Below are 57,671 nucleotides of genomic sequence, written 5' to 3'. Positions count from 1 at the left end.
CGGCGCGGTGCCTGAGATGCGGGGCGGTCGCCTTGAGCGCCACCGGGTAGCCGAGGGCGCCGGCCGCCTCGGCCGCGGAGTCGGGGGTGGGCGCGGGAAGCGCCCGCCGCACCTGGATGCCGTACTTGCCGAGCAGCTCGCAGGTCTCCGCGTCGGAGATCGTGAGCCCCTCGCCGCGTGCCAGCAGCTCCCCGATCAGCCGGGCGGCCCCCTTCTCGTCGATGTCCTCGTACTCCGGCACCCTGCCCGGGTCCATGGCGTCCCGCCGCCACTGGCCGTACCTGACGGCCTCGGCGAGGGCCCGGACGGCCCGCTCGGCGGCGGGGTAGGCGGGGATGAGCCGGGGTTCGTCCCGCGGGGATCCCGAGAGGGGCGCCCCTGACTCCGTCACCGCGGTGGGCGGCGGTACCGCCGGGCGGAACGGCGGGGCGCCGTTCCCGGTGCCGGGTGCCCGGTCGGCGGCCTGGGGTGCCGTGCTCGCCGCGGCGGACAACGCCTCCGCGAGCCCCCCGAGCTCCACATGGACCACCAGCACCGGTTTGCCCGGCACGGCGGCGGCCGCCGACCGCAGCGCCTCCGCCAGCTCGGCGTCCCCGGGCGACCCCTCCCCGATCGCGGGGATCGCCGTGACGACGACGGCGTCGTTCGTGTCGTCGGCCAGGGCCCGGGCCAGCGCCCCGTGGAAGTCCTGCGCCGTCGCCCCCGTCGTCAGGTCCACCGGATGGGACGGCCGCAGTCCCTCCGCGAGACAGCGGTCGTACGTCAGGACGCCCAGCGACTCCGAGTTGCCGAGGATCGCCACCCGGGGGCCGGCCGGCAGGGGCTGGCGCGCCAGCAGCAGTCCCGCGTCGACCAGTTCGGTGATCGTGTCGACCCGGAGCACCCCGGCCTGCCTCAGCAGGGCGGACACCGTCGCGTACGGCAGGTGCGTGGCCCGTACCGCGTGGCCCTGCGGCGCGGTGCCGGTGCCCTGCACCACGACCAGCGGCTTCGCCGCCGCCGTCCGCCGGGCGAGCCGGGTGAACTTGCGGGGGTTGCCGATGGACTCCAGGTACATGAGGACGACGTCGGTCTCCGGGTCGTCGTACCAGTACTGCAGGACGTCGTTGCCGGAGACGTCGGCGCGGTTGCCCGCGGACACGAAGGTGGAGACGCCCGAGACGCCGGTGACCCCTCCGCCGCGCCGGTGCAGCCGGGAGAGCAGGGCGATGCCGATGGCGCCGGACTGGGCGAACATGCCGATGCGGCCGGGGCGGGGCATGTCGGGGGCGAGGGACGCGTTCAGCCGGACGTCCGGGGCTGTGTTGATGATCCCGAAGGCGTTCGGGCCGATGATCCGCATGCCGTACGCGCGCGCCTGGCGGACCAGGGCCCGCTGCCGCTCCCGCCCCTCGGGGCCGCTCTCGGCGTATCCGGCGGAGAGCACGACGAGCCCCTGGACGCCGTGCTCGCCGCACTCGGCGACCACGCCGGGCACGTACTCGGCCGGTACGGCGACCACGGCGAGGTCCAGGTGTCCCTCGATGTCCCGGACCGAGCGGTGCGCGGGCACCCCGTCGAGTTCGGCGAGGTCCTCGGGGAAAGCCTTGTTCACCGCGTAGAGGCGGCCGGAGTAGCCGGCCTCCCTGATGTTGCCGAGGACGCTGCGCCCCACACCGCCGGGCGTCCGGCCGACGCCGACGACCGCGACCGATCCGGGCACGAGGAGCCGCCGCACCGAACGGGCCTCGGCGCGCTGTTCCCGCGCGCGCTGCACGGCGACCGAGCGGTCCGTGGGTTCGAGGTCGAACTCCAGGCGTACGACGCCGTCCTCGAAGCTGCGCTTCTGGGTGTAGCCGGCGTCCGTGAACACCTTGATCATCTTGGTGTTGGCGGGCAGCACCTCGGCGGCGAAGCGGCGGATGCCCCGTTCGCGCGCGACGGCGGCGACGTGCTCCAGCAGGGCGGAGGCGACCCCGCGGCCCTGGTGGGCGTCCTGCACCAGGAAGGCGACCTCGGCCTCGTCGGCGGGCGCGGACGCGGGCGCACCGTCGGCGCCGATGCGGTCGTAGCGTACGGTGGCGATGAACTCGCCGCCGATGGTGGCCGCGAGTCCCACCCGGTCCACGAAGTCGTGGTGCGTGAAGCGGTGGACGTCCTTGGCGGACAGTCGCGGGTACGGCGCGAAGAAGCGGTAGTACTTCGACTCGTCCGAGACCTGCTCGTAGAAGCTGACCAGGCGGTCGGCGTCATCAACGGTGATGGGCCGGATGCGCGCGGTTCCCCCGTCGCGCAGCACCACGTCCGCCTCCCAGTGGGCGGGGTACTCGTACCGGCCCTGCCGGTCCGCCGAGGTCTGCATGGGCCCCAGAGTACGGCTCGCGTCCGACAACGGCGCGGGGCAGTCTGTGGGGGACGGAAGTCGGGCCGAGGCCGCGGTCGCGACGTCACACCGGAGCGGAAGAGAAGGCCCGCGCCGGGCACGCTTCACGATATGGGAAACTGGTCTAGACAACCCTGATCACCGAAGGGCAGCAACACATGGCTGAGCGCCGCGTCAACGTCGGCTGGGCCGAGGGTCTCCACGCCCGCCCCGCCTCCATCTTCGTCCGAGCCGCCACGGCCGCAGGCGTCCCGGTCACGATCGCCAAGACCGGCGGCACGCCGGTCAACGCGGCCTCGATGCTGGCCGTCCTGGGCCTGGGCGCCCAGGGTGGCGAGGAGATCGTCCTCGCCTCCGACGCCGAGGGTGCGGACGTCGCCCTCGACCGTCTGGCCAAGCTGGTCGCCGAGGGCCTGGAAGAGCTGCCCGAGACCGTCTGAGCACGACCGGGAAGCCGCGCCGTCCGTTCCGGACGGCGCGGCTTCCGCGTTTTCCCGCCCGGCCGAATTCACCGTGGACAACCGTGGGCACCCCGACGGACGCGTATTTCACGGGACACGGGAAAAGGGCAGCGGAAATACCGCCCCACCGAATATCACCTCTTTGTATACGGCGCCGGTGTTAATAACGCACGCTCGGCATGTGTACGGCGTGTTGCGAAGTCCTCACGCGCTCCGCGGCGCCGGGGACACGAAGGCGGTGCGCGGCCGTCGCGCGCTCGGTGTGCAGCGCGGTCAGCGCCCGCGCGCGTTCGCCGTCGCCGCGCGTCACCGCGTCCGCGATCGCGCCGTGCTCCGCCCAGGAGTCCACCGGGCTCGGCGCGGCCTCCACCGTGTACATCCAGGCGATCTTGTGGCGCAGCTGCATGAGCATCGAGGTCAGCGAGGGGCTGCCGCAGGCCTGGGCGAGCGTCTCGTGGAACCAGCCGCCCAGCGAACGCAGGTCCTCGCTGCCGCCCCGCCGCGCCCGCTCCTGACCCAGCCTGACCAGCCCGCGCAGCACCTTCAGATGTGCCTCCGTGCGCCGCTGCGCGGCCCGGGCGGCCCCGAGCGGCTCCAGGAGCAGGCGCATCTCCAGCAGATCGGCGGCCTCCTGCTCGGTCGGTTCGGCCACGCACGCGCCCGCGTGCCGGCGCGTCACCACGAAGCCCTCCGCCTCCAGGGTGCGCAGGGCCTCGCGCACGGGGACGCGCGAGACGCCGTAGCGGCGGGCCAGGACCTCCTCGGTGAGACGGCTGCCGCGCTCATGGACCCCGGTGACGATGTCGTCCCGGATCGCGGTGCACACCGAGTGCGCCGGAACACGCATGACCGACCTCCGTCATAATCCCCGTGAAACGTCGACGATGGACGTGTGTTCCGTGACTCTATTCCAAGGGACCGGAATTTCCGACGGCGGGCCGGAATCCATGGATATTTTTTGGACAACGCGCCTCGCGGCCACCGAGGAAAAGGCGAAAGCCCCGGCTCGGTGAACCGGGGCTTCGTGATGCCGTTCGGGCGTCCGGCCCGTCAGACGTCCACGCCGTGCTTGCGTAGGTAGGCCACGGGGTCGACGTCGGAGCCGTAGTCGGGGCCGGTGCGGGCCTCGAAGTGCAGATGCGGGCCTGTGACGTTGCCGGTCGCGCCGGACAGGCCGATCTGCTGACCGGGGGTGACCCGCTGCCCCACCGTGACACCGATGGACGACAGGTGGCCGTACTGGGTGTACATGCCGTCGGCCATGCGGATCACGATCTGGTTGCCGTAGGCGCCGCCCCAGCCGGTGGAGACGACGGTGCCGGAGCCGACCGCGTGGACGGACGTGCCGGTCGCCGCGTGGAAGTCGATGCCGGTGTGGGTGCCGGAGGACCACAGCGAGCTGCTGGCGCGGTAGCCCGTGGAGACGTAGGAGTGCGCGATCGGCGGGACGAAGGTGTTCAGCGCCTTGCGCTCGGCCTCGCGGGCGGCGCGGGCCTTGGCCTCGCGCTCCTGCTTCGCCCGCTCGGTGGCGGCCTTGGCGGCGGCCTCCCTGGCCGCCTTCTCGTCGGCGGCCCGCTTCTGGGCGGCGGCCTGCGCGTCGATGTGCTCGGCGATGTCGTCGCTCGCGGTGAGCACCGGGGTCAGTCCGGTCTGCTCCACCGAGTTCTCGGCGGCGAGGGCCGGGGAGGCTGCGAGGGTGCCGATGACACCGGTGGTCGTGAGGGCCGCGACACCGGCCGCCTGAGCGGTGGTGCGCTTGACCCGGCCGGGCTTGCGGTGCTTCCCGGTGGCGCACATGAACGCCATGGAGTGGCTGGTCCTTTCCTTCCCTCTCGCCTACCGGGTTAGCTGACGGGTTCGGAGCAGGAAGGTCTCCTACGGGCCCCTCGCTCTCGCGCGGACGCCCGATTCACCCCAGGGACGGTGGGTCCCCGGCTCCCCTGGCTCGCGCCGTACGGGGACTCGGCGATGACTGTCCGGTGCCGCGGACGCGGCGCACTGCCCGACGAACAGTCCGGACGACGCTATGCGGGCCAGCGTTCAATTCCCAAACGCATCCGGCCTTTTGTAGCGCATCCCACAGGGCGGACGGGCAACGTACGCCCCAATCCGGACATCTGGGAAGGAGAGGGCGACGAAAGGGGCCCCGACATCCCGTGGATCGTCGGGGCCCCTCGCGCGCGTACGGCTTGCCGGGCGCCGCTACTCCGCGGTGACGACGGTGACTTCGCCGATGCCGAGCGCCTCGACCGGCGCCTTGATCTGCGAGGCGTCACCGACGAGGACCGTCACCAGGCGGTCCACCGGGAAGGCGCTGACGGCGGCCGCGGTGGCCTCCACCGTGCCCGTCGCGGCCAGCTGCCGGTACAGCGTCGCCTGGAAGTCGTCGGGCAGGTGCTGCTCGACCTGGTCGGCCAGGGTGCTCGCGACGGCCGCCGCTGTCTCGTACTTCAGCGGCGCCACGCCGACGAGGTTCTGCACCGCGACGTCCCGCTCGGCGTCGGTCAGGCCCTCCGCCGCGAGGGTGCGCAGCACCTTCCACAGGTCCCCCAGCGCGGGACCGGTGTTGGGGGTGTCCACGGAGCCGCTGATGGCGAGCATCGACGCGCCCGTGCCGTCCGGCGCCGAGCGCAGGACCTGCCCGAAGGCGCGCACTCCGTAGGTGTAGCCCTTCTCCTCGCGCAGCACGCGGTCCAGGCGGGAGGTGAGGGTGCCGCCGAGGCAGTAGGTGCCGAGCACCTGGGCGGGCCACACCCGGTCGTGCCGGTCCGGCCCGACCCGGCCGATGAGCAGCTGCGTCTGGACGGCGCCGGGCCGGTCCACGACGATCACGCGGCCGGTGTCGTCGGCGGTCACCGGCGGCACGGGCCGGGGCTCGCCGGGCGTGCCGGTCCAGGCGCCGAGGGTCTCGCCGAGCAGCACGTCCAGGTCCACACCGGTGAGGTCGCCGACCACGACCGCGGTGGCCGTGGCGGGCCGCACATGCCGGTCGTAGAAGGCGCGCACGGCGGCCTCGTCGATCTTCTCGACCGTCTCCTCGGTGCCCTGGCGCGGGCGGGACATGCGCGAGGTTCCCGGGAACAGCTCCTTGGAGAGCTCCTTGGCGGCCCGGCGGGCGGGGTTCGCCAGCTCGTGCGGGATCTCGTCCAGGCGGTTGCGGACCAGCCGCTCGACCTCGCTCTCGGCGAAGGCGGGCGCGCGCAGGGCGTCGGCCACCAGGCCGAGGCCCTTGGCCAGCCGGGAGACCGGCACCTCCAGGCTGAGCCGGACGCCGGGGTGGTCGGCGTGCGCGTCCAGGGTGGCGCCCGCGCGCTCCAGCTCGGCGGCGAACTCCTCGGCGGAGTGCTTGTCGGTGCCCTCGGAGAAGGCGCGCGCCATGATCGTGGCGACGCCGTCCAGGCCGGCCGGCTCGGCGTCCAGGGGCGCGTCCAGCAGCACCTCGACGGCGACGACCTGCTGGCCGGGACGGTGGCAGCGCAGCACGGTCAGGCCGTTGTCCAGCGTGCCGCGCTCGGGGGCGGGGAAGGCCCACGGCCTGGCCTCGCCGGCCTGCGGGCGGGGGTGGAAGTCCATGGTGGCGAGCTCGGTCACTTGGCCGTCTCCTCGTTCTCGTTGCCGGCCTCTACGGTCGCTTCCGACTCCGGGTCCGCGGGCACGTCGGCGTCCTGGACGTCCTGCGGGGACTTCGGCTCGTAGACCAGGACCGCGCGGTTGTCGGGGCGCAGGCGGGCCTTGGCGACCTCCTGGACCTCCTCGGGGGTGACCTCCAGGACGCGCTTCACGGCGGTCAGCGCGAGCTGCGGGTCGCCGAACAGGACGGCGTACCGGCACAGTTCGTCGGCGCGCCCGGCGACCGTGCCCAGCCGGTCCAGCCACTCGCGCTCCAACTGGGCCTGGGCGCGCTCCATTTCCTCGGGCGTGGGGCCCTCCTCGGCGAACCGGGCCAGCTCCTCGTCGATGGCGGTCTCGATGACCGGCACCTCGACGTCACCGGAGGTCTTCACGTCCAGCCAGCCCATCGAGGGCGCGCCCGCCAGGCGCAGCAGGCCGAAGCCGGCCGCGACGGCCGTACGGTCGCGGCGCACCAGCCGGTTGTACAGGCGGGAGGACTCGCCGCCGCCGAGGACGGTCAGGGCGAGGTCGGCCGCGTCGCACGCGCGCGTGCCGTCCTGCGGGAGCCGGTAGGCGGCCATCAGGGCGCGCGCCGGGACCTCCTCGACGAGCACCTCGCGCAGCTGTTCGCCGATGACCTCCGGCAGGGCGCCGTCCCTGGGCGCGGGCTTGCCGTCGTGGGACTGGATGGAGCCGAAGTACTTCTCGACCCAGGCGAGCGTCTGCTGGGGGTCGATGTCGCCGACCACGGAGAGCACCGCGTTGTTCGGCGCGTAGTAGGTGCGGAAGAACCGGCGCGCGTCCTCCAGGGTGGCCGCGTCCAGGTCCGCCATCGAGCCGATCGGCGTGTGGTGGTAGGGGTGGCCCGCCGGGTACGACAGCGCCGTCAGCTTCTCGAAGGCGGTGCCGTAGGGGACGTTGTCGTAGCGCTGGCGGCGCTCGTTCTTGACGACGTCGCGCTGGTTCTCCATGGACTCGTCGTCCAGGGCCGCCAGCAGGGAGCCCATGCGGTCGGCCTCCAGCCAGAGCGCCAGCTCCAGCTGGTGGGCGGGCATGGTCTCGAAGTAGTTGGTGCGCTCGAAGCTGGTGGTGCCGTTGAGCGAGCCGCCGGCACCCTGCACCAGCTCGAAGTGGCCGTTGCCCTTGACCTGGCCCGAGCCCTGGAACATCAGGTGCTCGAAGAGGTGGGCCAGGCCGGTACGCCCCTCGACCTCGTGGCGCGAGCCGACGTCGTACCAGAGGCAGACCGCCGCCACGGGGGTCAGGTGGTCCTCGGAGAGCACCACGCGCAGACCGTTGGCCAGGCGGTGCTCGGTCGCTGCCAGGCCCCCGGAGCCTGCCTCGGCTGTGGTCGTGTGACCCATGGGCATGTACGTCCCTTCGCGAGCGGAGGCGGTTGTGCAAACCGCGTTTTTCCTGCCGTTCCTGCCACTGTATGCAAAGCGTGCGGGGCCCCGGCGGAGTTCCCGCTGCGCGTACGCCCACAGCGGATCGCGTAGCCTGCGTCGCACCCCGCTCCGGCGGCCTCACGGGCGCCGGGCGGGCCGTGGAGACCGGGTCGCGGCCCGGGTTGTCAGTGCGGCGGTCCACAATGGTCCGCGACAGATCCGTCAACCGCTTCAGCAAGAGCGAGCCGAAGGGTGCGCGCCCCGTAGGCGAGCGACCAGATCAGGAGGAGCCGGCAGCGATGGCCCGCCGCAGCACGAAGACCCCGCCGCCCGACGATCCGTACGAGGAGAAGATCCTCGACATCGACGTCGTGGACGAGATGCGTGGCTCCTACCTCGAGTACGCGTACTCGGTCATCTACTCGCGCGCCCTGCCGGACGCCCGTGACGGCCTCAAGCCGGTGCACCGCCGGATCGTCTACCAGATGAACGAGATGGGCCTGCGCCCCGACCGCGGCTACGTGAAGTGCGCCCGTGTCGTCGGCGAGGTCATGGGCAAGCTGCACCCGCACGGCGACGCGTCGATCTACGACGCCCTGGTGCGCATGGCGCAGCCCTTCTCCATGCGCGTGCCGCTGGTGGACGGCCATGGCAACTTCGGCTCGCTGGGCAACGACGACCCGCCGGCCGCCATGCGGTACACCGAGTGCCGTCAGGCCGAGGCGACGAGCCTGATGACCGAGTCGATCGACGAGGACACGGTCGACTTCGCGCCGAACTACGACGGCCAGGAGCAGGAACCGGTGGCGCTGCCCGCCGCGTTCCCGAACCTGCTGGTCAACGGCTCCTCGGGCATCGCGGTCGGCATGGCGACGAACATGCCGCCGCACAACCTGCGCGAGGTCATCGCGGCCGCCCGCCACCTGATCAAGTACCCGAACGCCGATCTGGACGCGCTGATGAAGCACGTCCCGGGGCCCGACCTGCCCACCGGCGGCCGGATCGTCGGCCTGGACGGCATCCGGGACGCGTACGCGACCGGCCGCGGCACCTTCAAGATGCGTGCGACGGTCACGATCGACACGGTGACCGCCCGCCGCAAGGGCCTGGTGATCACCGAACTGCCGTTCGCGGTCGGCCCCGAGAAGGTCATCGCGAAGATCAAGGACCTGGTCAACGCGAAGAAGGTCCAGGGCATCGCCGACGTCAAGGACCTCACCGACCGTGAGCACGGCCTGCGTCTGGTCATCGAGATCAAGAACGGCTTCGTGCCGGAGGCGATCCTGGAGCAGCTGTACAAGCTGACGCCGATGGAGGAGTCCTTCGGCATCAACAACGTCGCCCTGGTCGACGGCCAGCCGCTCACCCTGGGCCTGAAGGAGCTGCTGGAGGTCTACCTCGACCACCGCTTCGACGTGGTCCGCCGCCGGAGCGAGTTCCGCCGCGGCAAGCGCCGGGACCGGCTGCACCTGGTCGAGGGTCTGCTGACCGCGCTGGTCGACATCGACGAGGTCATCCGGCTGATCCGGTCCAGCGAGAACTCCGCGCAGGCCAAGGAGCGCCTGATGGAGCGGTTCTCGCTGAGCGAGGTGCAGACGCAGTACATCCTCGACACGCCGCTGCGCCGGCTCACCAAGTACGACCGCATCGAGCTGGAGGCGGAGAAGGAGCGGCTCACCGCGGAGATCGCGGAGCTGACCCGGATCCTGGACTCGGACGCGGAGCTGCGCAAGCTGGTCTCGGCCGAACTGGCCGCCGTCACCAAGAAGTTCGGCACCGACCGGCGCACGGTCCTGCTGGAGTCCGGGGGCGCCCCGGCTGCCACGGTGCCCCTGCAGGTGGCCGACGACCCGTGCCGGGTGCTGCTGTCCTCGACGGGCCTGCTGGCCCGCACGTCGACCGGCGAGCCGTTCCCGGAGGAGGAGGACGCCAGGCGGGTCAAGCACGACGTGATCGTCTCGGCGGTCCCCGCGACCGCGCGCGGCGAGATCGGCGCGGTGACCTCGTCGGGCCGTCTGCTGCGGATCAACGTGGTGGACCTGCCGCAGCTGCCCGAGACGGCCACGGCGCCGAACCTCTCCGGAGGCGCTCCGCTGGCGGAGTTCGTGTCCGTGGAGGACGACGAGACGGTGGTCTGCCTGATGACGCTGGACGAGTCGTCCCCGGGTCTCGCGCTCGGCACCGAGCAGGGCGTCGTCAAGCGTGTGGTGCCCGACTACCCGTCCAACAAGGACGAGTTGGAGGTCATCACGCTCAAGGAGGGCGACCGGATCGTCGGCGCGGTGGAGCTGCGCACCGGCGAGGAGGACCTGGTGTTCATCACGGACGACGCGCAGCTGCTGCGGTTCCAGGCCTCCATCGTCCGTCCGCAGGGCCGACCGGCGGGCGGTATGGCGGGCGTCAAGCTCACCGAGGGCGCCAAGGTCATCTCCTTCACGGCGGTCGACCCGGCCGTCGACGCGGTGGTGTTCACGGTGGCCGGCTCGCGCGGCACCCTGGACGACTCGGTGCAGACGACGGCCAAGCTGACCCCGTTCGACCAGTACCCGCGCAAGGGCCGCGCCACCGGTGGCGTGCGCTGCCAGCGGTTCCTGAAGGGCGAGGACTGCCTGGCGCTGGCCTGGGCGGGCCCGGTTCCCGCGCGCGCGGCGCAGAAGAACGGCACTCCGGCTGAGCTCCCGGAGCTGGACCCGCGCCGGGACGGCTCGGGCACCTCGCTGGCGAAGACGGTCGCCGTGGTGGCGGGCCCGGTCTCCTAGGGCTCGTACGGCTCCGCGCCGGGCTCCTCCTCGGAGCCCGGTACATAGCGCAGGACGCCCCACATGCCGCGCTCGTCGGCGTGTGGGGCGTCGTTCCTGCACCCCTCCAGCTCCTTGCCGAGGGCCTCGGCCTCGATGCCGGAGCCGATCAGCACGAGCTGTGTGAGGCGGGCCCCGGCGGGCGTCCAGGGCTCGGGGTAGAAGCGCAGGAACCGGCCGACGGCGTGTACGGCGTAGCGGTTGCGGGCGTCGTACGGCCCGAAGTCGACGTACCCCTTGATCCGGTACAGCCCCTCGGGCCTGCTGTCCAGGAACCGCATCAGCCGACGCGGGTCCATGGGTACGCCGGAGGTGAAGGACAGGCTGTCGTAGGCCGTGTGCAGATGACCGGCGTGTCCGTCGCCGGCGTGCTCGTGCAGGTCGTCGAAGGAGAGCTGGCCGATGCGCTCCTCGCCGGGCCGGCAGTCGAAGAGGAACTCGGGGTCGATCCGGCCGTAGGTGGCGGGGACGACGGCTGCGTGGTGGGTGAGGGAGCGCACGAGCCCGAGCACGCGTCCGGCGTCGCCCGCCCGGTCGAGCTTGTTGACGACGACCAGGTCGGCGAGGCCGAGATGCCGGTCGATCTCGGGGTGCTTCGCGCGCGTGTCGTCGAACTCGGCGGCGTCGACGACCTCGACGAGGCCGCCGTACATGATGCCAGGGTGCTCGCTGGCCAGCACCATCCGCACGAGTTCCTGCGGTTCGGCGAGGCCGCTGGCCTCGATGACGATCACGTCGATGCCGGTGGCCGGGTCGGCGAGCCGGTCCAGGTAGACGTCGAGTTCACCGGCGTCGACGGCGCAGCACAGGCAGCCGTTGCCGAGCGAGACGGTCGAGTCGCCGAGGGCGCCGGCGACGGCCATCGCGTCGATCTCGATGGCCCCGAAGTCGTTGACGATCGCCCCGATGCGGCTTCCTCCGCTGCGGTGCAGGAGGTGGTTGAGGAGCGTGGTCTTCCCGGAGCCCAGGAATCCGGCGAGCACGACGACCGGGATCTGCGGACCGCTGCTGTTCCCCAACGGGTGACCTCTCTCCTGTGGACCGGCTGCCCGACCAGGATAAGAGGCCCTCGCCGCCGGCCCGCGCGGGTCAGAGCGCGGCCGGTACCGCCACCTGCGGCTCGGGCCCCACGTACCGCGCCACCGGGCGGATGATCTTCGGGTCGGCCGCCTGCTCCAGGATGTTGGCGCTCCAGCCCACGACCCGTGCCGCGGCGAAGGTGGGGGTGAACATCTCCCGGGGCAGGCCGCACAGTTCCATGACCACTCCGGCGTAGAACTCGACGTTCGTGTGCAGTTCGCGGCCCGGCTTCAGCTCGGCGAGGATGGCCTCGACCCGGCGCTCCACCTGCACGGCGAAGTGCACACGGGGGCCGCCGAAGCCGAGGGCCGTCTCCCGGAGCATCCGCGAGCGGGGGTCCTCCGTGCGGTAGACCGCGTGCCCGAATCCCATGATCCGGTCCCCGGCGAGCACCCGCTCCCGGATCCATGCGTCGATCCGGTCCGGCGTGCCGATCGCGTCCAGGGTGTCCAGGGCCCGGCTGGGGGCTCCTCCGTGCAGCGGTCCCGAGAGCGCGCCCACGGCTCCGGTCAGGCAGGCCGCCACGTCGGCGCCCGTGGAGGCGATGACCCGGGCGGTGAAGGTTGATGCATTGAATCCATGGTCAATGGTTGAGATCAAGTATTGCTCGAGGGCGCGGGCGTGGCGCGGGTCGGGTTCCGAACCGGTCAGCATGTACAGGTAGTTGGCCGCGTACGAGAGGTCCTCGCGCGGCTCGACCGGTTCGAGTCCCCGTCCGAGCCGGTACAGGGCGGTGAGCAGGGTGGGTACGGCCGCGCAGGCGGCCAGGGTGTCGGCGCGGCGCCGGTCGGCGTCGATGTCGTACACCGGCCGGAATCCCCGTGCCGCACCCAGCAGGGACAGCGCGGTGCGCAGGCCGGCCAGCGGGCCGGAGGCGCGGCTCGCGGCGGCGATGCCGGGCAGGGCCGCGCGGACCTCCCCGGGCAGCCGGCGCAGCGCGGCGGTCTCGGCCGCGAAGGCGGCGCCGCGCCCGGGGTCCGGGAGCGTGCCGTGCACGAGGAGGTGCCAGACGTCCTCGAAGCGGCGGGTCCGCGCGAGTTCGACCGCCGGGTACTGGCGGTAGTGGTAGAAGCCCTCGCGCCCCCGGACGTCACCGATCTCGGTCTCCGTGACGACGACGCCGGCGAGTCCTCGCGGTACGTCGACGAGCGGGGTCGCGGTCCTGTTGATGGTCATGATTCTCCTCCCTGGACTTGATCCGACTGTCCATGCTTGACTCCAAAACTGTCAATATTGATTGGATCAATCCATAGCCATCAAGATGTGCAGAGGCGGCTACCGTGATCCCCATGCGCGATCACGAAACCGCTTCCACCCGGCCCGGCCGGAGGCTGACCACCAAGGAGACCGCCGAACTGCTCGGCGTGAAGCCGGAGACGGTGTACGCGTATGTGAGCCGCGGCCTGCTCGGCAGCAGACGCGAACCAGGCGGCCGCGCCAGCACCTTCGAGGCGAAGGAGGTGGAGGCCCTCGCCCGCCGCAACCGGCGGGAGAGCGCCGGCGCACCGGGCTCGGGCGGGGACCTCTCGGTACGCACCCGGATCACGCTGATCGACAGGGACCGGTACTACTTCCGCGGCGTCGACGCCACCGAACTGGCCGCCCGCCACTCCTACGAGGAGGTCGCGGAGTGGCTGTGGACCGGCCGCCTCTCCCCCGGCGTGACCTTCACCGCGCCTGGGGCGACGGTGCGGGTCGCCCGTCACGCCGTGGCCGCGCTGCCCGAGCACACCTCCCCCACGGACCGCCTGCGGGTGGCGACGATCGCCGCGGCGGCCGAGGACCCGCTGCGCTTCGACCTGTCCGAGGAGGCCGTGCTCAACACGGCTCGCGCACTCATCCCCACGCTGGTGGCCGCGCTGCCACCGGTCCTGCACGACCGCAGGGACGACGGCCCGCTGGCCCACCGCCTGTGGGGCCGGCTGACCGGCCTCCCGGCCGACGAGGCCTCCCTGCGCGTCCTGGACACCGCGCTCGCCCTGCTCGCCGACCACGACCTGGCCGCCTCCACGCTCGCCGTCCGGGTCGCCGCCTCGGCCCGCGCACACGCCTACGCGGCCGTCTCGGCCGGCCTCGGCGTCCTGGAGGGCCCGCTGCACGGGGCCAGCAGCGGCCTGGCCCACCGGATGCTGCTCGACGTCCTCGAACGGGGCACCGCGGTGCCGGTGATCGCCGACGAACTGCGCGCGGGCCGTCGCGTCCCCGGGCTCGGCCATCGCCTCTACACGGGCGAGGACCCCCGCGCGCGCGTGCTGTTCGGCCTCCTGGAACGCATCCCGCGCGCGGAGCCGGCCCTGCTCGCGGCCCGCGACATCGTCGCCACGACCGCCCGGCACACCCCGCTGCACGCCAATGTGGACCTGGCCCTGGCCGTGTTCACCGCCTCCTTCGGCATGCCCGCCACCACCGGTGAGACGATCTTCGCCGTCGCCCGCACGGCGGGCTGGATCGCGCACACCCTGGAGGAGTACGGCGAGCGCCCGCTGCGCATGCGCCCCGTCGGCCACTACGTCGGCGCGCGCCCGCCGCAGCCCCTCCCGGAGTAGCGAGCACCGCGGCTCCCCGCGAGCAGGCCGCCGGCGTCCGACACGGACCCGGCCGGAAGTCGCCCTCCGGGGAGGCAGGTTAGGCTCACCTGTGTGAGTACGTGTGCGACCGTCTCCCGGAGCCTCGACGAGCCGGTCTCCGGTACGGCGGCCAGGGCGACGACGTGGCTGCTGCTGGAACAGCCCGGCCCGTGGGGTGCCAAGGCGCTCACTTCGAGCCACCTGGACCCGGCCGTGGGCCGGGCGCTGGAGGCCGCCGCGGAGGGCACGGGTGTGCGCGTCGCCCTCATCCGGCGCCCCGGGCGCCACGCCGACCCGGGCGGACCCGCGATCCGGCAGGTGTACGCCGCCCACACCGTTCCGGGGCGCGTGTGGCTGCACGGCGCCACCACGCGCGACCCGCGGCGGCTCCTGCGCCTCGACTTCGCCGCCCTCGGTGCGGGCGACCCCCGGTCCTTCGCCGAGGCGATCGGCGGGCGGCCGCACACCGGCGCCCCGCTCGCCCTCGTGTGCACCAACGGCAAGCGCGACCGGTGCTGCGCCCTGCTGGGCCGCCCGCTCGCCACCGAGCTGGCCGACTCCGGGGTGCGCGGGATCTGGGAGGTCACCCATCTGGGTGGACATCGCTTCGCGCCGACGGTGCTCGTCCTGCCCTACGGCTACGCCTACGGCCGCGCCGGGGCGCACACCGTCAAGGAGGCCCTGCACGGCGTCCAGGAGGGCCGCGTGGTCGTCGAGGGGTGTCGCGGGTGCTCCGCCTGGGAGCGGCCCGGGCAGGCGGCCGAGCTGGCGGTCCGCTCGGTTGCGGGCGAGTACCGGGCGGGCGTGCTGAGCGTCGTACGGACCGACGGCGCGGCCCCGCGCTGGGAGATCGTCGTCGGCCATGCCGACGGCCGCTGCTGGCGGGTCACCGTGGCGCAGGGCAGGTCGCTGCCGCCCCACCCGGAGAGCTGCGGCGCCGCGGTCCTCGGCGCGCCCGCGCGGATGGACGTGCTGGCGGTGCGCGAAGTGCGGCCGACCGCGCTGGCTAGCTGAACCGCCCGTCAACCTCGTCAAGATGAGCCACCGGTCGCTCAAGAACCGGTCAAGAGATCCACACCACACCCCCTGGGGTGTGCCGGGGCTCCCCACGTACCGTCGTGCCCATGAGCCCCACTCCCCCCGTACGCCGTCTGCGCCTCGGTATGCCACGGCGGGTGTTCTCGCAGGTGCTGCTGATGCAGCTGACGATCGCGGCGGGAGTGGCGGTGCTCGCGACCGGCCTGTTCCTGGCACCGCTGAGCAAACAGCTGGACCAGGAGTCGATGCGCCGCGCGCTGGCCATCGCCGAGACCACGGCTCAGGACCCGCAGATCGCCGAGGGGGTCCTGACCACCCCGCCGACCAGGAACGGCCCGGTGCAGAAGGAGGCCGAGCGGATCCGGCGGGCCACGCACGCCGAGTACATCGTGGTGCTGGACCGCCACTGGGTGCGCTGGTCGCATCCCACTGCGTCGGAGATCGGCCGGGAGGTCTCCACGAGCCCGAAGGACGCCCTGGAGGGCAAGGAGGTCATGGAGATCGACAAGGGCACCCTGGGACGCTCGGCGCGAGGCAAGGTGCCGTTGTACGACGCCGACCACCGCATCATCGGGGCGGTCTCGGTGGGCATCGCCTACGACAGCGTGCGGGCACGGCTGATCGGTGCGATCCCGGGGCTGTTCGCATACGCGGGAGGTGCCCTCGCGGTCGCCGCGCTGGCCGCCTGGCTGATCTCCCGCCGGGTGCAGCGGCAGACCCGGGACCTGGCCTTCTCCGACATCTCGGCGCTGCTCGCGGAGCGCGAGGCGATGCTGCACGGCATCCGTGAGGGAGTGGTGGCCCTGGACCGCGGCGGCCGGGTCCGGCTGCTCAACGACGAGGCCCGCAGGCTGCTGGGCATCGGCGACGAGGCCGTCGGGCGGACCCCCGACGAAGCGCTCGGCGAGGGCCGCACGACGGACCTGCTGGCCGGCCGGGTGACCGGCACCGACCTGCTGACGGTGCGCGGCCAGCGCGTGCTGGTCGCCAACCGTATGCCCACCGACGACGGCGGCGCCGTCGCCACCCTGCGCGACCGCACCGAAGTGGAGCAGCTGGGGCGGGAACTCGACTCCACTCGCGGGCTGATCGACGCCCTGCGTGCCCAGGACCACGAGCACGCCAACCGCATGCACACCCTCCTCGGGCTGCTGGAACTGGAGATGTACGACGACGCGGTGGAGTTCGTCGGCGAGGTGGTCGGCGACCACCGGGTCACCGCCGAGCAGGTCACCGAGAAGATCCACGACGCGCTGCTCGCCGCGCTGCTGGTCGGCAAGGCGACCGTGGCGGCCGAGCGCGGCGTCGCGCTGTGGGTGTCCGAACGCACCCGGCTCCCGGACCGGCTGATCGATCCGCGGGGCCTGGTCACGGTCGTGGGCAACCTCGTCGACAACGCCCTCGACGCAGTCGCGGGCACCCTCCACGCGCGCGTGGAGGTCGAGTTGCGCGCCGAGGGTCGTACGGTCGTCCTCAGAGTGCGTGACACGGGCCCCGGAATCCCGCCGGACCAGCGGGAGTTGGTCTTCACCGAGGGATGGTCCACCAAGAAGCTGCCCGCGCACGGCAAGCGGGGCATCGGGCTCTCGCTGGTGCGCCGGCTCGCCGAACGCCAGGGCGGCAGCGCGGCGGTGGGCACGGCCGACGGTGGCGGCGCGGAGTTCGTCGTGGTCCTGCCGGAGGCGCTGGCCGAACCGGAGCCGGTGGCGACCGGCGGGCCGCGCGATGGTGTCGCGGTCGCCGAGGAGGAGGCGTGATGATCGAGGTTCTGGTCGTGGACGACGACACCCGGGTCGCCCGGGTCCACGCCGCCTACGTCGAGAAGGTGCCCGGCTTCCACGTGGCCGGCGAGGCGCACAGCGCGGCCGAGGCACTGCGTCAGGTGGAGACCCTGCCACGGCTCGACCTCGTCCTGATGGACCACCATCTGCCGGACGGCACGGGTCTCGCGGTCGTCGGGGAGATGCGCCGGCGCGGCCACCAGGCCGACGTGATCATGGTGACGGCCGCGCGGGACGTCACCACGGTGCAGGCCGCCATGCGGCAGGGCGCCCTGCAGTACCTGGTGAAGCCCTTCGCCTTCGCCGGGCTGCGGGCCAAGCTGCTGGCGTACGCCGAGCTGCGGCGCACCCTGGACGGCGGTGGCGAAGCCGAGCAGGCCCAGGTCGACCGCATCTTCGGCGCCCTGTCCGCGCCGTCCGGGCCCGCGCTTCCCAAGGGGCACTCCCCCGCGACGGCCGAGCTGGTGCGCCAGGCGCTGGTGGACGCCCAGGGCTCGCTGTCCGCCCAGGAGATCGCCGAGCGGACCGGGGTGAGCCGCCAGACCGCCCAGCGCTATCTCAAGCTCCTGGAGCGCACGGGACGGGCGCACCTGACCCTGAAGTACGGCGACGCGGGCCGCCCGGAACACCGTTACGTGTGGGCGACCCGCGCCTGAGCGCACGTCATGCGGCGGTCGTGCGGTCGTCCTGCCTAATTGGCCGCTTCGGCGAACTCGGTGGTGTACGTCTTGCTCAGGTCGACGTTCGCGTTCTTGATGTTCGGGTTGAACGCCTTGAGCACCTTCTCGACGGTCTCCGGACCGCCCTGCGGCATCACGCCGTCGTCGGTGAACATCGGCAAGGTGCTCTTGATGGACTGGGCGTAGAGCGCCTTGTCGCCCTGGGAGTAGTCGGCGGGCATCTTGGCGGCGATCTCGTCGGCGCTGTGGGTGGACATCCACTTGAGCGTCTTGACGAATGCGTCGACCAACTTCTGGACGGTCTTCTTGTGTCCGTTCACCCAGTCCGTCTGCATGTACAGACTCGACGACGGGTACGGCCCGCCCAGCGCCTTCTGCGAACCCTCGGGGGTGCGCATGTCGATGAGGATCTTGCCGGCCTTCTTGTCCAGGATGGTCGCGACCGTCGGGTCGGTGGTCATACCGCCGTCGATCGCGCCCTTCTGCAGCGCCGCGATGAACGTCGGGCCCGCCCCCACCGCGACGGGCGTGAACTCGCTGACGTTCACGCCGTTCTTGACCGCCAGGTACTTCGTGAGGAAGTCGGTCGAGGAGCCGAGTCCCGTCACGCCCAGCTTGCGGCCCTTGAAGTCCTTGGGCGAGGTCAGCTCCCCGGCCGCCTTGTTCGAGACGACCTCGACCTCGCCGGGCGCCTGCGAGAACTGCACGACGGACTCGACCGACTTGCCCTTCGTCTGCAGGTCGAGGGTGTGGTCGTAGAAGCCGACCGCGCCCTGCACCTGGCCGGAGACCAGCGCGGTCTCGGCCTGCACCCCGGCGGGCTCGCTGAGGAGCTGGACGTTCAGTCCCTCGGCCTGGAAGTAGCCGAGGCGCTGGGTGAGCATCGCGGGCAGGTAGATGACCTTGTCGAGGCCGCCGACCATGATCTTGACGGTCTCGCCCTTGCCGCCGCCCCCGCCGCTGCCGGTGTCGGCCGTGGAACTGGCCGCGTCGTTGGCGCAGGCGGTCAGCGAGGAGAGGGCGAGCAGGCCGGCGACGGCCGTCGAGGCGTATCTGGCGGTCTTGCGCATACGGTTCACGTCCTTGTGAGTGAGCAAAGGTGTGGGGAGGGGAAGCGGCGGGTCAGCTGTCGGAACCGGCGGGCTTCCAGCGGAAGATGCGGCGCTCCGCGAAGGTCAGCAGCCCCTCGGCGACGAGGGCCACGGCCGCGAGGATGACCATCGCGGCGTACACGCCTGCCGCGTTGAAGGTGTTCTGCGACTGCGCGACGAGCAGGCCGATGCCCTTGGTCGCGCCGATGTACTCGCCGACGATGGCGCCGATGAGCGCGAAGCCGAAGCTGACGTGGAGGCTCGTGAAGATCCAAGAGGTGGCCGACGGAATGACCACCTGGAGCGTCACCCTGCGGTCGCTCGCGCCCAGGATGCGGGCGTTGGCCACCAGGTTGCGGTCCACCTCGCGGGCGCCCTGGAAGGCGTTGAAGAACACCGGGAAGAAGACCAGCACGACCGCGGAGGCGATCTTGGAGGAAGGCCCGAGTCCGAACCAGATCAGGAAGATGGGCGCGAGGACGATCCTGGGGATCGAGTTGAGCACCTTGATGTACGGACCAAGGACCTCGGCGAGCAATCTGATCCGCCCGAGCGCAATGCCGAGGAGCACACCGGCAACCACGCCGATGCCCCAGCCGAGCAACGCCTCGTAGAGCGTGTACCAGATCTGCTCGCCCAGGGAGCCTAGAGCGGTCCCATGAGTCGTCCAGGTCCAGATCTGGTCCCAGATCCTCGAGGGCATCGAGAAGTTGAACGGGTCGATGACCTTCGCCCGGGACAGTGCCTCCCACAGTCCGAGGACGGCCACCAGGAGCGCCACGCGCACCGCGTTGACGAAGAGCTTGCGGCGGCGGGCGGCCGCGGCGCGGGTCTGTGCGCGGTCGGGGGCCTTGACGGTGTCGACGACCGGCGTGCTGAGAACCTCAGGCGACACGGGCGGCACCCCTCTCGCGGGTGATACGGACCTCTTCGCCCAGGGACTCCCAGATCTCGCGGTAGATCTCGATGAACCGCGGTTCCAGGCGCACCGACTCGACCTTGCGCGGCCGGGGCAGATCGATCTCGAAGACCTGCTTCACCGTCGCGGGCCCGGCGGTCATCACCACCACCCTGTCGGCCAGCGCGATGGACTCCTCCAGGTCGTGGGTGACGAAGACGACCGAGGCGCCCGTGCCCTCCCACAGCTCCAGCAGCTCGTCCGACATCAGCGCCCGGGTCTGCACGTCGAGCGCCGAGAACGGCTCGTCCATCAGCAGGATCTCGGGGTCGTTGACGAAGGTGGCGGCGAGGGCGACGCGCTTGCGCTGACCGCCGGAGAGCTGGTGCGGGTAACGGTCCTCGAAGCCGGCGAGCCCGACCCGGGCCAGCCAGTCCCGGGCCTTCTCCTTCGCCTCCGCCTTGGGCACACCGCGGAAACGCGGGCCCGCCATCACGTTGGACAGGACCGTACGCCAGGGGAAGGTGGCGTCCTGCTGGAAGACGAAGCCGACCTTGTCGCCGACGCCGCCGACCGGCTCCCCGGCCACCAGCACCTCGCCCTCGCTGGGCTCCTCCAGGCCGCTGACCAGGGTCAGCGTGGTGGACTTGCCGCAGCCGGTGGGTCCTACGACGGCCACGAACTCGCCACGCTCGACGGTGAGGTCCAGGCCGCGCACGGCCGTGTGCAGTCCCCCCGACGGGGTTCTGAAGGTCTTACTGGCGCCCCGCAACTCGATGGCGGGGCTGGTGTGTGCGCTCATGGCCCGGGACGGTAGGTGTGACCCCGGCCACGACAGCAGTCTTGTGAGCACAAGCCGTTCTTTTGCTCGCAAGGGCCTGTTGTGCTCATTTTGCTCGGGTTACAACTGCGGAGCCGAAACACGGGCTCAATGCTCGCTCGGCCTTGGAGGAGAGGCCTGATGATTGACGTCCTGGTGGTGGACGACGACTTCCGCGTCGCAGAGATAAACGCCAAGTACGTGGGAAAGGTTCCCGGCTTCCGGGTGGCCGCTCGCGCGCACAGCGCCGCCCAGGCCCTGGCGACCGTCGAACGCGGCGCCATCGACCTGGTTCTGCTCGACCACTACCTGCCGGACCAGACCGGCCTCGAACTCGTCCACCGCATGCGGGAGCAGGGCCACGGCACGGACGTCATCATGATCACGGCGGCCAGCGACGTGGCGACCGTCCAGCAGGCGATGCGCCTGGGCGCCCTGCACTACCTGGTCAAACCGTTCACGTTCGCCGCGCTGCGCACCCGCCTGGACTCCTACGCCGCCCTGCGCCGCACGGTCGACCGGGTCGGCGGCCGGGGTCTGACGGGACAGGACCAGGTGGACCGCATCTTCGGGGCGCTGCGCACGGCTGCCGCCCCGTCCGCACCCGGCCTGCCGAGCGGCCACACGGAGCCCACGACGGACCTGATCTGCGGCGTCCTGCACCGCTCCGAACACCCGCTGTCGGCCCATGAGGTCGCCACCCGCACCGGCCTGAGCCGCTCCACGGCCCAGCGCTACCTCCGCCACCTCGAACAGGCCGGCCGCCTGCGCCTCTCCCTGAAGTACGGCGACACCGGCCGCCCGGAACACCGGTACGCGTGGGTGGCACCGTGAACGTCCGTACGGCCCCGCTACACGGCCCCCGCCCCGGTGAGCGACCGGACCTCCGTCTCGGCGTAACCCGCCTCGTCCGCGGGCTCGTCCGAGGTGACCGTGCCCAGCCAGCCGGCGAGGAAGCCCAGCGGGATGGACACGATGCCCGGGTTCTGCAGCGGGAAGTACTGGAAGTCGATCTCCGGGAACAGCGAGCCCGGGCTGCCGGACACCACCGGTGACAGCAGCACCAGTCCGAGCGCCGGGATCAGTCCGCCGTAGACGGCCCACACCGCGCCGCGCGTGGTGAAGCCGCGCCAGAACAGCGAGTACATCAGCACCGGCAGGTTCGCCGACGCGGCGACCGCGAAGGCGAGGCCCACCAGGAAGGCGACATTGAGGTCGCGGGCCAGCAGACCGAGCCCGATCGCCACGACGCCGATGCCGACCGCCGCTACCCTCGCCACCGCCACCTCGCTGCGCGCCCTGCCCCGCGACCGTCTGAGCGACGCGTACAGGTCATGGGCGACCGAGGCCGAGGATGCCAGCGTGATCCCGGCGACCACGGCGAGGATCGTGGCGAAGGCGACGGCGGCGACCACCGCGAAGAGAACCGTTCCACCCGTGGACCCGGCGCCGCCGCCCAGATCCAGGGCGAGGAGCGGCATCGCTGTGTTCCCCGCCTCGTTCGAGGCGCGCAGCGCCTCCGGTCCCACGACCGCCGCGGCCCCGAACCCGAGGACGATCGTCATCAGGTAGAACCCACCGATCAGGCCGATGGACCACACCGCTGAGCGCCGGGCGGCCCGCGCGGTCGGCACCGTGTAGAAGCGGGACAGGATGTGCGGCAGCCCGGCCGTACCCAGTACCAGCGCGAGACCCAGGCTGATGAAGTCGAGGCGGGCGGTCCAGTTCCCGCCGTACCTGAGGCCCGGCGCCAGGAACGCGTTCCCGTGACCGCTGCGCTCCGCGGCCGTGACCAGCAGCCCGTCGACGTCGCCGTGGAAGCGCAGCAGGACGAGCACGGTCAGCGCGATCGTCCCGCCGAGCAGCAGCACCGCCTTCACGATCTGGATCCAGGTGGTGGCCCGCATCCCGCCCAACGACACGTAGATCACCATGAGCGCACCGACTCCGATGACCGTCCAGGCCTGCGCCGCCCCGCTCGTCCGCCCCAGCAGCAGCGCCACCAGGCTGCCCGCGCCGACCATCTGCGCCACCAGGTACAGAACGGACACGGTCACCGAGGAGGCACCCGCGGCGATCCGCACCGGCCGCTCCCTCATCCGCGCGGCCACCACGTCGGCCAGGGTGAACCTTCCGCAGTTGCGCACCAGTTCGGCCACCAGGAACAGCACCACGAGCCACGCCACCAGGAAGCCCACCACATACAGCAGCCCGTCGTACCCGAACAGCGCGATGAGCCCCGTGACACCGAGGAAGGAGGCCGCGGACACATAGTCGCCCGCGATGGCAAAACCATTCTCCATAGGGGAGAACAACCGCCCGCCCGCGTAGAACTCCTCCGCCGAACCACGCCGCCGTCTGCTCACCCAGGTCGTGATCCCGAGGGTGACGGCCACGAAAACGCTGAACAGCGAAAGCGCCAGGGTCTGATGCCCACCGGTCACGAGGCACCTCCCCGCGCTCCGCGGGCCAGCTCCTGGGTGTCCCAGCGCAGTTCCAGCGCGGCCCGGTCCCGGCGCAACCGCGCGTGCCGGGCGTAGGCCCAGGTGAGCAGGAACGTGGTCAGGAACTGGCCGAGCCCGGCGAGCATCGCCACGTTCACCGCCCCCGCCACGGGCCGTGCCATGAGCCCGGGCGCCGTCGTCGCGGCGACCACGTAGGCCACGTACCAGGCGAGGAAGGCCGCGACCCCCGGCACCACGAACCGCCGGTACCTGCTGCGCACCTCCTGGAAAGCCGCGCTGCGCTGCACCTCGACGTACACGTCGCGTGCACGCACCGCCGCTCCGCCCCGCTCCCCGCGCGCCGACGGTACGGCCGGCGCCGGCATCCCGGCTCCGTCCAACTCGCCCCAGCCGGAGGCCAGTGCGTCGTACCAAGGGTCCTCGTACCGCACGTCGCGGGTGGGGGCGCCTTGGTCTTCCTGGTTCTCGGCCGAACTCTCGGGACCGTCCCCGGACCCGCGGGCACGACCGTTGCTTGACTGCATGCCCAAGGATGGACAGATCGGGAAGTTCCCTGACTCTTCTTCCCCGACGCTTCACCCCAAAAGGTGACTCACTTCGCAGGGGGCCGGACCAGGCCCTTGCCGTACGCGTAACGCACCGCCTGCGCCCGGTCCTTGAGGCCCGTCTTGGCGAAGAGATTGTTGATGTGCGTCTTCACGGTCGCGGTCGAGACATGGAGCCTGCGGGCGATCTCCTGATTGGTGAGACCTTCCGCGATCAGCACCAGGACCTCGGTCTCGCGCGCGGTCAGCCCGTCGGGCGCCGCGGCGACGGCCGCCGCCGGGCCCGACTCGGGCTGCGACAGACGCTCCAGCAACCGGCGCTGGACACTCGGCGACAGCCCCGCGTCCCCCGACAGCACGCTCTCCACGGCACGCACGATCTCGTCACCGCCGGCGTCCTTGGTCAGATAGCCCCGCGCACCCGCACGCAGCGCGGGGAACAGCGACTCGTCGTCCGCGTACGTCGTGAGCACCACGACCTGCGTCGCGGGGTACTGCTCCCGGATCCGCCGGGTGGCCTCGACCCCGTCGCAGCGCGGCATCCGAAGATCCATCAGGACGACGTCCGGCGCCAGTTCCCCGACCAGCCGCACCGCCTCCTCACCGTCTCCGGCGGCACCGACGACCTCGACACCGGGCAGCAGCCCGAGCAGCATCACGATGCCCTCCCGCACCACGGTCTGGTCGTCGGCGACCACCACGCGCGCGGGCTTCCTCTCCCCCTCCCTCTCCGTCATACGGGCACCTTCAGCGTCACCACGAACCCCTTCTCGTCCGGCCCCGCGTCCAGCGAGCCGCCCAGCAGTTCGGCACGCTCGCGCATACCGAGCAGACCGTACCCGGCGCCGGCTCCCGTGAGTTCGCCCGGCCTGCCGCCCGAGTCCCGCACGTTCAGCGTCACTTCGTGCTCGCTGTAGTCGAGCCGCATGTGCACCTTGGCGCCCTGGGCGTGCTTGCGGACGTTCGTCAGCGCCTCCTGCGCGACCCGGCGCACGGCTTGCGACGCCTCGGCCGGCAGGGGCCTGCGCTCACCCGTGACGGTGACCTCGGCGTGCTCGGCCCCGCTGACGAGTTCGCCCAGGAAGTCCTCCAGCGGCGTCAGCTCGCCCCGCAGGGCGGACAGTGCCTGCCTGGTCTCGGCGAGGCCGTCCCGGGCCATGCCCCGGGCGGCGACCACGCGCTCCAGGATCCGCTCGCGGTCCGCGCCGTTCTCGATCAGGAGCCGGGCCGCTTCCAGGTGCACCAGTTGCGCCGAGAGGCTGTGGGCCAGCACGTCGTGGATCTCGCGGGCGATCCTGGCCCGCTCGCCCAGCGCCGCGGACTCGGCCTCCGCGACCCGCGCGGCCCGCTCCTGGGCGAGCAGTCGCTGTGCGCTGCCCCTGGCCTCCGCGTCCAGCCGCAGGACGTATCCGGCGAGGGCCATGCCCGCCACCGTGGCGGCCGTGGTCAGCCAGACGTCGTTGTTGAACGCGGAGTACGAGGCCAGGGCGACCGAGGTCACGGGGCCGGCGGCGGCGAGCGGGAGCCGCTCCAGGGCACCGATCCCGCAGCCGCACCAGATCACCAGGGCCGGACCTCTGAACCCGGTGGCCTGGGCCGCTACCGCGATGCCCAGCAGCACGGTGATGAGCGCGAGGGAGGGCACCAGCCGATGTTCGTAGGTGGTCCGGAAGAACGCCCAGGCGACACCGCCGGCGAGGAGCACTCCCGCCGCTGCCGCCAGCGCTTCCCAGAGGCTGACGGAATTCTGCTGGAACGCGCCCCACAGGAGCAGAGCGAGCACGAGCAGCCGGACCGCCCAGGCGAGCATGCGCCGGGGCCGGGAGATCCCCTCGCGGCCGAGTGCTTCCCGCGACGGCCAGCGCGTCCAGGCGTTCTCCGTCACACGCGCTCCTTCCACGCAGGCCTGCTGACGTCACCGTACGTCGGGGCGGGACGGCTCGTGGCGCCGAGGGACTGGGCCCGCCAGACCAGGACTCCGCCGCGGACCAGCAGGGTGCCGGCGAGGCCGAGCATCAGGGCGGAGCTGTCCTGGTGTACACCGAGGACCGCGCCGATGGCGAAGACACCGATCCGCAGGGCTATGCCCCCGAGCCACACGGCGGCGCTCGCCTTGGTGCTCTTGGTCCACACGACGCCGTCCGGCGCCGTCCAGATGCGGGTGGTCCAGGCCCAGCCTGCGCCCATGCCCAGACCTATGAGCAGTTCCACCACCAGCAGCGCGGCGGATTCCACGCGGTGGTGGGCGTCGACGATGCCCGGCTCCCGCAGCGCGACGACGGCGAGGATCACGGGCACCAGCCACCATCGCCGGTCCGTGTTGATCGCGCGGGCGCGGAACTGCCGCACGACCACTATGGCGACGACGGCCACGATCAGCAGCACGTTGACGAGCCCGGACATCAGAGCCTCCGTGAGGGAGAAGGTGGTGCCGGGAGCGTGTGCTGCCGACGCCTTCGAAGCTACGGAAATTCGCAGGTCAGGAGATCGGAGCCGGGGTGGATCGCGGGTGGAAACCTTGAGCGGCCGGCCTCCACCCGGGGGTGGAGAGCCGGTCGGGGGGCGACGCGCGGCCGGCCCGGGGAGTCGCGGGACCGGTGTTGCAGCGGGTGGTCGGGACCGGTATTGGAGCGGGTGGTGGCGGCTCGGCCGATCCGGTGTGGCGACGGTTCGGCCGGCTGTCAGGAGCGGGGGTGGGCGGGCCGGATGCTGCGGCCCAGGCGACGGGCCGGCTTACCGGCTTCCGGACCGGCTTTCGGGCCGGCTGAGTCCTTGCAGGCTGACGGGGGCGAGGAGCGGAGCGGGCCTTAACGGGGGATCGGTGATCCAGGCACTGCCGGGGCCCCTCGGCTGGACGGAGGGCTCGCAGCGGCCCGTTCAACTCAACACGCAGCTCACCACCGGGCCGCCCATGGGCCACGGCTTCAGCCCGCTCCACTGCCCGGCGGAGGTGACGACGCTTTGCTCACCGCCGTCCAGGCCAGGCCTGGACCAACCAGCCCGACCAATCGTCGGGCCCAGTCCAGCCGAGCCGGCCGTCGAGGCCTGCCTCTCTGGGTTCCCGCTGGTCAGCCATGCAGAAGCCCGTTGAGGCTGAGCCCCGACTGCCCGCGGGTCCGCCGGACAGGCCGTCCGGGCCGGCGGCCTCTCGGACCGCCCCTGTCAGACTCGCCCCTCCGCCCCCGCCTGCCAGACCCGGCCCTCCCCCGCTAGTCAGGCAGAAAGGTCCGCCGGAGCCTCGGGGCGGCAGCCGGTCAGCGGCACGGACTTGCCCAGGGCCCCTCGGACGCGTCCCTGCGAGCAGGCAGGCCCCCGGAGTCCACCCGACCAGCCGGACAGGCAGGTGCACGTGAGGCCTCCGAATCTTCCCGGCCCCACCTGTCCCTGCCTACCTCTTCCCGGCCGGGCACTCTGTCCCGGCCCGCACCCTCCCAGCGCGGCACGCCCGGCTCCGCCGAAGCCGAGCGCAGCGGCTACGCGTCGATGCGTGACCGGTCCAGCGTCGCCGCCGAGCTGGAGATGAACTCCTTGCGGGGCGCCACGTCGTTGCCCATCAGCAGGTCGAAGACCTGTTCAGCGGCCTCCAGGTCGGAGAGGTTGATCCGCCGGAGCGTGCGGTGACGCGGGTCCATCGTGGTCTCGGCCAGCTGGTCGGCGTCCATTTCACCCAGACCCTTGTATCGCTGGATGGAGTCCTTGTACCGGATGCCCTTGCTCTGGAACTCCATGAGCTTGTCGCGCAGCTCACGGTCCGAGTACGTGTAGACGTACTTGTCCTGCCCCTTCTTCGGCTGGACGACCTCGATGCGGTGCAGCGGCGGCACCGCGGCGAAGACGCGCCCAGCCTCGACCATGGGCCGCATGTAGCGCTGGAACAGCGTGAGCAGCAGGCAGCGGATGTGGGAGCCGTCCACATCGGCGTCGGTCATCATGATGATCTTGCCGTAGCGGGCCTGGTCGATGTCGAAGGTGCGGCCCGAGCCTGCTCCTATGACCTGGATGATCGCGCCGCACTCGACGTTCTTGAGCATGTCGGTCACGGACGAGCGCTGCACGTTGAGGATCTTGCCCCGGATCGGCAGCAGGGCCTGGAACTCGGAGTTCCGCGCCAGCTTGGCCGTACCGAGCGCGGAGTCGCCCTCGACGATGAACAGCTCGCTGCGGTCGACGTCGTCGCTGCGGCAGTCGGCCAGCTTGGCCGGCAGGGACGAGGACTCCAGGGCGGTCTTGCGGCGCTGGGCGTCCTTGTGCTGGCGGGCCGCGACACGCGTGCGGGCGGCGGCGACCACCTTCTCCATGACGACCCGCGCCTGGGCGGCGGCGTCACGCTTCGTGGTGGTCAGGAACGCCTTCAGCTCCTTGGAGACCACGCTGTTCACGATGCGGCGGGCCGCCGAGGTGCCGAGGACCTCCTTGGTCTGGCCCTCGAACTGCGGCTCGGCCAGGCGCACGGTGACGACGGCGGTGAGGCCCTCCAGGGCATCGTCCTTGACGATGTTGTCCTCTGCCACGCGCAGCATCTTCTTGGCGCGCAGCACGTCGTTCATCGTCTGGGTGAGGGCCTGCTCGAAGCCGGAGACGTGGGTGCCGCCCTTGGGGGTGGCGATGATGTTGACGAACGACCTGACGGCCGTGTCGTAGCCCGTCCCCCAGCGCAGCGCGATGTCCACGCCCAGCTCACGGGCGACCTCGGTGGGGGTCATCTGGCCGTGCTCGTCCAGCACCGGGACGGTCTCCTTGAAGGTGCCCTTGCCCGAGAAGCGGACCACGTCGCACACCGGCTTGTCGTTCGCCAGGTACTCGCAGAACTCGCTGATGCCGCCGTCGAAGCGGAAGGACTCCTCGCCCTTGCTGCCGCCCTCGCCGAGGCCGTACTCGTCGCGGACGACGATGGTCAGACCGGGCACCAGGAAGGCGGTCTGTCGGGCGCGCTGGTGCAGGTTCTCCAGGGAGAGCTTGGCGTCCTTCAGGAAGATCTGCCGGTCGGCCCAGTAGCGCACGCGCGTGCCGGTACGGGTCCTGGGGATCTTCTTCGCCTTGCGCAGGCCGCTCTTGGCCTCGAACTTCGCGTCCGCACCGGCCCCGGCGAAGGCGCCCGGCACACCTCGCCGGAAGCTGATGGCGTGGGTGTTGCCGCCGCGGTCGACCTCGACGTCGAGGCGGGCGGAGAGGGCGTTGACCACGGAGGCTCCGACACCGTGCAGACCGCCGGAGGCCGCGTACGAGCCACCTCCGAACTTGCCGCCGGCGTGCAGCTTGGTCATGACGACCTCGACGCCGGACAGGCCGGTCCTGGGCTCCACGTCCACGGGGATGCCGCGGCCGTTGTCCCGCACCTCCACGGAGCCGTCGTCGTGGAGGATCACCTCGATGTGGTCGCAGACACCCGCGAGGGCCTCGTCCACGGAGTTGTCGATGATCTCCCACAGGCAGTGCATCAGGCCGCGGCTGTCGGTCGAGCCGATGTACATGCCCGGGCGCTTGCGCACGGCCTCGAGACCCTCGAGGACGAGCAGGTGCCGCGCGGTGTAGTTGGAACCGTCGCGGTCTGCTCCTGCCAGCAGCGCTGTGGACGGCACGGACGTATCGGCGGTCACGCGGTTCGCTCCTCGCTGAATTTCAGGTTGCCCCCTTCTGGGTAAGGGGACGGCTTCGGTTGCCGCTCAGAGGGTACCGAGGCCTGGTAGAGCCGGTGTAACGCCACCCTCGTCGGGAACTCAGACTAGTCCAGGCTCGCATACACGTTCGATCCCTCGATGGAGTGAAGCACACATCACGTTCCATTGGAGGCATGAACCATTTAGGCTCCGGGCACGTCCTCATGAACAACCGGCAACCCCGCCGGGAGGACCGAGCACAAGACAGCGCGAAACCGTAAAGCACACAAGACACGCACTACGGCTCATTCGCCGCCAACCGGCAGCAAACAGCCGCCCCGGAAGATTTTTCGAGGAAAAGCCACGAGCGGGAACGTTTTCGGGCTGGTTGGATGTTGACCCTGGTACGACAGCTCGTCGAGCTAGAGAAGAGGCGACGTGACTACTGTTCTGACCCCCGCGAGCCCACTGACGGCCGCCGATCGCTGCGACCGCTGTGGCGCCCAGGCATACCTGCGCGTGGTCCTGCTCAGCGGCGGAGAACTGCTCTTCTGCGCCCACCACGGTCGCAAGTTCGAGCCGGAACTCAAGAAGATCGCCGCTGAGATACAGGACGAGACGGAGCGGCTCACCTCCGTTCCGAACAACGCTTCCGAAGAAGAGCGCTGAATCTCGCACACACGACGAGCCAGCACCGGCACAGGCCGGTGAACGGGCGGCCGCTCCTCCAGGAGCGGCCGCCCGTCCTCGTACCCTCGTGCGGGGCCTCAGGAGGCCCCTCGGGGCTTCTTCGGGGCTCCGGTGCCCGGCTGAAGGGCGCTGACGGCCTCGGAGACGCGCATGTACACCCCGGGGCTCCCCGGGCGCCCGCATCCGCTGCCCCATGACACGAGACCGATCAGCCGGCCTCCCGCCACCAGCGGGCCGCCGCTGTCGCCCTGACAGGCGTCAGGACCACCGGCGACCTCTCCCGCGCAGAGCATGGTGCCGGCCCGGTACGCACCGTCCGGCCCGCCCGGGTAGGCCCGGGAGCAGAGGTCGTCGGACAGCACGTGCACGCGTGCGGCGTGCAGCCGGTGCGCGTAGGCACCGTCGCCGGTCAGGTCGCCCCAGCCGGAGACGAGGCCTTCCGTGCCCGGCGTGTAGCCCGGGTCACCCGGGCCCGCCATGCCGATGACCGCACTCTGCGGCAGTGGCTCGGCGAGCGTGACGACGGCGAAGTCGCCGGAGTTCGTCGCACTGTCGAAGCCGGGATTGACCCGGACGTCCCGTACGGCGATCTCCTTGCCCTCGCTCGACAGCAGGTCCGTGCGGCCCTCGATGACCTTGAGGTCGCTCACGCGGTTCGGTGGCGTCCCCAGGACGTCGTCGGTCATGCAATGGGCCGCAGTGAGCACTGTGGTGCGTGCGATCGCCACGCCGCCGCAGAACTGGCCCGCGCGCGTACCTCCGAACCGGTCACGACTGGACAGCGCCACGGTCCACGGGGCCTGCGAGACGTCTATCGGGAACCCTCCGACCACCACGCCGTCGGTGGCCGCGTGGGCCGCGCCGACCAGGGGTATGGCGGTCATGGCGGCCGCCATGACCAGCGGCCGGATCAGTACCCGGGCAATGGAACGGTGCATGCAGGCTCCTCACTCAGGGGTGTGCTGGGACACCCAGAGTGATCCACAGTGCCGCCGCGCGCAGCACGAAGGCCCGGCTCCCACGGGGGAACCGGGCCTTCGCCGTTTACGACCGGACCTAGTCGAGGTAATCGCGCAGCACCTGCGAACGCGACGGGTGGCGCAGCTTCGACATGGTCTTGGACTCGATCTGGCGGATGCGCTCACGCGTCACGCCGTACACCTTGCCGATCTCGTCCAGGGTCTTCGGCTGACCGTCGGTGAGACCGAAGCGCATGGAGACGACGCCGGCCTCGCGCTCGGACAGGGTGTCCAGAACGGAGTGCAGCTGCTCCTGCAGAAGCGTGAAGCTGACGGCGTCGGCGGGGACGACGGCCTCGGAGTCCTCGATGAGGTCACCGAACTCGCTGTCGCCGTCCTCACCCAGCGGGGTGTGCAGCGAGATGGGCTCGCGGCCGTACTTCTGGACCTCGATGACCTTCTCCGGGGTCATGTCGAGCTCCTTGGCCAGCTCCTCCGGGGTGGGCTCACGGCCCAGGTCCTGGAGCATCTGGCGCTGCACGCGCGCGAGCTTGTTGATGACCTCGACCATGTGCACCGGGATACGGATGGTGCGGGCCTGGTCGGCCATGGCGCGGGTGATCGCCTGACGGATCCACCAGGTGGCGTACGTGGAGAACTTGTAGCCCTTCGTGTAGTCGAACTTCTCGACCGCACGGATCAGACCGAGGTTGCCCTCCTGGATGAGGTCCAGGAAGAGCATGCCGCGGCCGGTGTAGCGCTTGGCCAGGGAGACCACCAGACGGAGGTTGGCCTCCAGGAGGTGGTTCTTGGCGCGGCGCCCGTCCTCGGCGATGATCTCCAGTTCGCGCTTGAGCTTGGGGGCGAGCTTGTCCGCGTTGGCCAGCTTGTCCTCGGCGAAGAGCCCGGCCTCGATGCGCTTGGCAAGCTCGACCTCCTGCTCGGCGTTGAGCAGGGGGACCTTGCCGATCTGCTTCAGGTAGTCCTTGACCGGGTCGGCGGTGGCGCCGGCCGCGGCGACCTGCTGGGCTGGCGCGTCGTCCTCGTCCTCGTCGGACAGGACGAAGCCCGCGCTCTCGGCGCCCTCGGGCTCGTCGGCGACCTTGGTGTCCTCGAGGACCTCTTCCTCGAGAATCTCGACGTCGTCCTTCTTGGCCGCGGTCTTCTTCGCGGCCGTCTTCTTCGCGACGGTCTTCTTGGCGGCCGCCTTCTTGGCGGTCGTCGTCTTCTTCGCGGCCGCCTTCTTGGCGGCGCCGGCGGCTTCCTCGGCGGAATCGGCTGCGGTCGGAGCAATGGGCGCCGCGGGGGCGTCCGCGGAGGCGGTGGCCTTCCTGGTGGTGGTCACCGTCTTCGCCGCGACCGTCTTGGTGGCGGTGCGCTTCGCCGGACTCTTCGCTGCGACGCTCTTTCGGGTGCGCTTGGGCTCTGCTGCACTGACCATCAGCGTCACACCCTCTTCCTCAAGAATCTGGTTGAGGCTGCGCAGTACGTTCTTCCACTGAGTGGCCGGAATCTGGTCAGCTTCGAAGGCCCGACGCACATCGTCGCCGGCGATCTGCCCCTCAGCCTTTCCCCGCTCAATGAGCGCCATGACAGAGACGGACTCGGCGATCTCCGGCGGGAGCGTACGGGATGTGCTGGCCGACACGAACAACCTCTCGGAACGTTGGAAAACGGCTTCCGGCACCGTCCACTGCGGACGGGAGCCGACCACCGGCCTGGGGATGGGCCGACGGCGCGGGCGGAGGCCGGGAAGATGCACAGCGCCTGGCATGGCGTCCGTATTCCCTTCGCGGCTGTCACCTATTAGGTCATCGCGCTGTTCCCGCGAGCGTTACGCCCAATCTGCGTGGCCCGAGTCACACCCCGTAAGCAACCAAAAGCGTGCAGATGCGGACAGAGAAGATCGCCGAAGGTATCACTCCGGTCACGCCGTGATCGCGATCGCCGCGCCGCACCGCCGGACCTGCCGGACCCGAAAGGTCCGGCAGGTCCGGCGACGGCCGGTACCGGGGCCGGCGCGCCCCTGAACCACGAGGACGCCGCACACTGGCGACCGCACCGCCTGCGGAGCGGGTCAGTGCTCGCGAGGGGCGGGAACCACGCGCTCCACCTCGGGGTGGACCGTGAGCAGTTGACGCATGGCCGTCTCCGCCGCGGTGCCGTCGCCTGTGCCGAGGGCGTCGACGATCCGCGCGTGCAGCGCGACGGACGTCTCGTTCGGCCGGTCACAGCCGGTGACCGGGCCGCCGGAGACCTGGAGAGCGGCCGAGACGATGCCGGAGAGGTGCTCCAGCATGCGATTGGCCGCGATCTGGATGAGCAGGCCGTGGAACTCGGTGTCGGCGCGCGAGTAGGTCAGCGCGTCGCCCTGCGCCATGGCGTGGCTCATGATCTCGACCATGTCGCACAGGCGCTGCTGCACCTCCTCCCGGCCGTGCCCGGCGGCGAGGCGGGCGGCGAGCGGCTCGATCGTCCACCGCAGCTCGCTCAGCTCGCGGCGCTGGTCGTCCCGCTGGGGCCCGAAGGCCCGCCACTCGATGATGTCCGGGTCGAGGAGGTTCCAGTCGCTGACGGGACGCACGCGCGTGCCGACGTTCGGGCGGGCGCTGACCAGGCCCTTGGCCTCCAGGACACGGAGGGACTCGCGGACGACGGTGCGGGAGACCTCGAAGCGCTGGCCGATCTCCTCGGGCACCAGCGGGCGGTCCGCACCCAGGTCACCTGAAACGATCATCTGACCGAGCTGCTGGACGAGTTGGCCGTGGAGTCCGCGTCCGCGGCTGCTCGTGGCCCGCCGGCCCACCCGGCCCAGGTCGGCCTCGCCTCCGTCCCAGACGGGCGCTCCGACGCGGTCGACCATCGGGGCCTCGGCGTAGGGGTAGCGGTCGAGTTCGCCCGGGCCGACCAGACCGGAGTCTGAGGAGCGGGCGGCGGTCATCATGGTGTGCGCAAGGGTACTCACGGATCCTTTGTCGGCGCCGTCTTCAACTCCCTTGAGGTCTTTGGTGAAAAGCACACGAAAGGGTGATCGCTCACCCCGTCGCAATTGACGCCTTATCGGAAAGAAATGGGCTGTCCACGGGGAGTTGTGCGCACAGCGGGACCTGAAGCGGGCGAACGGTGGTCATCGGACTCTGCTACGCAGTGTCGTGAACACATACGCGCACAACAGTGCCGCCAGCGACAACACCAGTGCGCAGCCGACGGGTTGAGCGACGATCCGAGCCACCGCGACCAGGTAGCGCTCCCCTCCGAACGGCCACTGCAGCAGCAGCATCTCCCTCATGCGCGCCGGGAAGTCGTCGGTCATCCGTACCGCGTGACCCCGTAGCGCCAGGTTGAGGAGCGGGACGACGACAACGGGCACGGCGAGGACGGCCGCGAGACCTCCCGAGGTGGACCGGAAGACGCCCGCGGCCAGCACGCCTGCCCAGGCACAGCCGACCACGAGTCCGAACCAACTTGCGGTGAGCGAAAGCCAGTCCGCGGGAACTTGTGTCAGCTCCCGTCCGTAGACGATGTAGAGCACTTCGGCGTCGCAGCCCACGGTGAGGAAGGCCAGCAGCACCGCGGTGGCTCCGGAGACGAGAAGTTTCGCGGTCAGCAGCCCCAGGCGGCGGGGCACCGTGCCGCGGTCCGTCGCCAGGGCGGGGTGGCGGAACTCGTCCCCGAAGGCCAGGGCGCCGAGCAGCCCCGCCGCGAGCGCCGCGGGTGGCAGCGGCAGGTCCCGCGGCCACGCCGCGAACAGCCGCGCCTGCGGAGTGTGGCCGAACCTGGCCAGCAGTACGGCCGTGAGCGCGGACACCACGAGCACGGCGCCGCAGGTGAGGAAGCCGGTGCCGATACCGGCGGCGCGCCGGATCTCATAGCGCAGGGGACGGAGGGGGCTGGGGGCGGGGCGGACGGAGATGGAGGGCGGGAGAGTGGACAGTGCCTCGCGCGCGCGGACGCCACCGGTGCGTGCGTCGCGAGCGGACTGCGGCTTCCGGGTGCCGGGATTCCTGACCTCGGGAAAGCGGCTACGGGTGACGGGGATGCCGGCCACGGGAATGCCCGCGTTGCCGGGCTGGGGGGCCGCGGGCGACTTCTCGGGGCGAGCGGCTTCGGGGGCTGCGGCCACGTCGGGGGCGAGGCTGCCCTCTGCTCGTACGGGCGCCTCGGCGGGCTCGGCCGTCACGGTGCCGGCCGAGACATCCTCGCCGACGGGCACGACAACGCCCTCGGCCAATGCCATGTCACCGGCTTCCGCCCCTGCGTCGGCCGGCTCAGGGCCCTCGGGCCCCTCCCGGTGATCCTGCACGGTTCGGTGGTCGGGCATTTCTCCGAACGACGATCTCTCACCGGCGAGGACCTGCACCCGCTCCCACGCCGGGAGAGAGGTCGAGGCCTGCCCTTTGTCGACCGTGGGAAGACCCCGCGCGGCGGTCCTCGGCGCAAGCGATGACTGATCCGCTGCGGCTTGCGGCCACTTGCCCGACGCGCTGCCCTGGCCGGCCCCGTGCCCCACCGGCGGAAGAGCGGTACCCGCGATGCCAGGCTCCCGGGGGGAGAGAGCCGGAGCGGCACCACTCTGTTCCATCGACGAAAGCTTGGACACCGACACCGCCCCGGCGTTCTGCTCCGCCGGCGAGAAGTCGGACGCCGGCCTGGCTCCCTGCTCCGTCGGCGGCGCGTCGAACGAGGGTCCGGCGCTTCGCTCAGCCGTGGACCAGTCGGTCCTCAAGGGTGCCTGCCGTGCTGCTGAAGAGCCGAGTACCGAGGTGGTCGGCCCCGGCACGGACGCCGTTTCCGGCGCCGACCGGGCGGGGGCGGCGCTTTCGCGTTGTGCGGGCGGCCCGTCCGTTCCCGCTCGGGTGCGGCCCGCCGACGAGGCGCCGCTCGCGGTGGTGGCGGGTTCCGGCGCGGTGAAGCCGAACACGGTCCGTCGGCGCCCCGCCGACGGGCGGTCCCCTGCCGCCTGGTCCCGCTCCGCCAAGGGGGCGGCTGGCGGCAGGCCGGCCTCCTCCGTCGGCTCGGGGCCGGCAACGGGTCGCTGCGGGCGATCCGTCGAGGACGGGTCCGGTACGGCGGAACCGCGCTCGGGCGCCGCCACGTCCACGCTCGTATCGCGCTCGGACCCCGTCCCGGCGCCGGGACCCATGTCGCCCACCTCGTCCGCGAGTTGATGGATGAGGATGCCATGGCGGAACGCCGTCTCCCCGACGTCGGCGGTCGTAGTGCCGTACACCGAGAGGCGGTTGCCTCCCTCCCGTACGACCTCGACGGAGCGGCGGTCGGCGCGGGCCTCCTTGGTGAGGAGGGCCGCGAGGCGGGTGGCGTGGGGCGTGCGCACGGCCACGCGCGGGCGCAGCCGGGTGCGGGCGAACTCCCGGCCGACCTGGTCGGCGAAGATCCTTCCGCCGTCGAGGGTGACGACCCGGTCGGCCGAGCGCGCGGCCTCCTTGGTGTCGGCCGTGGTCATCAGCACCGTGCCGCCCTGGCCGGCGTGGGCCCGCAGCATGCTGTGCAGCCACTGCGCCTCGCGGGCGGAGAGGCCGTCGGTGGGCTCGTCCAGGACAAGTGTGTGCGGGTCGGCCAGCAGTGCGCACGCCAGGCCGAGTCTGCGGTCCATGCCACGCGACAGCGAGCCGAGACGTTCCTCCCGGAGGCTGACGAGGCCCACGACTTCGAGGACCTCGTCGGCGCGGCGCGCGGGGACCCCCGAGGCCGCGCACAGCATGCGCAGGTGCCCGCGTACCGAGCGGGCCGGGTGCCCCGGTACGTCGCCGAGGAGCACACCGACCTCTCGCGACGGATGCGCGATCCGGTGCAGGGGCCGCCCCTTGAAGTAGGTGATGCCGCGACCCTGTTGCAGTTCGAGCATCAGTCTGAGCACCGTCGTCTTGCCCGCGCCGGCGGGTCCCAAGAGCACGGTGACCTGACCGGCGCGCGCTTCGAAAGAGACGTCGTCGACGGCGGGGGGCTGCGCCTTGCGGGAATTGCTGGTCAGTCCGAAGGCCTGGATCACCTGCAGCAAGATAGCGTGCGATGTCCGGTTTTTTCGGGTATGGGGTGATCTGATGTTGAGTGCCGCGCCCCTGGGCCGGTCAGTGTCCACCGTTCGATGCAACGGAGGCCCGTTTTCTGCACCCAGCCCGCTTCAGCCCATGCGGCCAGGCCGCCCGGCGGCCCAGTGGCCGACCACCGTCGTGATCACACCTCGGGGCGGAGCATCGGGGGATTGAGCAGCGTGGCGCCACCGGCCCGGAACAGCTGGGCCGGGCGACCGCCCTGGCGCGTGGTCGTACCTCCCGTCGGCACGAGGAATCCGGGCGTGCCGGTGACCTTGCGGTGGAAGTTGCGCGGGTCGAGCGCCACCCCCCACACCGCCTCGTAGACGCGACGCAGCTCTCCGACGGTGAACTCGGGCGGACAGAAGGCGGTGGCCAGCGACGAGTACTCAATCTTGGACCTGGCCCGCTCGACACCGTCGGCGAGGATCTGGGCATGGTCGAAGGCGAGCGGCGCGACGGGCTCGCCGTCCCGGCCGTAACCACCCTGCTGCAGCAGTTCCTCGACCGGAGCCCAGCGCGCGTTGCTGGCGTCGCCGCCCGCGCGCGGTGCGGGCAGGTCGGGGGCGAGTGCGAGGTGCGCCACGCTGACCACACGCATCCGCGGGTCCCGCTTGGGGTCGCCGTAGGTGGCGAGCTGCTCCAGGTGCGCTCCGTTGTCCTGGGCGGGTACCGAGGGGTCGTGCGCGCACAGCCCGGTCTCCTCGGCGAGCTCCCGCGCGGCCGCCTGGGAGAGGTCCTCGTCGGCCCGCACGAAGCCCCCGGGCAGCGCCCAGCGCCCCTGGAACGGAGGCTCGCCCCTGCGTACCGCCAGCGCGCACAGGGCATGACGGCGAACGGTCAGCACGACCAGGTCCACGGTGACGGCGAAGGGCGGAAAGGCTGACGGGTCGTAGGGCATGCCGCGATCATAGTCGTCTGCCTGACGATAAACACTCCCTTCGTCGGCCGCACCGGTGGCCATTCCGCTTCGCCGCCTTATGGGTCGCAGCGTGGCTCCTCTCGCGTTCCGGTCCGGCGGTAAGGGGAATCACGCTCCCAGCTGCAGGCCGTCCGCCGCCTCCTCCACCATGGCCAGTCCCAGCCGGCTGACCCGGACGGCGAAGGGCGCACCGGCGACGCGCAGCCCGGTCAGGCCGAGTTCGCCCAGCGGAGCGCTGCGGACGGGGCGCAGGACGACCGTACGGGCAGGGGCGTCGGGGCGGATTCCCACGAGCGCGGTGAGCATCAGGACCGTGGAGGCCGCGGCGGTGGCGGCCGGACGGCAGGCCGCGGGATGCGGGGAGGGGGCGCTGCCCGCGGAGCGCTGTTCACCGGCGAACATCTCGGGCAGCCGGTGACCGAAGTACTCCGCCGCGTCCAGCAGTCCCCTCAGCAGGCCGCCGGCTTCCTTCTCGTAGCCGGCGGCGGCCAGCCCGGCGACGGCGAGCGCCGTCTCATGGACGCGCACTGCTCCGGTCCGGTGGCCGAACGGGTTGTGTCCCGGCTCCTTGGCGCCGAGCCCGCGCAGTCCCCAGCCCGCGTCCAGGGCGGGGCTTCCCAGCAGCCGGGCGAGGTGCTCGGTCTGCGCCTTGTCGAGCAGACCCGCGGCCATCTGGCCGGAGCCGAGCAGGCCGGTGTCGAGGAGATGGACAGGGGCCGAGCCCAGGTGGGGTACGGGCCGGCCGGTCGGTGCCAGGGCGGCGGCCGGGCGTCCTGCGCCATGGTCCTCGATCCAGAAGTCGGACCGGAAAGCCGCTCGCAGTCCCTGAGTCCATTCCCGCAGTTCCGTGGCACCGGGTCTGCCATATGCGTCCAGCAGGTCGGCACCGAGCAGGGCCGCACGATACGCGTGGGCCTGTGTCTCGCAGCGGACGGGGCCACCCGGCTGTGGATCCGGGAGGTAGGGCCCGTCGCCGACGGCGGTCCGCAGCCAGGTCAGGCAGCGCTCGGCCGAGGGGAGCAGTTCCGTCGCCTCCCGCTCGGGAAGTCCCCAGCGGCGGGCCTCGGCCAGCAGGGCGGGGAAGAGCAGTGTGGCCTCGGTTCCCGTGCAGCTCGGCGGGAGGAACGGCCCGGCGTCGCGTCGTGGTCCGGGGATCAGGCCTGCCCGTGGGCCCGGACCGGGGAGCTGGGTGCGGGCGAGGGCGCGCAGTGTGCCCGCGGCGAGCCGGGTGCCCAGGGGCAGCAGCATGCGGGCCGCGGCGAGGGCCTCGGCCGGGGCCATTCCGCAGCGCCAGGGCGCGCCGGCCGCGAGATAGGTGTCGGAGGGGTCTGCGGGATCGCGCAGGAGAAGTGCCTGGAGATCGGCGACGGCTGCCTGCAGCAGCGGCGCCACGCGGCGATCGTCGCCGGCTGCGCGGGCCGGGGCGAGTGGGCCGGTCGTGGCGAGACCCGCAGCCCGCAGCGGACCGGCTCCGGTCGGGCGCACCCGCAGCTCCACGGCTGCCGTGCCGCCCGGCGGCAGATCCAGGTCCCAGCGCAGCAGCCCGGCGGACGCGAGGGCATCGCAGGGCGGCGGCTCGCTGGTGACGCAGGCGGCGATGCCGTCCGTGGCCCAGCGCAGACCCGAGCCGTGGACGCTGGCCGGCAGTTCGGGGCCTGTCTTGCCGGCGGCGATGGCACCGAGTTCCGAGAGGTCCGTACCGAGAGCCACCTCCACCGGCAGGCGCAGGGGACGCAGGCCGGTGTTGCGCAACAGGATCCGCTCGGTGCCGTCGGCGTGGCGCGTTCGCTCGATCACGACGTCCGGATCCGGTCCGGCCGCGGGTGAGGCACGCAGGGTGCTCACGAAGCGCGCGCTGGCCGCTCCGGTCATTCTTGCCTGCATCGCCAGCGGCTCCCGTCCGGCAACCCGGAACTGGCAGCGCGAGAGCAGGCGCCTGCCTCCTCGGTAGAACCCGTCGAGCCCGCGGCCGTCCAGTTGTCCCACCTCCCCGGAGATGGCGAGGCCGGGCAGGGCGACGCAGATCAACGCCCCGTGAGTGGACGGCAGCTCGGGCCCCGGACGGCCGCTCGGGGCCGTGCGCGCCGACGGCGTCACGACGGATGGGCGGGGCCGGCCCGGAGGCGGGGACGAGGGCCCTCCATGAGGCGCCGGAGACTTCGGAAAGAGACTCCGAGCCGACGGGGGCGGAGTACCGACTGGCTCGGGTGGGACGCTGCGGGCTCCGTCCGTCGGGAACGGCTCGCGCGTGCTCTGTCGCGGGCGCTCGACGTAAGCGGCGGGCGGAGTCGGCTGCTGGTGCATGCGATGGCTTCCTCTGCGCTCGGTACGCCTCAGACGTGCTGGGCGGCCGGTGGGGCGCCCCGGGGAACAAAGGTCGTTCGGCGGCAGGGCCCGTCCAGGGGTTCCGCCACTCAGGTGAACGGATGCGCACTCACCCCGGTCACGGCTCTCCTCCCAGAAGCCGACCGAATCGTGACGTGCTGGATGGTGACGTGCTGGACCGTGACGTGGTGGCGGGACGCGGGTGTTGACCGATGGCCCGCTTCGTGGCCGATGCTCGAGAGTGCCGGGTGAGCGGCCTGTGCGGCGAGGCGTGGAGGTGCTGGACAGGCCATCCGCGGGAGGACGCTCCGAAGCCGTCGACAGCCAGATCCCACGCCGAGTCCCGAAAATGCCTGCTCGTCCGCGCCCGGTCCGGCTCTTGGCGGCGACCTTCAGGGCGCCCCGGAACCACCGCCACCATCGGACGCCGGGCGCGCCCACCCGCGGACCCGGCGCGCTCCGCCGTGGAGGGCGTGCCCGAGCGGCAGGGCGAGCGAGGAGGGCTGTACCCGTACGGTGCCGACCCCGCTGGACGGCCGCCGGGCACTCGCCGCGGCCCGGGAGCAGGCTGCGACAGCGAACACCGAACGCCTCCGCACCTACGGTGCAACTCTTCTCCGGAAGGCGCGACGACTGCACGACCAGGTACGCTCCCGCGCCTCCCTGCCCGGTACTCACCCCTCCCCCTCGGGCTCAGGACAGGCGCTCCCCTGGGCGCCGCCAGTCGTCACCTCGTCGGAGCCCGCGGCAGGCACGCTGTTCCGGCGCCGGGGGCCGGGTCGTGCGGGTCCGGCGACCGAGGAACGCGGTGAGCCGGTCGGCCGGCGTCGCCCAGCCGCCGTACGGGCTGCGCGTGGGCCGTCGGTACCGTCCGCGGTGCGCACTCGGCGCCGTCGGCGCGCGCCCTTCACGGCACCCTGCGCGATGTCCTGGTCGCCCGGCGGCGTGCCCGCGCCCGGCGCCACGATCACGGCGTCCACAGGCTCGGGCCGCACCGGCTCCTCGGCCGTCGCGGAGCCCGCGGACTCCGTGGGCTCGGGTCGCTCCGCCGGTGTGTGCCCGCCGCGTGTCGCACGCAGGCAGCGGCGGATCGACTCGGGGTCGAGCCCCTCGTTGCAGGCCTGGTGCAGCAGGCGGGCGAAGAGGTAGTCGGGGTCCGCGCCCAGCGCCATGGCCAGCGCCTCGCGGCCCTCCAGTTCATCGCCCGCGGACCAGGCAACCCATCCGGCCAGGGTCAGTGGAGCGGCGGCGTGCTCACCGTAGGGCCCGACACAGCGGCGGGCCAGGGCGCGCCAGAGCCGCAGGGCCGGGCCCGCTTCGTCGCCCTCCATCCACGCGGCGGCGCGGTCGCGGGTCGTGCGGTCCTGGAGTCCGAGGATCAGCCGCGCGGCCTCGCCGTCCTCGATCAGGTCGTCGTCGCGCAGGTCCGCCGGATGCGTGCCGGACACCGGTGCCGCCGCGGCGAGGCGGCGGATGATCCGCTCGGCGAGGGCGACGGTCTCCTCGGCCACGTCCGTGCGCGTGGTCTCCTCGAGGATGCGTGGCACCAGGTCCATGCCGGCCGCGTCCAGGGCGATCTCCTGCTCCAGCGCCGCAGTGGTCTCCCACGGCTGCAGTCGGGCGCGCAACTCCCGTAGCGTGCCGCGGACTTGGATGCCGGCGTAGGTGGCCGCGGCGGCCAGGACGGAGGTGCCCGGAAGGCCCATCGGGGAGCCGTCCTCGGGACAGCAGCCCTTGATCGGGCAGCAGTACGACCAGAATCGGCCGTCCGAGATGCACAGTGCCTCGATGACCGGCACCTCGAGGTCGCCGCACTGCGTTCGCAGCGCGTGGGCGAGCGGTGCGAGTCGTCGTTTGACGTCTCGGCCGGTCTCTCCTGGCGCCGGCTCCTGGCAGACGTAGGCGACCATCTGCTCGGGCCGGGCGCCTCGCCGTTCGCTGCCGGTCACCAGCCCGTGGACGAGCTGCCCCGCCGCTGCCTCCCAGTCCTCCCCGTTCGCGGGGATGCCCAGCCGGGCCCGGCCGCCGAACCTGCCCTTTCCGCCGCCGTCGTGCAGGGCGACCAGGACCATGCTGTCCTCCGGGCGGTACCCGAGCAGGTAGGGCAGGGCGTCGGCCAGCTCGGCCGGGGTGCGCAGGGTGACCTGCGTGGCGTGCACCGACGGTCCGGGCGTGGACTCCTGGTCCGGGATGTCGCTGTTTTCGAAGGGTCCGGTGGTTTCGCTGTGATTCGTCATGCGGCGACGATCTCGCGGATCTTGAGATTCCGCTTGAGCCTGTGGATAAGTCGAATCAGGGACACGACAAGACGACCTCGGTTGTCCACAGTCCCGACCCGCGCCCGCCCGGTTGTCGGTCCCGTCCTGTTGTATGGAACGCATGGAGCACACGAGCAACGCGGATCTCCGGGCGCAGGCCGACACCGTCCTCGCCCGGCTCGTCGGGGATGCCACGGGAGCCGCCCGGCTGCGGGAGGACCAGTGGCGGGCGATCGAGGCACTGGTCGCCGACCGGCGCCGGGCCCTGGTCGTGCAGCGCACGGGATGGGGCAAGTCCGCGGTGTACTTCGTGGCGACCTCGCTGCTGCGGGCCAGAGGCAGCGGGCCCACGGTGATCGTCTCGCCCCTGCTCGCGCTCATGCGCAACCAGGTGGACGCGGCGGCGCGGGCCGGCATCCAGGCCCGCACGATCAACTCCGCGAACACCGAGGAGTGGGAGGCCGTCCAGGCCGAGATCGCGGCCGGCGAGGTCGACGTGCTGCTCGTCAGCCCGGAGCGGCTGAACAATCCGGACTTCCGCGATCAGGTGCTGCCGAAGCTGTCCGCGGCGACCGGTCTCCTGGTCGTGGACGAGGCCCACTGCATCTCCGACTGGGGCCACGACTTCCGGCCCGACTACCGACGGCTGCGCACGATGCTCGGCGAGCTTCCGCCAGGTGTCCCCGTGCTGGCCACCACCGCCACGGCCAACGCCCGTGTGACAGCCGACGTCGCCGAGCAGCTCGGCACCGGAGGCGCTTCGGACGCCCTGGTGCTGCGCGGGCCGCTGGACCGGGAGAGTCTGAGCCTCGGCGTGCTGAGGCTCCCGGACGCGGCGCACCGGATGGCCTGGCTGGCCGACCATCTCGACGACCTGCCGGGCTCCGGCATCATCTACACGCTCACGGTCGCCGCCGCCGAGGAGGTCACCGCGTTCCTGCGGCAGCGTGGACACGCCGTCGCCTCGTACACGGGCAAGACGGAGAACGCCGACCGGCAGCAGGCGGAGGACGATCTGCTCGCCAACCGGGTCAAGGCGCTGGTCGCCACCTCCGCACTCGGCATGGGCTTCGACAAGCCCGACCTCGGTTTCGTGGTCCATCTCGGCTCGCCCTCCTCCCCCATCGCGTACTACCAGCAGGTGGGCCGGGCCGGCCGCGGCGTCGAGCACGCCGAGGTGCTGCTGCTGCCGGGCAAGGAGGACGAGGCGATCTGGGAGTACTTCGCGTCCCTCGCCTTCCCCGCCGAGGACCTGGTCCGGCGCACTCTGGACGTGCTGGCCCGGGCGGACCGGCCCCTGTCCCTGCCCGCCCTGGAACCGCTGGTCGAGCTGCGCCGCTCCCGGCTGGAGACCATGCTGAAGGTCCTCGACGTGGACGGAGCGGTGCACCGGGTCAAGGGCGGCTGGACCGCGACCGGGCAGCCGTGGTCGTACGACGCCGATCGCTACGCCTGGGTGGCCCGGCAGCGCGCGACCGAGCAGCAGGCCATGCGCGAGTACGCGAGCACCACCGAATGCCGGATGGAGTTCCTGCAACGCCAACTGGACGACGAGGGCGCCAAGCCCTGCGGCCGCTGCGACAACTGCGCCGGGCCCCGCTTCACCGTTGACACGTCGCCGACCGCGCTGGACGCGGCACGCAGCGACCTGGGCCGTGCGGGAGTGGAGGTGGAGCCCCGCCGGATGTGGCCGACCGGGCTGCCGGCCATCGGAATCGATCTCAAGGGACGCATCCCGGCCGGTGAACAGGCCTCCCCGGGGCGGGCCCTTGGACGCCTTTCGGACATCGGATGGGGCAACCGGCTGCGTCCGCTGCTCGCGCCGCAGACACCTGACGCTCCCGTGCCGGACGACGTGGCGCGAGCCGTGGTCGAAGTACTGGCCGACTGGGCCAGGGGGCCCGGCGGCTGGGCCGCGGGTGCCTCTGACGCGCAGCCCCGGCCGATGGGCGTCGTCACCATCGCCTCGCGCACACGGCCCCGGCTGATCCATTCCCTGGGCGCGAGGATCGCCGAGATCGGGCGGCTGCCGCTGCTCGGATCCGTGGAGTACGCCGGGGACGCGCCCCGGCTGCCGCGCAGCAACAGCGCGCAACGGCTGAAGGCCCTCGACGGTGCGTTGGCGGTGCCGTCCGCCCTCGCGTCGGCGCTCGCCGAGGCGCGCGGCCCGGTTCTGCTGGTAGACGACTTCACGGAAACGGGGTGGACCCTCGCGGTCGCGACGCGTCTGCTTCGTCGCTCGGGTGCTCAGGGGGTGCTGCCACTCGTCCTCGCGGTCCAGGGCTGATCCCCCGGACGCGCACGGGGCCCGCGTGCGATGTGCGGGGCGCCCAGGGCGTCAGCAGCCGACTCTCTGGGTAGGGATATAAGCCACGCACTATCCGATAGCCGGCGGTGGCCCCAATTGCTCGTTGCCGCATCCAAGTTCGAAGGGAAGAATTGAGATCCGCTCCCCGCACGGCTCGTCCGTGATCCGGTTGGGCTTTGCTGCGGTGCGCGGTCCCCCGAATCCGACCTCGCCCGCAGTATGGGCGCGTAGCCGAAGGGAGGAACGTGACCTTCGGATTCGCCTCGTCCTCGGCGGCCTCGTTGTCGACGTCCGCGTCCACCACCTCCGCCAGCCGTCTGCTCGAGCCTGCGGAGTGGGCTGCCGCCGGGATCCCCCTGCTGCGCAACCCCCGTGAGGTCGTCAGCGGGCTGCACGCCCGTCATCACCCGAGGCCGTCCACGGCGATCGTGGGCGTTCTCGATCCGGATGAGCGGCTGCTCGCCAGTGCCTCGTTCACGCGACGTGCCGCCCAGGCGGACGGCTGGCTGTTCCGCAACTCGCTGCTGGCCCAGCTGCGCCGGGTCATTCCACACGACCTGCGCCGCCGCACCCCGGTGCGCACCGCCGTCCTGCTCTACTGCCGTGAAGGCGACGGGCGTTGGACCGAGGAGGACGGCGCCTGGATGTGGGGGCTCCGCGACGCCTGCACACTGCACGGGTTGCGGTGCGGGGCGTACATCACACTGACCCATGAGGGCTGGCAGGTACTCGGCGAAGGCCGGGGCGGACGCCGTCCCAGCGCGGACTCCGAACCGGAGCCCTTCGCCACGTCAGAAGCCCCGCCGCTCGCGCCGCGCACCGGCGGACCCGTCTCCGAAGTCCTGCGCCGCGCGGCGGCCCGCTGACGCCGGCTGGACACGAGGGCAGCGGCTCGGAGTCGGCAGGCGCACCACCAGCGAGCCGACGCGGGGCGAAAGTCGACCGAGGAAGCCAGTGCACGACGTTCTGGGCGACCATCGGCGCTGAGGGCGCAGGAGGCAGGACCCGGCCGCCGTACGTGATCCACGAAGGAGCCTCTCCGCCACGACTCCGATGGTGCCGACGGCGAGCGGGGGCATCGGCGGCCCTGACGGGTACGCCAGAGCCACACCCTCACCCAGGCCCGGAGCGACGACAGTTGGCCCGCCCCTGGGGCGTCCTGGGGAGCCGTTCCGGGAGTGGAACGGCCGCCACCAGTCGTCCGGGCATGCCGAATGCCGCGCCGTGCGGTTGCCGCCGGAGCGGCTCCTACCGCGCCCCGGGTGCCCCGAGGCGCCGTACGCGGCTCAGACGCCGGCGCCCAGCACCGAGTTGATCTGCTGCGGGTCGCCGCAGACGATCAGCAGGGCACCGGCCCGGGAGTGGGCCAGCGGAAGGACGGTGGCAGCAGCGGAGGCCGGGCCTCCGTTGACGGCCACGACGACCACGGGGCGGGACGCGGCACGGGAGGCGATGGTGGCGTCCGTGTAGAAGACGTCGTCGCCGGTGTCGTGCTGCGCCCAGTAGGAGGCTTCACCGAAGGACAGCTCGTGCTCCGCCCACGGGTGCTGGGCACCAGTGGTGATCACAAGCACGTCGCCGGGGGTACGACCCGAGTCCAGCAGCAGGTCGACCGCCTCATCGGCGGCGTCGAGCGCACCCTCGGCCGAGGCCGGGACCAGCTGGATCTGCGGGGTCGCCGCGGGGGCGGGAACGGCCGGGCCGGAGTGGCCTGGCTGGGCCGGAGTCACGTCACGCGGCGTGCGCTGCACCGGCGGCGTGGGCCGCAGAGGGCCGGGACGACCGGGGCGCGGCGGGGCCGCGGGGCGGGGGCCGGGTACGGGGCGGGGGGTCGGCGCGGTACGGCCACTGGCCGGAGTGGCGCGGGGACCCTGGGCACTCTCGTGAATCTGAGGCTCCTCGGGAATGAGAGGCATGAGCTGATATTTATCAAACATTGGTGCGGCGCGGGTGACCGGGTGGCACATGAGTGCGACCGGAACCGTCAGAAGTCGAAGCCGAGCTGACCCTCGATCTCCGGAACGCTTCCGCCCGCCCAACTGCGGACCTTCTTGAGGTGCCGCCACTGGGGCAGCCCATCAAGATACGCCCACGACAAACGGTGGTACGGGGTGGGTCCCCGCTCCGCCAGTGCGGCCTTGTGCACGGGCGACGGATACCCGGCGTTGTCCGCAAATCCGAAGTCTGCATGGTCGAGACCCAGTTCGGCCATCATTTTGTCGCGCTGAACCTTGGCGATCACTGATGCCGCCGCAACAGCCACGCACGACTGATCGCCCTTGATCACCGTGCGCACCTCCCACGGGGCACCGAGATAGTCGTGCTTCCCGTCGAGGATCACGGCGTCGGGGCGAACCGGCAGGGCTTCCAGAGCACGGACTGCGGCGAGCCGCAGCGCGGCCGTCATCCCCCGGTCGTCGATCTCCTCCGGGGAAGCATGCCCCAGCGCGTAGGACGTCACCCATGTCCGGAGTATCTGGGCCAGTTCCGTACGCCGCTTGATGGTCAGCAGCTTGGAATCGGTGAGTCCCTCGGGCGGCCGGCGGAGTCCGGTGATCGCCGCGCAGACGGTGACGGGACCGGCCCAGGCGCCGCGCCCCACCTCGTCGACACCAGCGATGACCTTCGCTCCGGTCGTGGCGCGCAGGGAGCGCTCGACGGTGTGGGTAGGCGGTTCGTACGGCATGGCGCCCTTAGGTTACGCCGACAGGATGGGCGCGCGACACCCCGGCCGCCCCTCCGGGGCCGAGATCGCCGGCGAGTGCCGTCAGGCCCCGTAGGGCCGCAGCAGCGGGAGCATCAGCCGGTCGATCATCTCTTCCAGATCCTGATCGCTCCATTCGCTGGCGCACATCTTAGATCGGTACATCATCATGGCCGGGATCGCGTCGAAGACATAGCCGTTGTCCGCGTCCGAGCGCACTTCTCCCCGCTCTATGCCACGAGTGATGACGTCCCGGAGCAGCTTCACGGTGGGCTCCACGACGCTTCCGACGATCACGCTCTCGAAGCGCTCCGATTGCGCCTGATCGCACTCGTGAATCACAGAGCGCAGCGCGGTGCCCGGCAGGGAGAACATGATCCGGCGGACCTGCCGGCACAAGGTGAGGAGATCCTCCCGCACGCTTCCGAGGTCCGGCGCCGTCTCCATCCGGGGCAGTCCGGACACCAGAGCGTCCGCGACGAGGTCCTCCTTGGAGGGCCAGCGGCGATAGACGGCGGCCTTGCCGGTCTGGGCGCCGGCCGCGACACCCTCCATGGTCAGACCCTTCCAGCCGACCGTGCTGAGCTGCTCCAGAGCGGCGTCCATGATGGCGCGCTCGAGCACCGCACCGCGCCGACGAGGGGAAGCGGTCCGAGCGGGGCCGGCCGTCCAGCGCGAGGTATCCACTTCAGGACCAAAAACCGGGCGTGGCCCGCCGGGCGGGGCATCCCGGCATCGCGCTCGCCGTCATCGCGGCTTGCCAACTCATGGTCGTACTCGACGCGACGATTGTGAACATCGCACTCCCGCACATTCAAGACGCCCTCAAGTTCAGCACTACGGACCTCACTTGGGTGGTCAGCGCCTACACCCTCACCTTCGGCGGTCTGTTGCTGCTCGGCGCGCGGGCCGGTGACATCCTCGGCCGCCGCCGGGTCTTCATGGCCGGCATCCTGCTGTTCACCTTCGCCTCGCTCCTGGGCGGCCTCGCCCAGGAGCCCTGGCAGCTGCTGGCCGCACGCGCCCTGCAGGGCATGGGAGGCGCGATCGCCTCGCCCACGTCGCTGGCACTGATCACCACGACCTTCCCCGAAGGCCCGGAACGCAACCGGGCCTTCGGCGTGTTCGCCGCCGTGTCCGCGGGCGGTGGCGCCATCGGCCTGCTCGCCGGCGGCATGCTCACCGACTGGCTGGACTGGCGATGGGTGCTGTTCGTCAACGTGCCCATCGGCGTGCTCATCGCATCGCTCGCCCCGCTGTACATCAGCGAGTCCCAGCGGCACCCGGGACGCTTCGACATCACGGGTGCGCTGACCTCGACGGCAGGCATGGCCTCCCTGGTGTACGGCTTCATCCGGGCCTCTGAGAACGGCTGGCGGGACGGACTCACCCTCGGCTCGTTCGCCGCGGCCGTGGTGCTGCTGCTCGCCTTCGTCTTCACCGAGACCCGGGCGAAGGAGCCCATCACCCCGCTGCGGATGTTCCGGGACCGCAACCGCTGGGGAACGTACGTGATCATGCTGGGCCTGGCCGCGGCCATGTTCGGCATGTTCTTCTACATCGTCCTGTTCGTGCAGAACGTGCTCGGCTACAGCGCCATCAAGGCGGGACTGGCCTTCCTGCCGGTGACCGTCGCGATCGCCATCGGCGCGGGCCTGTCCCAGCAGCTGCTGCCGAGGCTCGGCCCGAAGCCGTTCATGATGACCGGCACCACGCTCGTGGTGAGCGGGCTGGTCTGGCTGACGTTCATCCGGCCCGGCAGCTCGTATCTCGGCGGGGTGCTGGGGCCCATGCTCGCCTTCGGCTTCGGCATGGGCCTGAACTTCGTGACGGCCACGGTCACGGCGGTCTCGGGGGTCGCCCAGCACGAGGCGGGCGCGGCTTCCGGACTGCTCAACGCGATGCAGCAGGTGGGCGGTTCGCTCGGTCTGTCCATCCTGACGACCGTGTTCGGCTCGGCCGGCAAGGACGAGGCGAAGAAGCAGTTGCCGAAGTTCCTCGCCAACGGTTCGGCGGAGCAGAAGGTCCAGTTCGCCAAGACGCACCAACTGCCCGCACCCTGGGGCAACGAAGTGCTCGCCCACGGCATCTCGACCACGTTCATCCCCGCCGCCGCGATGGCCGCACTGGCGTTCCTCACCGCCTGGCTGGTGATCAGGGTCCGCAAGAGCGACCTCGACTCCCTCGCGGGCGTCGCGGGACCCGGAATCGGCTGAGGCGCCCCGGGCCGCCCGAAGCCGCGGCCGACCGGACCGCCGCCGGGGGACGGATGGCGCGTGAGACGGTCCGGCCGGCCGCAACACGGGCCTCAGCACCCGCGCCAGGACCACACCTGGAATCAGCACCAGCACGAACGCCGCGAACGCCATGACACTCCCCCTCCGCCTCTCCGCCCCCGGCCGTGCAGGGCCGGCGCGTGGCGGATACCGGAAGAACGACCACCGGTCACGGAGAGTTCCCGGCGGCCACGGAGAGTCGGGAATCGTCCGGCCCCGCCCGTCAGGGCCCCGTGGGCACCCAGTCGGGCAGCGCCTCCGTGCGCTCCACCCACTCGGCGGGCGGCGTGCCCGCCTTCCCGGAGGCGAGCACGCCGCCCACGATCGCGCAGGTCGTGTCCACGTCCCCGCCCACCTGGGCCGTCGTCCAGAACGCCGCCTCGAAGTCGCCGAGCTTCCGCGCGGCGGACCAGAGGGCGAAGGGGACGGTGTCATGGGCGGTCGTACGGCGTCCACAGCCCAGCACAGCGGCGACGGTGGCGGCGTCGCCGTAGTCGAGCATGTCCCGGGCGCGGCGGAGTCCCTGACCGACCGCGCTCTTCGGTACCAGTGCGACGACACCGTCGAGGAGCGCCTCGGGGCTGGGCGGCCCGTCAGGCGAGCCGACCAGCGCCGCGGCCGCCGCGACGGCCATGGCGCCCACCACGGCCTCCCGGTGCTGGTGCGTGGGATAGGCCGAGATCTCCGCCTGGTGGGTCGCCTGCTCCGGATCGTCCGCGTACCAGGCCCCCAGGGGGGCGATCCGCATCGCCGCGCCGTTGCCCCAGGACCCCTGCCCGTTGAAGAGCGCGGAGGCCAGTTCGCGCCAGTCCTCGCCCTCGCGGACGAGACGCAGCAGCCGGTTGACCGCGGGGCCGTAGCCCCGGTCGAAGTCGTGGTGGTCGGCGAAGGAGCGGGCCAGGGCGTCCTGGTCGACGCGCTGGTGGGCGCCGAGGACGGCGACCACTGAGGAGGCCATCTCGGTGTCGTCCGTCCACTGCCAGGGACCCGGGGGCAGCTCGCGCCGCTTCAGCATGGGGTAGTGCGCCGGGACGAAGAACTGGGAGCCCAAGGCGTCCCCCACGGCCAGGCCGCGCAGGCTCGCCAGGGCACGCTCCAGGCGCCCGAGAGAAGAGGAGTCAGCGGTCATCGCTCCGCCACTTTATCCGGTGACCCAGTACGGCACCGGCTCCCGCCAGCGCTCGAAGGGCCGGTCGAGTGTGTATTTGCCGTCCTCACCGAGAACGAGCATCCGTACCTCGGCGTTCCCGGGATTGGACAGCGACTCGAATTCCGCGACCGTCCAGTGGAACCAGCGCATGCAGAACAGCCGCATGGCGAGCCCGTGCGTCACCAGGAGCACGTTGGGCGGATGGTCGGGGTCCTCGAAGCTGCGGAACAGGCTCTCCAGGAAGCCGCCGACCCGGTCGTAGACGTCGGCGCCGGACTCTCCCTGCGGGAACCGGAAGAAGAAGTGACCGTAGGCGTCGCGGTACGCCTTCTGCAGGCGCACGTCGTCGCGGTCCTGCCAGTTGCCCCAGTCCTGCTCGCGCAGTCTGGGCTCCTCGCGGACGCGTATGAGGTCGGGGTCGAGGTGGAAGGTGCCGAGCGTCTCGTGCGTACGGCGATACGGGGAGACGTACACGCTCACGCGTTCCCGGCCGAAGAGTTCCCGCAGCTGTTTGCCGGTCTCCGCGGCCTGCCTGTGGCCGCGCTCGGTCAGGGCGAGAGCGTGGTCCGGTTCCCGCTCGTACACGGAGTCGTCGATGTTGCCCGTTGACTCGCCGTGCCGGACAAGGACGATGCGCCGTGGTCGTGCCATGCCAAAACCCTAGAGCGAGTGGCGTAAAGTCGAGCACTCGGGCGGGGCCCATACGGCGTATGTCACACCGATCCCAGCGTTCCCCGGCTCTTCCGGGCGCGCTCGGCGTGCCGTTTCGGGTCGAGTTTGCCTTCCAAACGTATGACAGGGGCGTCAGACCGTCCAGGACGGCTCCAGGTCCACGATGTCGCCGGAGAGCGCCGCGATGTCCGTCTCGGTCTGGGCGCGCAGGGCGAGACGTTCCACCCGCTCGGTCCGGTACTTGCCGTGCTCGGCCGCGGACCGCCACATGGACAGGATCAGGAACTCCTGCTTGGGCGCCTCGCCGAACATCCCGCGGATCATGCCTGGCGATCCGGCCATCGCGGGGTTCCAGACCTTCTCCTGCATGAGCGTGAAGTGCTCCACGCGGTCCTCGTGGACTCTGCACAGGGCCATCCGGATCAGATCGGTGTCGGTGAACCGCGGCTCGAAGCCGGTCTTCACGTCGAAGCGGTATTCGAAGAGCTTGACCTGCGCGTCCTTGAACGTGCCGGACTGGGCGGACGCCAGGCGATCGTGGGAACGGGCCATGAAGGAGTCGTAGAAGGCGCGGCTCTCCCAGAAGGCGAAGATGTGCGCCACACCCGGCCGCTGCCGGCTCCAGCCGCCCCCCTGTCCCCGAAATCCCGGCTCCCCCGGAAGCCCCGCCCATTTCCGCTGCCCGCGCTCGAAGCCGCGGCGGTCCACCACGGTGCAGCGAATCCACTTGACCAGCACCGCGCCATCGTAAGGCCACCGGGCGTGGCGCCGGTCACGCTCCGGCGGAGATCGCCCGCGCGTGCGCCCCGGCGCACGTGGCACGATGGACAAAAAGCCCCGGCTCCAAGGGAGTTGAGGACGCGGTGCCGACAGGGGGGAAGGGGAAGCCTGGTGACCGGTTTCAGCAAGGGAATGCGCAAGGTCGAGGCCGCGATCAAGTGGGATCCCAGTCCCGCGGGCCGGCCGCCCACCGATCTCGACATCATGGCCGCGACATTCGTGTCGGGTGACCCCTACGGGGCTCCCGCCTATGTCGTGCACTTCGACAGCCGTTCGCCGGACGGCACGATCTTCCTCAACCGGGACAGCACCGACGGCAGGGGCTTCGGCTGGGACGAGGTCATGACGCTCGAACTGGACCGTCTCGACGGCCGCTACGCGCGCGTGGTGGTGGGTGTCGTCATCCAGCAGCGGCCCGTGCCCAGGCCCTTCGCCGAGGTGCTGAATCCGGCCATGCGCATCCGGGAGGGCTACACCGTGCTCGCCGAGGACGACTTCGGCACGGTCCCCGGTGCGACGGCGGCCACGATCGGCGAGTTCGTGCGCGACGGCTCGGGCGATTGGACCTTCCGGCCCGGCGTGCACGGCTTCGACGAGGACCCGGAGACGTTCATCCGGGTCATGGGCAGGGCCCACCGGCCCTGAGGGCTCAGCGCGTGCATGGGGCGACGATCGCCGGCGTCGCGGCGAGTGCCTCCAGGACTGCCTCCCGATGGGTCGGCAGTCGCGACCGCTCGCCGGTGTTGCGCCTGCTCAGGCCACGGTCGTCGCGTTCGGCGGGATCGGGCGAGTGAAGGTCCTCGGCAAGCGGTTCGCGCCGGCGAGTGCGCTGATGTCGTCGTATCTCGTGGCGGTCATGGGCGGAGGCTGCGCGGCCAGGGACGACCCCGGAGGCGAGATCGCGAGGACCGGAAAAGGTAAGGGGCGCCGGCTATTGCCGGCGCCCCTTACCTCAGGAACGGCGTGTCATCAGCTGCAGCCGCTGGTCGAGCCGCAGCCCTCGCAGATGTAGCAGGAACCGGCCCGCTGCATCTTCGTACCGCAGGAGAAGCACAGCGGGGCGTCCGCCTGGATGCCCATCTGCATCTCCACCAGCTCGGCGCTGGTGTGGGCCTGCTTCGGGGCGGGCTTGGCCACCTCGGACTCGGCCTTCGGCGTGACGACGGCCTTCAGCTCCTGTGCGCGCGGGGCGGACTGGGCCAGGCCCTCGACGTCGACCTCGTCCTCGTTCGGCTCGTAGGAGCCGGTCTCCAGGTGACGCTGACGCTCCTCGGCCGAGTGGATGCCGAGCGCGGAGCGGGTCTCGAAGGGCAGGAAGTCGAGCGCCAGGCGACGGAAGATGTAGTCGACGATCGACTGGGCCATCCGCACGTCCGGGTCGTCCGTCATGCCGGCCGGCTCGAAGCGCATGTTGGTGAACTTCGAGACGTACGTCTCGAGCGGCACGCCGTACTGCAGACCGACGGAGACGGCGATGGAGAAGGCGTCCATCATGCCGGCAAGGGTCGAACCCTGCTTGGACATCTTCAGGAAGACCTCGCCGAGACCGTCGTCCGGGTAGGAGTTGGCGGTCATGTAGCCCTCGGCGCCACCGACCGTGAAGGACGTGGTGATGCCGGGACGGCCCTTGGGGAGGCGCTTGCGCACCGGGCGGTACTCGACGACCTTCTCGACCTTGGTCTCGACGGCCGCGGGCTGCTCGGCCTTCTTCTCCTCGGTGTCCTTCTTCTTGGCCGACAGGGGCTGGCCGACCTTGCAGTTGTCGCGGTAGATCGCGAGCGCCTTGACGCCGAGCTTCCAGGCCTCGTAGTAGATCTCCTCGACCTCCTCGACGGTCGCCGTCTCCGGCATGTTGACCGTCTTGGAGATGGCGCCGGAGATCCACGGCTGGATCGCGGCCATCATGCGGACGTGGCCCATCGGGGAGATGGCGCGCTCGCCCATGGCGCAGTCGAACACCTCGTAGTGCTCGGGCTTGAGGCCGGGGGCGTCGACCACGTTGCCGTGCTCGGCGATGTGGGCGACGATCGCCTCGATCTGCTCCTCCTGGTAGCCCAGGCGGCGCAGGGCCTGCGGGACGGTGCCGTTGACGATCTGCATCGAGCCGCCGCCGACCAGCTTCTTGAACTTCACGAGCGCCAGGTCGGGCTCGACGCCGGTGGTGTCGCAGGACATCGCGAGACCGATGGTGCCGGTCGGGGCGAGGACGGACGCCTGGGAGTTACGGAAACCGTTCTTCTCACCGAGACGGACGACGTCCTGCCAGGCCTCCGTGGCGGCGGCCCACACCGGGGAGTCCAGGTCGTCCATGCGGACGGCCGTGCCGTTGGCGTCGGCGTGCTGCTGCATGACGCGCCGGTGGGCGTCGGCGTTGCGGGCGTAGCCGTCGTACGTGCCGACGACCGCGGCCAGTTCGGCGGAGCGGCGGTAGGCCGTACCCGTCATCAGGGAGGTGATGGCGCCGGCCAGGGCGCGGCCGCCTTCGGAGTCGTACGCGTGGCCGGTGGCCATCAGCAGGGCGCCGAGGTTGGCGTAGCCGATGCCCAGCTGGCGGAAGGCGCGCGTGTTCTCGCCGATCTTCTGGGTCGGGAAGTCCGCGAAGCAGATCGAGATGTCCATCGCGGTGATGACCAGCTCGACGACCTTCTGGAAGCGCTCGGTCTCGAAGGACTGGCTGCCCTTGCCGTCGTCCTTGAGGAACTTCATCAGGTTCAGCGAGGCCAGGTTGCAGGACGTGTTGTCCAGGTGCATGTACTCGCTGCACGGGTTCGACGCGGTGATCCGGCCGGACTCCGGGCAGGTGTGCCAGTTGTTGATGGTGTCGTCGTACTGGATGCCCGGGTCGGCGCAGGCCCAGGCGGCCTGGGCGATCTTGCGGAAGAGCGCCTTGGCGTCGACCTCCTCGATGACCTCACCGGTCATACGGGCACGCAGGCCGAACTTGCCGCTGTCCTCGACCGCCTTCATGAACTCGTCGTTCACGCGGACGGAGTTGTTGGCGTTCTGGTACTGGACGGAGGCGATGTCGTCGCCGCCCAGGTCCATGTCGAAGCCCGCGTCGCGCAGGACGCGGATCTTCTCCTCTTCCTTGACCTTGGTCTCGATGAAGTCCTCGATGTCGGGGTGGTCGACGTCGAGCACGACCATCTTGGCGGCGCGGCGGGTGGCGCCACCGGACTTGATGGTGCCGGCGGAGGCGTCGGCGCCGCGCATGAAGGAGACGGGACCGGAGGCGTTGCCGCCCGAGGAGAGCAGCTCCTTCGAGGAGCGGATGCGGGAGAGGTTCAGGCCGGCGCCGGAGCCGCCCTTGAAGATCATGCCCTCTTCCTTGTACCAGTCGAGGATCGACTCCATGGAGTCGTCGACGGCAAGGATGAAGCAGGCGGAGACCTGCTGGGGCTGCGGCGTGCCGACGTTGAACCAGACGGGGCTGTTGAAGCTGAAGATCTGGTGCAGGAGGGCGTACGCCAGCTCGTGCTCGAAGATCTCGGCGTCCGCGGGCGAGGCGAAGTACTTGTAGTCCTCGCCGGCCTTCCGGTACGTCTTCACGATGCGGTCGATCAGCTGCCTGAGGCTGGTCTCGCGCTGCGGGGTGCCGACGGCACCCCGGAAGTACTTGCTGGTGACGATGTTGACCGCGTTCACCGACCAGAAGTCGGGGAACTCGACGCCGCGCTGCTCGAAGTTGACCGAGCCGTCGCGCCAGTTGGTCATGACGACGTCACGGCGCTCCCAGTTCACCTCGTCGTACGGGTGCACGCCGGGGGTGGTGTGGATGCGCTCGATGTGCAGTCCCTTGGTTCCCGCCTTGCCGCCCTTGGCTCGGGAACCTCGTGCCGGACCGCTCGCCGTCTCTGTCATGCCGCCTCCCTCTACGGGCAAAAACGCCCTGAAGTGCCCCGATTGTTCCCGTGGCACGGTGTTTTGTCTTGTGTTGCGGGCACCCTCAGCTGCCACCCGCAACAGGTCTTAGGTCGCCGCCTCACGGCCGGAATCCGGGCCTCCCCCCGGTTTCCGGCCCGCCTGTCAGTCGGCGGCGTGGGCGGGCACGGGGACCTCAGTGGTCCCGCCGCGCCCGCGAACGTCTTTCTGGTGCCCCGGACCCGCGCCCTCCACGTCCACGGCGGGGCCCCCGGTCGCCTGCCTCAGCTCCGCGATGGCGGCCTCGAAGTCCTCGAGCGAGTCGAAGGTCCGGTAGACGGAGGCGAATCGCAGATAGGCGACGAGGTCGAGCTCCTGCAACGGGCCGAGTATGGCCAGCCCCACGTCGTGGGTGGTCAGCTCGGCACTTCCGGTGGCCCGCACCGCCTCTTCGACCCGCTGGCCGAGTTGGGCGAGTGCGTCCTCGGTGACAGGCCGTCCCTGGCACGCCTTGCGCACACCGTTGATGACCTTGGTACGGCTGAACGGCTCGGTGACCCCGGAACGCTTGACCACCATGAGCGAGCACGTCTCCACGGTCGTGAAACGACGGGAGCAGTCGGGACACTGGCGGCGCCTGCGGATCGACGTGCCGTCGTCGGTCGTACGACTGTCGACCACACGGCTGTCGGGGTGCCTGCAGAAGGGGCAGTGCATGATCTCCAACCCTCCTCACAGCAGACTCAATAGCCTCGCCGGACCCAGAGGCCCCGCGAAGCAGCCCTAAGCATAGGCGATCGCGGAGCCTCCCTGGACCGGGGGGACCACAACTTGTGGGCTGCCGTAGCCATCCAACCACTACATGTGGGGATTGGCTCATACATCGAGGCAGAGACGCGTGTCGCGGGAGAACAGCCGGCCGGGAGCGCGTCCACGACCCGCGGGAACACGCGGACGCGGAACCGTACCCCGTGGCACTTACGGAGATACCGTGGGCGCCGCACGGAGGACGCGTAGGACTCCGGCACAGAAGGCACCCGCTTCCCGGCAGGCCGGGTTCCGGATGGCAGACTGGGGAAGCAACCCACGAGGTCAGCGACCCCGGCGGTGAAGAGTACAACAATGAGCACTTTTGTCCGCCAGGTGCCGCGTCAGCCATACACCCAGACACACAACCGCGTCAGGTGAATCGCACTTTTTCACTCGAACGTGTGTTTGGCGCAACCTTTCGAAAGCAACTACCGTTGTCCAGCAGGGAGACCATCGAGAGGGGCCGACGTGACCACCACCGCAGACAGTGCCACCATCACCGCCCAGGACCGCTCCCAGGGCCGAGTCGAGCCGGTACACGCGATGAACGAAGCCACGAATCCCGAGGGGCACAAGCGCTCCCTGCCAGGCCGACCTCCAGGCATCCGGGCGGACAGCTCCGGACTCACCGACCGCCAGCGCCGGGTGATCGAGGTCATCAGGGACTCCGTACAGCGTCGGGGGTACCCGCCGTCGATGCGGGAGATCGGCCAGGCCGTC

At 71.3% G+C, this 57,671-nt stretch carries 44 protein-coding genes and 1 riboswitch (1 of these 45 running past the window's edge); of the genes, 13 read left to right on the top strand and 31 right to left on the bottom strand.

What is annotated here, in order from left to right; all coding sequences use genetic code 11:
* Positions 1-2,341, bottom strand: partial view of a bifunctional acetate--CoA ligase family protein/GNAT family N-acetyltransferase gene (locus tag ACZ7FF_RS19385; RefSeq protein WP_470813444.1) — the 5' portion only. It extends 518 nt beyond the left edge of the window; only the first 2,341 of its 2,859 coding nucleotides appear in the window; the start codon lies at positions 2,339-2,341; its stop codon lies beyond the left edge, outside the window.
* Positions 2,342-2,520: 179 nt separating this feature from the next.
* Here ACZ7FF_RS19385 and ACZ7FF_RS19380 point away from each other — a divergent pair, with 179 nt between their 5' ends.
* Positions 2,521-2,802, top strand: a complete 282-nt coding sequence (locus tag ACZ7FF_RS19380) for an HPr family phosphocarrier protein (protein ID WP_470813443.1) — start codon at positions 2,521-2,523, stop codon at positions 2,800-2,802.
* 181 nt (positions 2,803-2,983) lie between these two features.
* On the opposite strand, the gene ACZ7FF_RS19375 is transcribed toward ACZ7FF_RS19380, so the two are convergent.
* The 4 genes from ACZ7FF_RS19375 to ACZ7FF_RS19360 all read right to left on the bottom strand — a co-directional run bounded on the left by ACZ7FF_RS19375 (position 2,984) and on the right by ACZ7FF_RS19360 (position 7,805).
* On the bottom strand, positions 2,984-3,670 hold the full coding sequence (locus tag ACZ7FF_RS19375) for a GntR family transcriptional regulator (protein WP_470813442.1): 687 nt from the start codon (positions 3,668-3,670) through the stop codon (positions 2,984-2,986).
* Positions 3,671-3,873: 203 nt separating this feature from the next.
* On the bottom strand, positions 3,874-4,629 hold the full coding sequence (locus ACZ7FF_RS19370; protein WP_470813441.1) for a M23 family metallopeptidase: 756 nt from the start codon (positions 4,627-4,629) through the stop codon (positions 3,874-3,876).
* A 12-nt stretch (positions 4,630-4,641) separates the two neighbouring features.
* Positions 4,642-4,801: riboswitch (cyclic di-AMP (ydaO/yuaA leader) on the bottom strand.
* Positions 4,802-5,025: 224 nt separating this feature from the next.
* Complete coding sequence (locus tag ACZ7FF_RS19365) at positions 5,026-6,414, bottom strand: M16 family metallopeptidase (RefSeq protein WP_470813440.1); 1,389 nt, start codon at positions 6,412-6,414, stop codon at positions 5,026-5,028.
* Positions 6,411-7,805, bottom strand: coding sequence for a M16 family metallopeptidase (locus ACZ7FF_RS19360; protein WP_470813439.1), 1,395 nt, complete (start codon positions 7,803-7,805; stop codon positions 6,411-6,413). Before ACZ7FF_RS19360 ends, ACZ7FF_RS19365 begins: the two co-directional genes overlap by 4 nt.
* A gap of 317 nt (positions 7,806-8,122) precedes the next feature.
* Between ACZ7FF_RS19360 and ACZ7FF_RS19355 the strand changes: the two genes are divergently transcribed.
* A complete protein-coding gene (locus tag ACZ7FF_RS19355) occupies positions 8,123-10,582 on the top strand; it encodes a DNA gyrase/topoisomerase IV subunit A (protein ID WP_470813438.1) in 2,460 nt (819 codons plus the stop codon).
* On the opposite strand, the gene ACZ7FF_RS19350 is transcribed toward ACZ7FF_RS19355, so the two are convergent.
* Both ACZ7FF_RS19350 and ACZ7FF_RS19345 read right to left on the bottom strand, forming a co-directional pair.
* A complete protein-coding gene (locus ACZ7FF_RS19350) occupies positions 10,579-11,640 on the bottom strand; it encodes a CobW family GTP-binding protein (protein WP_470813437.1) in 1,062 nt (353 codons plus the stop codon). The two genes, ACZ7FF_RS19355 and ACZ7FF_RS19350, sit on opposite strands and share 4 nt — an antisense overlap.
* Before the next feature lie 70 nt (positions 11,641-11,710).
* Positions 11,711-12,877, bottom strand: a complete 1,167-nt coding sequence (locus ACZ7FF_RS19345) for a citrate synthase (RefSeq protein WP_470813436.1) — start codon at positions 12,875-12,877, stop codon at positions 11,711-11,713.
* A 113-nt stretch (positions 12,878-12,990) separates the two neighbouring features.
* Here ACZ7FF_RS19345 and ACZ7FF_RS19340 point away from each other — a divergent pair, with 113 nt between their 5' ends.
* The 4 genes from ACZ7FF_RS19340 to ACZ7FF_RS19325 all read left to right on the top strand — a co-directional run bounded on the left by ACZ7FF_RS19340 (position 12,991) and on the right by ACZ7FF_RS19325 (position 17,743).
* Positions 12,991-14,247, top strand: coding sequence for a citrate synthase (locus ACZ7FF_RS19340; RefSeq protein ID WP_470813435.1), 1,257 nt, complete (start codon positions 12,991-12,993; stop codon positions 14,245-14,247).
* A gap of 93 nt (positions 14,248-14,340) precedes the next feature.
* Positions 14,341-15,282 carry a sucrase ferredoxin gene (locus ACZ7FF_RS19335; RefSeq protein WP_470813434.1) on the top strand — a complete coding sequence of 314 codons (942 nt, stop codon included), beginning with the start codon at positions 14,341-14,343 and terminating at the stop codon, positions 15,280-15,282.
* A gap of 110 nt (positions 15,283-15,392) precedes the next feature.
* Positions 15,393-17,063, top strand: a complete 1,671-nt coding sequence (locus tag ACZ7FF_RS19330) for an ATP-binding protein (RefSeq protein WP_470813433.1) — start codon at positions 15,393-15,395, stop codon at positions 17,061-17,063.
* A complete protein-coding gene (locus ACZ7FF_RS19325; RefSeq protein WP_470813432.1) occupies positions 17,063-17,743 on the top strand; it encodes a response regulator in 681 nt (226 codons plus the stop codon). The genes ACZ7FF_RS19330 and ACZ7FF_RS19325 overlap by 1 nt, the downstream gene beginning before the upstream one ends.
* A gap of 35 nt (positions 17,744-17,778) precedes the next feature.
* Here the strand turns inward: ACZ7FF_RS19325 and ACZ7FF_RS19320 are convergent, their stop codons facing one another.
* Genes ACZ7FF_RS19320 through ACZ7FF_RS19310 form a run of 3 tightly spaced genes read right to left on the bottom strand, consistent with a single transcriptional unit; the run spans position 17,779 to position 20,558 of the window.
* Positions 17,779-18,837 carry an ABC transporter substrate-binding protein gene (locus ACZ7FF_RS19320; RefSeq protein WP_470813431.1) on the bottom strand — a complete coding sequence of 353 codons (1,059 nt, stop codon included), beginning with the start codon at positions 18,835-18,837 and terminating at the stop codon, positions 17,779-17,781.
* 52 nt (positions 18,838-18,889) lie between these two features.
* Positions 18,890-19,753: an ABC transporter permease gene (locus ACZ7FF_RS19315; RefSeq protein ID WP_470813430.1), complete on the bottom strand. Its 864-nt coding sequence runs from the start codon at positions 19,751-19,753 to the stop codon at positions 18,890-18,892.
* A complete protein-coding gene (locus ACZ7FF_RS19310; protein ID WP_470813429.1) occupies positions 19,743-20,558 on the bottom strand; it encodes an ABC transporter ATP-binding protein in 816 nt (271 codons plus the stop codon). The genes ACZ7FF_RS19315 and ACZ7FF_RS19310 overlap by 11 nt, the downstream gene beginning before the upstream one ends.
* Positions 20,559-20,717: 159 nt before the next feature.
* Here ACZ7FF_RS19310 and ACZ7FF_RS19305 point away from each other — a divergent pair, with 159 nt between their 5' ends.
* Positions 20,718-21,410 carry a response regulator gene (locus tag ACZ7FF_RS19305; RefSeq protein ID WP_470813428.1) on the top strand — a complete coding sequence of 231 codons (693 nt, stop codon included), beginning with the start codon at positions 20,718-20,720 and terminating at the stop codon, positions 21,408-21,410.
* Between the two features lie 17 nt (positions 21,411-21,427).
* Here the strand turns inward: ACZ7FF_RS19305 and ACZ7FF_RS19300 are convergent, their stop codons facing one another.
* The 6 genes from ACZ7FF_RS19300 to ACZ7FF_RS19275 all read right to left on the bottom strand — a co-directional run bounded on the left by ACZ7FF_RS19300 (position 21,428) and on the right by ACZ7FF_RS19275 (position 29,183).
* Positions 21,428-23,020 (bottom strand): solute symporter family protein, encoded by a 1,593-nt coding sequence (locus ACZ7FF_RS19300; protein ID WP_470813427.1) that lies wholly within the window; start codon positions 23,018-23,020, stop codon positions 21,428-21,430.
* Positions 23,017-23,565, bottom strand: a complete 549-nt coding sequence (locus ACZ7FF_RS19295; protein WP_470813426.1) for a DUF485 domain-containing protein — start codon at positions 23,563-23,565, stop codon at positions 23,017-23,019. Before ACZ7FF_RS19295 ends, ACZ7FF_RS19300 begins: the two co-directional genes overlap by 4 nt.
* Positions 23,566-23,633: 68 nt before the next feature.
* Complete coding sequence (locus tag ACZ7FF_RS19290) at positions 23,634-24,323, bottom strand: response regulator transcription factor (RefSeq protein WP_470813425.1); 690 nt, start codon at positions 24,321-24,323, stop codon at positions 23,634-23,636.
* The gene (locus ACZ7FF_RS19285; RefSeq protein ID WP_470813424.1) at positions 24,320-25,471 is read right to left on the bottom strand and encodes a sensor histidine kinase; all 1,152 of its coding nucleotides are present in this window, start codon (positions 25,469-25,471) and stop codon (positions 24,320-24,322) included. The genes ACZ7FF_RS19290 and ACZ7FF_RS19285 overlap by 4 nt, the downstream gene beginning before the upstream one ends.
* Positions 25,468-25,989: a DUF1453 domain-containing protein gene (locus ACZ7FF_RS19280; RefSeq protein WP_470813423.1), complete on the bottom strand. Its 522-nt coding sequence runs from the start codon at positions 25,987-25,989 to the stop codon at positions 25,468-25,470. The genes ACZ7FF_RS19285 and ACZ7FF_RS19280 overlap by 4 nt, the downstream gene beginning before the upstream one ends.
* A 1,070-nt stretch (positions 25,990-27,059) precedes the next feature.
* Positions 27,060-29,183 carry a DNA gyrase/topoisomerase IV subunit B gene (locus ACZ7FF_RS19275; RefSeq protein ID WP_470813422.1) on the bottom strand — a complete coding sequence of 708 codons (2,124 nt, stop codon included), beginning with the start codon at positions 29,181-29,183 and terminating at the stop codon, positions 27,060-27,062.
* Between the two features lie 438 nt (positions 29,184-29,621).
* On the opposite strand from ACZ7FF_RS19275, the gene ACZ7FF_RS19270 reads away from it, so the two are divergent.
* On the top strand, positions 29,622-29,852 hold the full coding sequence (locus ACZ7FF_RS19270) for a DUF7455 domain-containing protein (RefSeq protein WP_391847477.1): 231 nt from the start codon (positions 29,622-29,624) through the stop codon (positions 29,850-29,852).
* 98 nt (positions 29,853-29,950) lie between these two features.
* On the opposite strand, the gene ACZ7FF_RS19265 is transcribed toward ACZ7FF_RS19270, so the two are convergent.
* The 7 genes from ACZ7FF_RS19265 to ACZ7FF_RS19235 all read right to left on the bottom strand — a co-directional run bounded on the left by ACZ7FF_RS19265 (position 29,951) and on the right by ACZ7FF_RS19235 (position 42,369).
* Positions 29,951-30,811, bottom strand: a complete 861-nt coding sequence (locus tag ACZ7FF_RS19265) for a serine protease (RefSeq protein WP_470813421.1) — start codon at positions 30,809-30,811, stop codon at positions 29,951-29,953.
* A gap of 118 nt (positions 30,812-30,929) precedes the next feature.
* Positions 30,930-32,480, bottom strand: coding sequence for an RNA polymerase sigma factor (locus ACZ7FF_RS19260; RefSeq protein ID WP_470813420.1), 1,551 nt, complete (start codon positions 32,478-32,480; stop codon positions 30,930-30,932).
* Positions 32,481-32,909: 429 nt separating this feature from the next.
* Positions 32,910-33,797 (bottom strand): FadR/GntR family transcriptional regulator, encoded by an 888-nt coding sequence (locus ACZ7FF_RS19255; RefSeq protein WP_470813419.1) that lies wholly within the window; start codon positions 33,795-33,797, stop codon positions 32,910-32,912.
* A 162-nt stretch (positions 33,798-33,959) separates the two neighbouring features.
* Positions 33,960-36,842 carry an ABC transporter ATP-binding protein gene (locus tag ACZ7FF_RS19250; RefSeq protein ID WP_470813418.1) on the bottom strand — a complete coding sequence of 961 codons (2,883 nt, stop codon included), beginning with the start codon at positions 36,840-36,842 and terminating at the stop codon, positions 33,960-33,962.
* 185 nt (positions 36,843-37,027) lie between these two features.
* Entirely contained in the window at positions 37,028-37,786 is a 759-nt protein-coding gene (locus ACZ7FF_RS19245; protein ID WP_208034827.1) for an NUDIX hydrolase, read from the bottom strand.
* A 129-nt stretch (positions 37,787-37,915) separates the two neighbouring features.
* Positions 37,916-39,832 (bottom strand): glycogen debranching N-terminal domain-containing protein, encoded by a 1,917-nt coding sequence (locus ACZ7FF_RS19240; RefSeq protein ID WP_470813667.1) that lies wholly within the window; start codon positions 39,830-39,832, stop codon positions 37,916-37,918.
* 974 nt (positions 39,833-40,806) lie between these two features.
* Positions 40,807-42,369: a DUF4192 domain-containing protein gene (locus tag ACZ7FF_RS19235; RefSeq protein WP_470813417.1), complete on the bottom strand. Its 1,563-nt coding sequence runs from the start codon at positions 42,367-42,369 to the stop codon at positions 40,807-40,809.
* Between the two features lie 142 nt (positions 42,370-42,511).
* On the opposite strand from ACZ7FF_RS19235, the gene ACZ7FF_RS19230 reads away from it, so the two are divergent.
* Together ACZ7FF_RS19230 and ACZ7FF_RS19225 are read left to right on the top strand one after the other, a co-directional pair.
* Positions 42,512-44,677: a RecQ family ATP-dependent DNA helicase gene (locus tag ACZ7FF_RS19230; protein WP_470813416.1), complete on the top strand. Its 2,166-nt coding sequence runs from the start codon at positions 42,512-42,514 to the stop codon at positions 44,675-44,677.
* A gap of 266 nt (positions 44,678-44,943) precedes the next feature.
* Entirely contained in the window at positions 44,944-45,564 is a 621-nt protein-coding gene (locus ACZ7FF_RS19225; RefSeq protein WP_470813415.1) for a hypothetical protein, read from the top strand.
* A gap of 420 nt (positions 45,565-45,984) precedes the next feature.
* Here the strand turns inward: ACZ7FF_RS19225 and ACZ7FF_RS19220 are convergent, their stop codons facing one another.
* From ACZ7FF_RS19220 to ACZ7FF_RS19210, 3 genes are all read right to left on the bottom strand, one after another.
* Entirely contained in the window at positions 45,985-46,614 is a 630-nt protein-coding gene (locus ACZ7FF_RS19220) for a hypothetical protein (protein WP_470813414.1), read from the bottom strand.
* A 68-nt stretch (positions 46,615-46,682) separates the two neighbouring features.
* Positions 46,683-47,384 (bottom strand): ribonuclease HII, encoded by a 702-nt coding sequence (locus ACZ7FF_RS19215; RefSeq protein WP_470813413.1) that lies wholly within the window; start codon positions 47,382-47,384, stop codon positions 46,683-46,685.
* A gap of 81 nt (positions 47,385-47,465) precedes the next feature.
* Positions 47,466-48,089, bottom strand: coding sequence for a TetR/AcrR family transcriptional regulator (locus ACZ7FF_RS19210; protein ID WP_470813412.1), 624 nt, complete (start codon positions 48,087-48,089; stop codon positions 47,466-47,468).
* Between the two features lie 20 nt (positions 48,090-48,109).
* Here ACZ7FF_RS19210 and ACZ7FF_RS19205 point away from each other — a divergent pair, with 20 nt between their 5' ends.
* Entirely contained in the window at positions 48,110-49,618 is a 1,509-nt protein-coding gene (locus ACZ7FF_RS19205) for an MFS transporter (RefSeq protein ID WP_470813411.1), read from the top strand.
* A gap of 283 nt (positions 49,619-49,901) precedes the next feature.
* Here ACZ7FF_RS19205 and ACZ7FF_RS19200 read toward each other — a convergent pair whose 3' ends face one another.
* The 3 genes from ACZ7FF_RS19200 to ACZ7FF_RS19190 form a co-directional block, all read right to left on the bottom strand.
* A complete protein-coding gene (locus ACZ7FF_RS19200) occupies positions 49,902-50,807 on the bottom strand; it encodes an ADP-ribosylglycohydrolase family protein (protein ID WP_470813410.1) in 906 nt (301 codons plus the stop codon).
* Positions 50,808-50,819: 12 nt separating this feature from the next.
* The gene (locus ACZ7FF_RS19195; protein WP_470813409.1) at positions 50,820-51,479 is read right to left on the bottom strand and encodes a histidine phosphatase family protein; all 660 of its coding nucleotides are present in this window, start codon (positions 51,477-51,479) and stop codon (positions 50,820-50,822) included.
* A gap of 153 nt (positions 51,480-51,632) precedes the next feature.
* On the bottom strand, positions 51,633-52,238 hold the full coding sequence (locus ACZ7FF_RS19190) for a YdbC family protein (protein ID WP_470813408.1): 606 nt from the start codon (positions 52,236-52,238) through the stop codon (positions 51,633-51,635).
* A gap of 114 nt (positions 52,239-52,352) precedes the next feature.
* Between ACZ7FF_RS19190 and ACZ7FF_RS19185 the strand changes: the two genes are divergently transcribed.
* Positions 52,353-52,925: a TerD family protein gene (locus tag ACZ7FF_RS19185; protein WP_470813407.1), complete on the top strand. Its 573-nt coding sequence runs from the start codon at positions 52,353-52,355 to the stop codon at positions 52,923-52,925.
* A gap of 324 nt (positions 52,926-53,249) precedes the next feature.
* On the opposite strand, the gene ACZ7FF_RS19180 is transcribed toward ACZ7FF_RS19185, so the two are convergent.
* Positions 53,250-56,141, bottom strand: a complete 2,892-nt coding sequence (locus tag ACZ7FF_RS19180) for a vitamin B12-dependent ribonucleotide reductase (RefSeq protein ID WP_470813406.1) — start codon at positions 56,139-56,141, stop codon at positions 53,250-53,252.
* 165 nt (positions 56,142-56,306) lie between these two features.
* Positions 56,307-56,858, bottom strand: coding sequence for a transcriptional regulator NrdR (gene nrdR / locus ACZ7FF_RS19175; protein ID WP_470813405.1), 552 nt, complete (start codon positions 56,856-56,858; stop codon positions 56,307-56,309).
* A 561-nt stretch (positions 56,859-57,419) separates the two neighbouring features.
* Between nrdR and ACZ7FF_RS19170 the strand changes: the two genes are divergently transcribed.
* Positions 57,420-57,671: LexA family protein (locus ACZ7FF_RS19170; RefSeq protein WP_470813404.1), on the top strand; the 252-nt coding region annotated here is incomplete at its 3' end.

It is taken from the genome of Streptomyces sp. NPDC037126, assembly GCF_055605965.1.
Note: the sequence above shows the minus strand (reverse complement) of the source record. Positions and strands in the feature narration are given on the sequence as shown.

Coding starts and splice junctions, on each gene's coding strand:
- ACZ7FF_RS19320 (WP_470813431.1), bottom strand. CDS start 18,837: ATGCGCAAGACCGCCAGATACGCCTCGACGGCCGTCGCCGGCCTGCTC.
- ACZ7FF_RS19375 (WP_470813442.1), bottom strand. CDS start 3,670: ATGCGTGTTCCGGCGCACTCGGTGTGCACCGCGATCCGGGACGACATC.
- ACZ7FF_RS19355 (WP_470813438.1), top strand. CDS start 8,123: ATGGCCCGCCGCAGCACGAAGACCCCGCCGCCCGACGATCCGTACGAG.
- ACZ7FF_RS19345 (WP_470813436.1), bottom strand. CDS start 12,877: ATGACCATCAACAGGACCGCGACCCCGCTCGTCGACGTACCGCGAGGA.
- ACZ7FF_RS19220 (WP_470813414.1), bottom strand. CDS start 46,614: ATGCCTCTCATTCCCGAGGAGCCTCAGATTCACGAGAGTGCCCAGGGT.
- ACZ7FF_RS19200 (WP_470813410.1), bottom strand. CDS start 50,807: ATGACCGCTGACTCCTCTTCTCTCGGGCGCCTGGAGCGTGCCCTGGCG.
- ACZ7FF_RS19230 (WP_470813416.1), top strand. CDS start 42,512: ATGGAGCACACGAGCAACGCGGATCTCCGGGCGCAGGCCGACACCGTC.
- ACZ7FF_RS19325 (WP_470813432.1), top strand. CDS start 17,063: ATGATCGAGGTTCTGGTCGTGGACGACGACACCCGGGTCGCCCGGGTC.
- ACZ7FF_RS19360 (WP_470813439.1), bottom strand. CDS start 7,805: ATGCCCATGGGTCACACGACCACAGCCGAGGCAGGCTCCGGGGGCCTG.
- ACZ7FF_RS19195 (WP_470813409.1), bottom strand. CDS start 51,479: ATGGCACGACCACGGCGCATCGTCCTTGTCCGGCACGGCGAGTCAACG.
- ACZ7FF_RS19280 (WP_470813423.1), bottom strand. CDS start 25,989: ATGTCCGGGCTCGTCAACGTGCTGCTGATCGTGGCCGTCGTCGCCATA.
- ACZ7FF_RS19245 (WP_208034827.1), bottom strand. CDS start 37,786: ATGCCCTACGACCCGTCAGCCTTTCCGCCCTTCGCCGTCACCGTGGAC.
- ACZ7FF_RS19370 (WP_470813441.1), bottom strand. CDS start 4,629: ATGGCGTTCATGTGCGCCACCGGGAAGCACCGCAAGCCCGGCCGGGTC.
- ACZ7FF_RS19380 (WP_470813443.1), top strand. CDS start 2,521: ATGGCTGAGCGCCGCGTCAACGTCGGCTGGGCCGAGGGTCTCCACGCC.
- ACZ7FF_RS19340 (WP_470813435.1), top strand. CDS start 12,991: ATGCGCGATCACGAAACCGCTTCCACCCGGCCCGGCCGGAGGCTGACC.
- ACZ7FF_RS19180 (WP_470813406.1), bottom strand. CDS start 56,141: ATGACAGAGACGGCGAGCGGTCCGGCACGAGGTTCCCGAGCCAAGGGC.
- ACZ7FF_RS19330 (WP_470813433.1), top strand. CDS start 15,393: ATGAGCCCCACTCCCCCCGTACGCCGTCTGCGCCTCGGTATGCCACGG.
- ACZ7FF_RS19310 (WP_470813429.1), bottom strand. CDS start 20,558: ATGAGCGCACACACCAGCCCCGCCATCGAGTTGCGGGGCGCCAGTAAG.
- ACZ7FF_RS19215 (WP_470813413.1), bottom strand. CDS start 47,384: ATGCCGTACGAACCGCCTACCCACACCGTCGAGCGCTCCCTGCGCGCC.
- ACZ7FF_RS19305 (WP_470813428.1), top strand. CDS start 20,718: ATGATTGACGTCCTGGTGGTGGACGACGACTTCCGCGTCGCAGAGATA.
- ACZ7FF_RS19290 (WP_470813425.1), bottom strand. CDS start 24,323: ATGACGGAGAGGGAGGGGGAGAGGAAGCCCGCGCGCGTGGTGGTCGCC.
- ACZ7FF_RS19295 (WP_470813426.1), bottom strand. CDS start 23,565: ATGCAGTCAAGCAACGGTCGTGCCCGCGGGTCCGGGGACGGTCCCGAG.
- ACZ7FF_RS19235 (WP_470813417.1), bottom strand. CDS start 42,369: ATGACGAATCACAGCGAAACCACCGGACCCTTCGAAAACAGCGACATC.
- nrdR (WP_470813405.1), bottom strand. CDS start 56,858: ATGCACTGCCCCTTCTGCAGGCACCCCGACAGCCGTGTGGTCGACAGT.
- ACZ7FF_RS19265 (WP_470813421.1), bottom strand. CDS start 30,811: ATGCACCGTTCCATTGCCCGGGTACTGATCCGGCCGCTGGTCATGGCG.